The organism is Rhodococcus globerulus NBRC 14531, assembly GCF_001894805.1.
GTDB lineage: Bacteria > Actinomycetota > Actinomycetes > Mycobacteriales > Mycobacteriaceae > Rhodococcus_F > Rhodococcus_F globerula.
The window spans coordinates 57,672-115,342 of the sequence record NZ_BCWX01000008.1; the positions used below are offsets into that span (position 1 = coordinate 57,672).

49 protein-coding genes and 1 pseudogene (2 of these 50 cut by a window edge) are annotated in these 57,671 nt (G+C 62.2%); 19 read left to right on the plus strand and 31 right to left on the minus strand.

Annotated elements, in window-relative coordinates; all coding sequences use genetic code 11:
- Positions 1-132 carry the 5' end (the start) of a MarR family winged helix-turn-helix transcriptional regulator gene (locus tag RG2_RS27695; protein WP_230590308.1) on the minus strand. 303 nt of this gene lie to the left of the window's left edge, so only the first 132 of its 435 coding nucleotides appear in the window; the start codon lies at positions 130-132; the stop codon falls past the left edge of the window.
- Positions 133-294: 162 nt separating this feature from the next.
- Between RG2_RS27695 and RG2_RS27700 the strand changes: the two genes are divergently transcribed.
- Positions 295-1,911 (plus strand): DHA2 family efflux MFS transporter permease subunit, encoded by a 1,617-nt coding sequence (locus RG2_RS27700; RefSeq protein ID WP_033235914.1) that lies wholly within the window; start codon positions 295-297, stop codon positions 1,909-1,911.
- 25 nt (positions 1,912-1,936) lie between these two features.
- Here RG2_RS27700 and RG2_RS27705 read toward each other — a convergent pair whose 3' ends face one another.
- From RG2_RS27705 to RG2_RS27715, 3 genes are all read right to left on the minus strand, one after another.
- Positions 1,937-3,682, minus strand: a complete 1,746-nt coding sequence (locus RG2_RS27705) for a cholesterol oxidase substrate-binding domain-containing protein (protein WP_033235972.1) — start codon at positions 3,680-3,682, stop codon at positions 1,937-1,939.
- 122 nt (positions 3,683-3,804) lie between these two features.
- Positions 3,805-4,605, minus strand: a complete 801-nt coding sequence (locus tag RG2_RS27710) for a metal-dependent hydrolase (protein ID WP_033235971.1) — start codon at positions 4,603-4,605, stop codon at positions 3,805-3,807.
- Between the two features lie 269 nt (positions 4,606-4,874).
- Positions 4,875-5,339 carry a hypothetical protein gene (locus RG2_RS27715; protein ID WP_033235913.1) on the minus strand — a complete coding sequence of 155 codons (465 nt, stop codon included), beginning with the start codon at positions 5,337-5,339 and terminating at the stop codon, positions 4,875-4,877.
- Positions 5,340-5,506: 167 nt separating this feature from the next.
- On the opposite strand from RG2_RS27715, the gene RG2_RS27720 reads away from it, so the two are divergent.
- Positions 5,507-6,211 carry a response regulator transcription factor gene (locus tag RG2_RS27720; protein WP_033235912.1) on the plus strand — a complete coding sequence of 235 codons (705 nt, stop codon included), beginning with the start codon at positions 5,507-5,509 and terminating at the stop codon, positions 6,209-6,211.
- Positions 6,208-7,587 carry a sensor histidine kinase gene (locus RG2_RS27725; RefSeq protein WP_033235911.1) on the plus strand — a complete coding sequence of 460 codons (1,380 nt, stop codon included), beginning with the start codon at positions 6,208-6,210 and terminating at the stop codon, positions 7,585-7,587. The genes RG2_RS27720 and RG2_RS27725 overlap by 4 nt, the downstream gene beginning before the upstream one ends.
- Here the strand turns inward: RG2_RS27725 and RG2_RS27730 are convergent.
- The 7 genes from RG2_RS27730 to RG2_RS27760 form a co-directional block, all read right to left on the minus strand.
- On the minus strand, positions 7,484-8,473 hold the full coding sequence (locus RG2_RS27730) for an LLM class F420-dependent oxidoreductase (RefSeq protein ID WP_033235910.1): 990 nt from the start codon (positions 8,471-8,473) through the stop codon (positions 7,484-7,486). The two genes, RG2_RS27725 and RG2_RS27730, sit on opposite strands and share 104 nt — an antisense overlap.
- Positions 8,474-8,768: 295 nt before the next feature.
- Complete coding sequence (locus tag RG2_RS27735; protein WP_033235909.1) at positions 8,769-10,220, minus strand: catalase; 1,452 nt, start codon at positions 10,218-10,220, stop codon at positions 8,769-8,771.
- A gap of 52 nt (positions 10,221-10,272) precedes the next feature.
- Positions 10,273-10,761, minus strand: a complete 489-nt coding sequence (locus RG2_RS27740) for a Fur family transcriptional regulator (RefSeq protein WP_033235908.1) — start codon at positions 10,759-10,761, stop codon at positions 10,273-10,275.
- A gap of 252 nt (positions 10,762-11,013) precedes the next feature.
- On the minus strand, positions 11,014-11,661 hold the full coding sequence (locus tag RG2_RS27745; protein ID WP_033235907.1) for a hypothetical protein: 648 nt from the start codon (positions 11,659-11,661) through the stop codon (positions 11,014-11,016).
- Complete coding sequence (locus RG2_RS27750) at positions 11,645-13,360, minus strand: GMC oxidoreductase (RefSeq protein WP_033235906.1); 1,716 nt, start codon at positions 13,358-13,360, stop codon at positions 11,645-11,647. Before RG2_RS27750 ends, RG2_RS27745 begins: the two co-directional genes overlap by 17 nt.
- Positions 13,357-14,841 carry a flavin-containing monooxygenase gene (locus RG2_RS27755; protein ID WP_033235905.1) on the minus strand — a complete coding sequence of 495 codons (1,485 nt, stop codon included), beginning with the start codon at positions 14,839-14,841 and terminating at the stop codon, positions 13,357-13,359. Before RG2_RS27755 ends, RG2_RS27750 begins: the two co-directional genes overlap by 4 nt.
- A complete protein-coding gene (locus RG2_RS27760) occupies positions 14,838-15,362 on the minus strand; it encodes a TetR/AcrR family transcriptional regulator (protein ID WP_230590310.1) in 525 nt (174 codons plus the stop codon). The genes RG2_RS27755 and RG2_RS27760 overlap by 4 nt, the downstream gene beginning before the upstream one ends.
- 177 nt (positions 15,363-15,539) lie before the next feature.
- On the opposite strand from RG2_RS27760, the gene RG2_RS27765 reads away from it, so the two are divergent.
- Both RG2_RS27765 and RG2_RS27770 read left to right on the plus strand, forming a co-directional pair.
- Positions 15,540-16,790, plus strand: a complete 1,251-nt coding sequence (locus RG2_RS27765) for an oxygenase MpaB family protein (protein WP_033235903.1) — start codon at positions 15,540-15,542, stop codon at positions 16,788-16,790.
- Between the two features lie 10 nt (positions 16,791-16,800).
- Positions 16,801-17,856 (plus strand): lipocalin-like domain-containing protein, encoded by a 1,056-nt coding sequence (locus RG2_RS27770; protein ID WP_095887731.1) that lies wholly within the window; start codon positions 16,801-16,803, stop codon positions 17,854-17,856.
- A 33-nt stretch (positions 17,857-17,889) separates the two neighbouring features.
- On the opposite strand, the gene RG2_RS27775 is transcribed toward RG2_RS27770, so the two are convergent.
- A complete protein-coding gene (locus RG2_RS27775; RefSeq protein ID WP_033235901.1) occupies positions 17,890-18,441 on the minus strand; it encodes a TetR/AcrR family transcriptional regulator in 552 nt (183 codons plus the stop codon).
- 252 nt (positions 18,442-18,693) lie between these two features.
- Here RG2_RS27775 and RG2_RS27780 point away from each other — a divergent pair.
- Positions 18,694-20,450 (plus strand): annotated as a pseudogene (locus RG2_RS27780) (multicopper oxidase family protein).
- A 14-nt stretch (positions 20,451-20,464) separates the two neighbouring features.
- Here the strand turns inward: RG2_RS27780 and RG2_RS27785 are convergent.
- The 3 genes from RG2_RS27785 to RG2_RS27795 are packed head-to-tail and all read right to left on the minus strand — an operon-like array spanning position 20,465 to position 24,391.
- Positions 20,465-21,361 carry a hydroxymethylglutaryl-CoA lyase gene (locus RG2_RS27785; RefSeq protein WP_033235900.1) on the minus strand — a complete coding sequence of 299 codons (897 nt, stop codon included), beginning with the start codon at positions 21,359-21,361 and terminating at the stop codon, positions 20,465-20,467.
- 1 nt (position 21,362) lies between these two features.
- Positions 21,363-22,577: a CaiB/BaiF CoA transferase family protein gene (locus RG2_RS27790; RefSeq protein WP_033235899.1), complete on the minus strand. Its 1,215-nt coding sequence runs from the start codon at positions 22,575-22,577 to the stop codon at positions 21,363-21,365.
- A gap of 38 nt (positions 22,578-22,615) precedes the next feature.
- On the minus strand, positions 22,616-24,391 hold the full coding sequence (locus tag RG2_RS27795; protein WP_165826385.1) for a multicopper oxidase family protein: 1,776 nt from the start codon (positions 24,389-24,391) through the stop codon (positions 22,616-22,618).
- Positions 24,392-24,659: 268 nt separating this feature from the next.
- Between RG2_RS27795 and RG2_RS27800 the strand changes: the two genes are divergently transcribed.
- The gene (locus RG2_RS27800) at positions 24,660-25,976 is read left to right on the plus strand and encodes an HNH endonuclease signature motif containing protein (RefSeq protein WP_033235898.1); all 1,317 of its coding nucleotides are present in this window, start codon (positions 24,660-24,662) and stop codon (positions 25,974-25,976) included.
- Between the two features lie 83 nt (positions 25,977-26,059).
- Here the strand turns inward: RG2_RS27800 and RG2_RS27805 are convergent, their stop codons facing one another.
- The gene (locus RG2_RS27805; RefSeq protein WP_033235897.1) at positions 26,060-26,992 is read right to left on the minus strand and encodes an oxygenase MpaB family protein; all 933 of its coding nucleotides are present in this window, start codon (positions 26,990-26,992) and stop codon (positions 26,060-26,062) included.
- Positions 26,993-27,139: 147 nt separating this feature from the next.
- Between RG2_RS27805 and RG2_RS27810 the strand changes: the two genes are divergently transcribed.
- Positions 27,140-27,781, plus strand: coding sequence for a TetR/AcrR family transcriptional regulator (locus RG2_RS27810; protein WP_033235896.1), 642 nt, complete (start codon positions 27,140-27,142; stop codon positions 27,779-27,781).
- Positions 27,782-27,824: 43 nt separating this feature from the next.
- Entirely contained in the window at positions 27,825-28,166 is a 342-nt protein-coding gene (locus RG2_RS27815; RefSeq protein ID WP_033235895.1) for an Imm51 family immunity protein, read from the plus strand.
- Between the two features lie 61 nt (positions 28,167-28,227).
- Here RG2_RS27815 and RG2_RS27820 read toward each other — a convergent pair whose 3' ends face one another.
- The 5 genes from RG2_RS27820 to RG2_RS27835 are packed head-to-tail and all read right to left on the minus strand — an operon-like array spanning position 28,228 to position 31,799.
- Entirely contained in the window at positions 28,228-29,262 is a 1,035-nt protein-coding gene (locus RG2_RS27820; protein ID WP_033235894.1) for an aspartate-semialdehyde dehydrogenase, read from the minus strand.
- 6 nt (positions 29,263-29,268) lie between these two features.
- Complete coding sequence (locus RG2_RS27825) at positions 29,269-30,534, minus strand: aspartate kinase (protein WP_019746567.1); 1,266 nt, start codon at positions 30,532-30,534, stop codon at positions 29,269-29,271.
- Between the two features lie 49 nt (positions 30,535-30,583).
- A complete protein-coding gene (locus RG2_RS27830; RefSeq protein WP_230590306.1) occupies positions 30,584-31,180 on the minus strand; it encodes a hypothetical protein in 597 nt (198 codons plus the stop codon).
- A 23-nt stretch (positions 31,181-31,203) separates the two neighbouring features.
- A complete protein-coding gene (locus RG2_RS32475; RefSeq protein ID WP_230590304.1) occupies positions 31,204-31,392 on the minus strand; it encodes a hypothetical protein in 189 nt (62 codons plus the stop codon).
- 38 nt (positions 31,393-31,430) lie between these two features.
- Positions 31,431-31,799: a DUF8021 domain-containing protein gene (locus RG2_RS27835; protein ID WP_033235893.1), complete on the minus strand. Its 369-nt coding sequence runs from the start codon at positions 31,797-31,799 to the stop codon at positions 31,431-31,433.
- A 271-nt stretch (positions 31,800-32,070) separates the two neighbouring features.
- Here RG2_RS27835 and leuA point away from each other — a divergent pair, with 271 nt between their 5' ends.
- A complete protein-coding gene (leuA, locus tag RG2_RS27840; RefSeq protein WP_033235892.1) occupies positions 32,071-33,879 on the plus strand; it encodes a 2-isopropylmalate synthase in 1,809 nt (602 codons plus the stop codon).
- Between the two features lie 207 nt (positions 33,880-34,086).
- A complete protein-coding gene (locus tag RG2_RS27845; RefSeq protein WP_033235891.1) occupies positions 34,087-34,467 on the plus strand; it encodes an SHOCT domain-containing protein in 381 nt (126 codons plus the stop codon).
- 72 nt (positions 34,468-34,539) lie between these two features.
- Here RG2_RS27845 and RG2_RS27850 read toward each other — a convergent pair whose 3' ends face one another.
- Positions 34,540-35,433 (minus strand): LysR family transcriptional regulator, encoded by an 894-nt coding sequence (locus RG2_RS27850; RefSeq protein WP_033235890.1) that lies wholly within the window; start codon positions 35,431-35,433, stop codon positions 34,540-34,542.
- A gap of 72 nt (positions 35,434-35,505) precedes the next feature.
- Between RG2_RS27850 and RG2_RS27855 the strand changes: the two genes are divergently transcribed.
- The 6 genes from RG2_RS27855 (at position 35,506) to RG2_RS27880 (ending at position 43,067) form a co-directional block, all read left to right on the plus strand.
- Positions 35,506-36,447 carry an EamA family transporter gene (locus RG2_RS27855; RefSeq protein ID WP_033235889.1) on the plus strand — a complete coding sequence of 314 codons (942 nt, stop codon included), beginning with the start codon at positions 35,506-35,508 and terminating at the stop codon, positions 36,445-36,447.
- A gap of 25 nt (positions 36,448-36,472) precedes the next feature.
- Complete coding sequence (locus RG2_RS27860; protein WP_033235888.1) at positions 36,473-37,726, plus strand: Mur ligase family protein; 1,254 nt, start codon at positions 36,473-36,475, stop codon at positions 37,724-37,726.
- The gene (locus RG2_RS27865; protein WP_033235887.1) at positions 37,719-38,432 is read left to right on the plus strand and encodes a type 1 glutamine amidotransferase; all 714 of its coding nucleotides are present in this window, start codon (positions 37,719-37,721) and stop codon (positions 38,430-38,432) included. Before RG2_RS27860 ends, RG2_RS27865 begins: the two co-directional genes overlap by 8 nt.
- Positions 38,433-38,538: 106 nt before the next feature.
- The gene (locus RG2_RS27870) at positions 38,539-39,222 is read left to right on the plus strand and encodes an IclR family transcriptional regulator (RefSeq protein ID WP_033235886.1); all 684 of its coding nucleotides are present in this window, start codon (positions 38,539-38,541) and stop codon (positions 39,220-39,222) included.
- Between the two features lie 157 nt (positions 39,223-39,379).
- Positions 39,380-41,683: a cytochrome P450/oxidoreductase gene (locus tag RG2_RS27875; RefSeq protein ID WP_033235969.1), complete on the plus strand. Its 2,304-nt coding sequence runs from the start codon at positions 39,380-39,382 to the stop codon at positions 41,681-41,683.
- A 40-nt stretch (positions 41,684-41,723) separates the two neighbouring features.
- Positions 41,724-43,067 carry an MFS transporter gene (locus tag RG2_RS27880; RefSeq protein WP_033235885.1) on the plus strand — a complete coding sequence of 448 codons (1,344 nt, stop codon included), beginning with the start codon at positions 41,724-41,726 and terminating at the stop codon, positions 43,065-43,067.
- Between the two features lie 207 nt (positions 43,068-43,274).
- On the opposite strand, the gene RG2_RS27885 is transcribed toward RG2_RS27880, so the two are convergent.
- Entirely contained in the window at positions 43,275-44,444 is a 1,170-nt protein-coding gene (locus tag RG2_RS27885; protein WP_033235968.1) for a low temperature requirement protein A, read from the minus strand.
- A 170-nt stretch (positions 44,445-44,614) separates the two neighbouring features.
- Between RG2_RS27885 and RG2_RS27890 the strand changes: the two genes are divergently transcribed.
- Entirely contained in the window at positions 44,615-46,762 is a 2,148-nt protein-coding gene (locus RG2_RS27890; RefSeq protein ID WP_033235884.1) for an acyl-CoA dehydrogenase family protein, read from the plus strand.
- Positions 46,755-47,672: a 3-oxoacyl-ACP reductase gene (locus RG2_RS27895; protein WP_033235883.1), complete on the plus strand. Its 918-nt coding sequence runs from the start codon at positions 46,755-46,757 to the stop codon at positions 47,670-47,672. The genes RG2_RS27890 and RG2_RS27895 overlap by 8 nt, the downstream gene beginning before the upstream one ends.
- A 51-nt stretch (positions 47,673-47,723) precedes the next feature.
- Here RG2_RS27895 and RG2_RS27900 read toward each other — a convergent pair whose 3' ends face one another.
- The 8 genes in view from RG2_RS27900 to RG2_RS27935 are tightly spaced (at most 58 nt apart) and all read right to left on the minus strand, a layout consistent with a single transcriptional unit that may run on beyond the window.
- Complete coding sequence (locus tag RG2_RS27900) at positions 47,724-49,382, minus strand: AMP-binding protein (protein ID WP_033235882.1); 1,659 nt, start codon at positions 49,380-49,382, stop codon at positions 47,724-47,726.
- A gap of 8 nt (positions 49,383-49,390) precedes the next feature.
- Positions 49,391-50,314 carry an SDR family NAD(P)-dependent oxidoreductase gene (locus tag RG2_RS27905; protein ID WP_072782768.1) on the minus strand — a complete coding sequence of 308 codons (924 nt, stop codon included), beginning with the start codon at positions 50,312-50,314 and terminating at the stop codon, positions 49,391-49,393.
- Between the two features lie 58 nt (positions 50,315-50,372).
- A complete protein-coding gene (locus RG2_RS27910) occupies positions 50,373-51,443 on the minus strand; it encodes an MDR family NADP-dependent oxidoreductase (RefSeq protein WP_051730655.1) in 1,071 nt (356 codons plus the stop codon).
- Positions 51,440-52,561: an acyl-CoA dehydrogenase family protein gene (locus RG2_RS27915; RefSeq protein WP_033235881.1), complete on the minus strand. Its 1,122-nt coding sequence runs from the start codon at positions 52,559-52,561 to the stop codon at positions 51,440-51,442. The genes RG2_RS27910 and RG2_RS27915 overlap by 4 nt, the downstream gene beginning before the upstream one ends.
- A gap of 1 nt (position 52,562) precedes the next feature.
- On the minus strand, positions 52,563-53,771 hold the full coding sequence (locus RG2_RS27920) for an acyl-CoA dehydrogenase family protein (protein WP_033235880.1): 1,209 nt from the start codon (positions 53,769-53,771) through the stop codon (positions 52,563-52,565).
- A 24-nt stretch (positions 53,772-53,795) separates the two neighbouring features.
- Positions 53,796-56,003, minus strand: a complete 2,208-nt coding sequence (locus tag RG2_RS27925) for an acyl-CoA dehydrogenase family protein (RefSeq protein WP_033235879.1) — start codon at positions 56,001-56,003, stop codon at positions 53,796-53,798.
- Between the two features lie 35 nt (positions 56,004-56,038).
- Entirely contained in the window at positions 56,039-57,169 is a 1,131-nt protein-coding gene (locus RG2_RS27930; RefSeq protein ID WP_033235878.1) for a steroid 3-ketoacyl-CoA thiolase, read from the minus strand.
- On the minus strand, positions 57,166-57,671 hold the 3' portion of the coding sequence (locus RG2_RS27935; protein WP_033235877.1) for an SDR family NAD(P)-dependent oxidoreductase. The gene runs 367 nt beyond the window's last position; only the last 506 of its 873 coding nucleotides appear in the window; the start codon falls outside the window, past its right edge; its stop codon occupies positions 57,166-57,168. The genes RG2_RS27930 and RG2_RS27935 overlap by 4 nt, the downstream gene beginning before the upstream one ends.

Sequence of the window (57,671 nt, forward strand, 5' to 3'; positions counted from 1 at the left end):
CGGCGCACCTTTCTCCTCAGCCGCGGTGATTTCCATCAGAGCAGTTGCGTCGGTGGAATGCAGACCAAGCCACGACGCGAATCGATGGCTGAATTCGGTGAACGTCGCACCGTACGCGCGGAATTCATCCATCAGCCGCTCCCGCTCCGCGGAGATGTTGCGCGGTGCTTCCACCTCGGTGATCCCACCTTTCCTGTGCCAGATGGCGGCCGGTCGAGCCCAGCGCGCACATTGACAACTTACCGCCCCAAATATACCTTTATCATAAAGTTACTTCACAATGGAGGTTTATTCATGAACATCTCACCCACCACCCGCAAGTGGTTGGGCCTGATCGCCATTGCACTCGGCGTGGCACTGATCGTCGTCGACACCACCATCGTCAACGTCATAGTCCCCTCGATCATCGAAGATCTCGGAATCAATTCCGTTCAGGCTCAATGGATCCAAGAGTCCTATGCAATCGTGTTCGCGGCACTCCTGCTTCTGGTCGGCAGAGTTGCCGACCTGGTCGGCGCCCGTCGCGTCTTCATCGCCGGTGTCGTCGTGTTCGGCGCAACGAGCCTGCTGGCCGGACTGGCACCGAACGGCGGCCTGCTCATCCTGGCGCGATTCCTGCAGGGCGCCGGCGCGGCCATGATCCTGCCCACTTCACTGTCGCTTCTGAACGCGATGTTCACCGGCAAAGCCCGCGGCCAGGCCTTCGCAGTGTGGGGTTCCACCATCGGTGCAGCTTCCGCCCTCGGCCCATTGCTCGGCGGCTGGCTTGCCGAACACGCTTCGTGGCGTTGGGCATTCGGGATCAACATTCCGCTTGCTGCGCTCATTCTCATCGGCGCAGTGCTGTTCATCGCGCCCTCACCCCGCACCGCTGGGCGCATCGACGCCACCGGAGCGGCACTGTCCATCGCCGGCCTGGGCCTGCTGGCCTTCGGCCTCGTCGAGGGACGTACGTACGGGTGGCTGACCACGAAGCAGCCCTTCGAACTGTTCGGCCTGTCATGGTCCAGCGGACCGTCACCGGTTCTGATCGCGCTAGTTCTCGCCGTCATCTCGCTCGGCGCATTCGCCTACCGGCAAACCATGCTCACCCGTAGTGACGATCCGTCGCGGGCACTGATGGACGTGCGGTTGTTCTCCATCTCGTCGTTCCGCAACGGCAACATCGCGACGCTGATCATCGGACTCGGTGAGTTCGGAATCGTTGCGGTGCTTCCACTCTGGCTTCAGTTCACGCTTGGATACAGCGCACTCCAAGCCGGACTCGCCCTGGTCCCCATTGCCATCGGCAGCTTTGTCGCCAGTGGCGCCAGTTTCGGACTGGCATCGAAGGTCTCGCCGTTGGGCTTGGTCCGTATCGGTCTGGCTCTCGAAGCGCTCGGCCTCGCTGGTCTCGGATTCATCGCTGCGACAGACAGCCCCTGGTGGACCATTGCCGCAGTGCTGTTCTTCTACGGCATCGGCGTCGGATTCGCGACGGCGCAGGTAACCAACGTCGTGCTCGAGGAAATTCCCGAACAGAGCGCCGGTCAAGGCTCCGGCATTCAGAGTGCGTTCCGCCAACTCGGATCCGCACTGGGTATCGCCATCCTCACCACGGTCTTCTTCAGCACTCTCAATTCCACTCTGAACAACGACCTCACCGAATCCGGTGTCGACCAAGCTCAGGCCGATCAGTTGACGCGGGCGGTCACCGACAGCGCCGGCGCGGCCATCGACTCGCTGGCCGGCTCGCCGAGCACTGCCTTCGTTGCCGACGCAGCCCAATCCGCAATGACACATGGCATCACACTCGGCGGATACCTTGCGGCCGGATTTGTTGTAGTTGGCCTGATCGCCACGGCACTCATCCCGAACAAGCCGTTCTCGTCACCCGAGCAGGAAACGAAGGCAGCAGCGGACGTCGGCTGACGCAGAAAAACTTGCACGGTGAGACTCAGGCAGACGGCATGAACCGGTCGATGAAGGTGTTGCTGAAGACTCGGTGCGGATCGTATTTGTCGAAGGTCGCGAGGGCGGCGTCCCAATTTCCGTCACCGCCCGCCCGGAAGGTGGCAGGGATTGTGCGCGTGAGGAATTCGTCGTCCTGATAGGCGGCGTCGTTGGTGAATGCCCAACCCTTCGACCATTCGGGCCGGAAGGTGGCGTAATCACCGGAGTAGTTCGCGACCATCCACCGTTCCATATCCCGAAGGAACGCCGGCAAACCCGGAGTTCCGGGAATGGACACCACATTCATCCAGATGGCGGTGTCCCAGTCGTCGCGATCCGACCGCGGCCGCACCGCCGATAGATCCGGCACGCCGGCACTGTCCACCAGGACTTCGCCGTTGTCGTCGACGCCGCACAGGCGCACTTCGAAGGGCATGTTCACGGGATACTGCCCCATCGATGCGAGGTGCGTCATCCGCTCGTTCAACCACGTTGTCATCTCGTGGATGACACGGGCGATGTTGGAACGCTTCGTGATGACCGCACCGCCGCCCGCGACAACTCGCACCGTGGTGTGTCGCAGATAGAACAGCACGTCCTTGGACCAGCCCCACAGGTCGTCGGTGTCCGTGAGCACCAATCCGGCTGCAACGGCGCCGAACTGGGAAGCGCCGAACAGCGGCGTAGCCGCTTGCAATCCCTTGGCCACCATCCCGAGTGGGGTGGTGACTGCTTCGGGGAGTGCATCGGAGAAGAAGTAGTTGTACGGGCCGTGCACTTCCCTCGACTCGGGCGGTTTGACCGGCGTCGGTGTCCAGATTTTCAGCCACGGAGTGGACGTGAAGGGGAACCAGATAGCTTCGACGCGTCCGGACGCTTCGACAAAGCTCGCGTAGGTGCGACCCGGTGATCCTGGCGGCGCAAAGAGTTCCTGCCACGGGATATCGGTGAAACTCTGGCAGCGCAGCCGGTAGTTCTCGCCGGCTTGCAGGGTGACGGAGGTGACGAATGTGCGCCCGAGATGGGTCAGAAATGCCGTGCTCTCGACATCGGAGCGGGCGAATTCGCGGAGCGTGTAGCTCCCCGAACTGCTGTCCCACACCACGACGGTCATGGCCGTGATCAGGTTGCTCAGTGATCCGAACGACTGTCCGGGGGTAATGGTTTCTCCCGCTGCAGGATAGGTTGCGCCGTGGGCTCCGATTGCGAGCGCGCCGGCAATGGACAGATCCCCGATGGCCGGAGAGTTGGCCCAACCCAAGCCATGGTCCTGCAGCGCCGTGAGGATCGACTCGATGCTGGCACCGGCACCGGCGGTTACGACGGATTGCTCTCCGTCGCTGTGCACCTCGACGGAATTCAGGTGAACCATTGTGTCCACCAACAGCACTCGATCCACTGGTGCACCCGGGACCACTGTCAGCGGGCTCCACCCGTGCATCGTGCCGCGAGCGCGGACGGTGTACCCGTTGCGGTGCGCCCAGTTGGCAAGGGTCACCACGTCATCGGAGCTGCGAGCCGTTGCCGTCCACACGTGATCGAGAACGATCTCCTTGGACCAGTTGGCGTAGGCCTGCTGGGAAAGCGGGATACCGGCCGGGAAGTCGGGCGGCGGGGCGAGGGTGGATTGTGGGCCCCATGGCACCGCTCCGGCCGGCGACCAGGTCAGCCCTGCGAGCGCAGCGGCGCCGACACCGGCCGCCAGGAATCCCCGCCTGCTGACGGATCCGGCGTTGGATGGTCGATCCACTGCGCTTTGATCTGCTGAACCGCTGCGTTCCACGGACTACTCGTCTCTGCCGAATCGGACTTACGTTAGAGATGAACCTAGAACAAGTTCCATTACGATGCCAGTGGTTCCGTAATAAAAAGTTACGGAGTCGGTGAGAACACCGCATAGATGGCTTCGGACGCACCGTCGAACGCACCGACGATCAGCCAGACAGTGAGGAGCGTGAGCGCCGGGCCGATCAACACCTTTTCGAGGTTGCCACCCGCGCGGATCGACAGGAACGACGGAAGTCGCTGTTCCCACCACCGTTTGCCACCCAACGGAATGAGCGGCGCAAGAAACGGCACGCCTTCCTTGGTGATGGCATCACCCAGACAATGCGTCGCACATCCGAGCGCAACTGCGACGCCCAATCCAGTGGACCCAGCCTCGCTCGGATACTGCTGCCACGTCACCGCAGACAGGACCAGCGCCAACGCGGAGACGACCAGCCAGCCCTTGTCCTTCGCAAAGTCCCCCGCCAGACCGCGAATCGCCAACCCCAGACAGAAGAACAACGTGATGATGATTGCGGGCTTTCCGAACTGGACAACCAGCGCGGAAACGCCGGCGCCCAACCCGGCCGCAAACAAAGCCGTGTGGGTGAGTGTCCGGTGACCACCACGCCGCTTACCGTCCTTCTTGCCTTTGGTGATCCGATAGAAGGCAACCGATATCGCGTCCACACCCTGTGCCAGCGCCTTGCTCAGTGGTCCGAACGACCGGGAAACCGTCGACTGGCTCGTGTCGAGATCCGGAAGCAACGCAGCACCCGCGCACACCCCGGCAAACGTCAGGGTTTCGGCAGTGGAGGTAGGCCCACCCCAGTCGAGGGGCAAGAGTTCGGCAACCACCAGACCCACAGCAGCACCGGACATCGCGTGGGTGGGGCCCATGACCATGAAACACAACACCTTTCGAAACGCGCCCTGGGTCGAGTCCATCGGACTCGACACAAGACACCACACACATGACGCCGACGGCGACGGCCTCGGCATGCTCGCCGAGACCGCCACGAACGTAGCAAGTGCTACCGACAGACTTCACCGTCGTCGTTCTCGAGTTCAGTACGGTCGTACCGTTCCCGGTCAAAACGGTTCATGCGTAGCTCCTTTCACGTGTTACCCCGCTGAGTCCCTTCGCGTGTCACCCCGCTGAGACCTTTCGCGTGTCACCCCGCGGCGACAGCGCAAGACAGAGCAACCCCTTCAACCAGCGGAGCGACGCCCGCCACGTCGAGTACTTCTGCCGGAACACCCTCGATCGTCGGGGCCCACTCGACGGTCGGCAGCGCCGGCATTCCCTCACGTGCAATGAAGATCGCAGCTTCGCTCGGTACTTCAATCGTGAGCGCCGCTGTACCGGCCTCCTCCGCGCGCACAACCTTGCCCTCGTCGATGAGCTTCTGCAGCTCCTCGTCGGAAATCGGCGTCGCGGCACCGCACGCTACTTCCGCTGCCACACCGGCCTCGGACGGAGCAGTCGCGATGGATCGCACGGCCACCGGCGATCCATCGGCAATGGGGTTGGAAGCCCAGGCGATTCCCGGAGTCACGGCCAGCCCGAGTACCGCCATGGATGCCACCACCACACCGGTCCGCCTGGCCCGCTTGCCGTTCACTGTCAATCGCGTCATCGTTGTTCTCCTTGATCGAACGTCCTCGAATTCTCGGCGCGGTCGCATCCGAGAAACCCGAGGCTATGAAGCCAACCCTGCAGATCTGTTGTCGGTTTCTTAGGAGTTGATGAGAATGCGGTGGCGCTCGCTCGGCGCGAGACCGTCGACCGAAATCCGGTGGCACTATGGCTGGGGTGAGTACACGCGAGCGCATCCTGATCGTTGACGACGACGCAAAGGTACTGAATTCGCTCGAACGTGGACTGCGACTGTCCGGCTTCGACACGGCAACAGCGGTAGACGGCCGTTCTGCCTTGGCCTCGGTGAGCAAGCAGTGCCCGTCGGCCCTCGTTCTCGATGTCAATATGCCCGGCCTTGACGGTGTCGGGGTAGTGACAGCCTTGCGGGCGATCGGCAACGACGTTCCGATTTGTGTACTCAGCGCCCGAAGTTCGGTGGGCGATCGCATTGCCGGGTTGGAGGCGGGCGCCGACGACTACCTCACCAAGCCTTTCGAGTTGGCGGAGCTTGTTGCCAGACTGCGCGCCTTGCTACGACGCACGACGCGAAGCGCCCCGACTCTCGATCACCCGATCACAGTGGGACCTCTGACTGTGGATCTCCGCGGTCATCGCGCCCATATCGGCGGCCGGCGAATCGAACTCACCAAACGAGAATTCGACCTGTTGTCCGTCCTCGCCGAGCATGCCGGCGTGGTGCTGAACCGCGCACAACTCCTGCGACTCGTCTGGGGCTACGATTTTGCCGCCGACACCAATGTCGTCGATGTGTTTGTCACCTACCTACGCAAGAAACTCGAGATCGACGGTGCACCTCGGGTAATCCACACAGTCCGCGGGGTCGGCTTCGTCTTGAGGGCCGAACGGTGAAGCGGCCGCTGTCACTGCAGACCCGAGTAGCCATCGCGTCGGGTCTGGCCGCCGGCATCGTCATTGCCGCGATCGGAATTGCGTTTGCGGTCTTCCTGCGCGTGGGCGGCTCCGAACAACTGGAACGCACTCTCGATTCGGTCACTCTCGGCATTGCGTCGACTTCTCCGGCTGCAATTCTGTTCGAGTCACCCACCGCAACAACACAACCGCTCGTAGTCGACCACGGCTTCAATGCCACGGGTATCAGCGCGTTGGCTACTACCGACGTCCGCAGTCGAGATGTGCTCCTCCCGGGCGACAGCGGAGCTGCACTCGCCGTCACCATCCCCGAAGATCCACTCGCGCAGGCAATCCGCGAGCAGCAGTTCCAGGTGGCGGCTGCGGCAGTGGTCGCGATTCTCGCCGCGGCCGGGCTCGGTTGGTTCCTCACCGGCCGAGCTGTCCGCCCCCTGCAGCAATTAACCGAGACCACCAGTTCGATCGGCAACAACCTCGACGTCGAAGGACTCTCCCTCCGGGCACCGTCAGTCCGTGGGACGCGCGAAGCCGAGGAACTGTCCGAAGCAATCCACAGCATGCTCAGCCGGATCGAAAGCGATCGAAGCCGCACCGAGGAAGCGTTGGAGTCGGCACGCGATTTCGCTCGCGTCTCCGCTCACGAGCTGCGTACCCCGCTGACGTCGATGCGCACCGATCTGGAAGTTCTCGCGACGCTGGACCTCACGGAAAGTCAACGCCGCGAACTGGCCGGCGAGTTGTTGGAGGCGCAGCGCCAGATCGAGCGCACCCTCACCGATCTGGAAACACTCGCCCTGGGTGACGTGGCCGATCCGAAGGACTGCGCCGACGTCGATCTCGTGGAGGTAGCCGATCGCGCCGTCGCAGATGTCGCTCGACTGCACCCCCAGGTCTCCGTCCGTTTGAAAGCGCCGGACGAGCTTTCGGTCCAGGCATTTCCCGCAGGCATTCGTCTGGTGCTGACCAACGCCGTCACCAACTCCGTCCGGCACGGCCACGCCGACGCGGTCGAGATCACCGTCCGAGCCGGGGTAAGCACGGGATCCGCCACGATATTCGTCGACGACAACGGTGCCGTCATAGCCCCGGCCGAGAGGGAAGCGATGTTCGAACGCTTTGTTCGCGGAACCGGCGCAGGCGAATCCGGGAGCGGCCTCGGACTTGCCCTTGTCGCTCAACAGGCTCAATTGCACGGTGGCAGCGCACGACTCGACGCAAGCCCTCTCGGCGGAACCCGATTGACCTTCTCCATCAACCCAATTCGACGTGCAGGGCCTCCAACAGCGGTTTTGCAGCCTCGTCGAAAAAGCGGTCTTGCGTATCGCCACCGATCTGCACCAGCGCCACATCGGTGAAGCCCGCATCCTTGTAGGCTTTGACCGCTTCGACGATCGCGTCCAGATCTGGACCACACGGGATGTTTTCTGCCACATCTTCTTTGCGGACGAACTGCGACGCGGCAGCAAACCCGGCCGGGGTCGGCAGCTCGGAGTTGACGGGCCAGCCGAGGCCGAACCATCGGAATTGCTGATGCGCCCTGGCGATGGCGACGTCTCGATCGTCATCCCAGGAAATCGGAATCTGACCGATTGCCGTGCGCGCCGGAGGAAGTCCGAACGCGCGACCATGAACATGCTTCCATTGATGAACGAGCCGCGAATCAGGTTCCACACCGATCAGATCGTCCGCCATCGGCCCGAATCGCTCGACGGACTTGTCACCGGACATCGCAATCGCGAGTGGGACAGGAATTTCGGGCAAGTCCCAGATACGTGCCGACTGAACGTCGAAGTACTCACCCTTCCAGGTCACCAGATCTCCGGAATGCAGCGCCCGAATGATGGCAACCGCTTCCTCCAGCATGTCCATCCTGGCATCGATCGACGGCCATCCGTCACCGACCACATGCTCGTTGAGACACTCCCCGGTCCCTAATCCGAGCGTGAACCGCCCGTCCGCGAGTATCTGCACCGTCGCGGCCTTCTGAGCGATCACCACGGGGTGATAGCGAATACTCGGACACGTCACATACGTCATCAGATCAACCGATCCGGTGGCGTGCGCAATCGCTCCGAGAACGGACCAGGCGTACGGGGCGTGCCCCTGTTCGGTCAGCCACGGCGAGTAGTGATCACTCATCACCTCGAAGTCGAACCCGGCCTGCTCGGCCCGAACCGCATGTCGGACCAGGTCCTTTGGCCCAGCCTGCTCCGTCATCAACGTGTAGCCGATACGCATCATGGCCGATCATCTCCTCAACCCGAGTGCCGAAAGGGCTGCGCAGTGCCGAATTGGCCGCACTGACAGTCCTACGACTCGACTGCCCGCCGAAGCCTCAGTCGAAACAGTCTCGGCTGGCGCGGATCATGGAATGTACGTGAAAAGTGAAGGAGAATCGTCGTGGATTTTGTCGTCGAATTCATTCTTGCAACGCTGTTCTACTGGTGGGGGCTGCTCTGAAACGAGAAAATGCGGGCCGCTGCAAGGAGTTGGATTCCCTTGCAGCGGCCCGCATTCTTACGTACGAGGTTGCCTCTTACTGACCGGCGCGCACGCCTTCTTCGACGCGCTTGCCCAGATCGGCGTCCACGTTCTTCCAGTACTCGAAGACGCGCAGCAGAACTGCTTCGCTTACTCCGGCACTTGCGTGACCGACGATGTTGCTCACGAGGCGCTCACGCGCTGCGTCGTCGAGGACCTCACGGACCAAGGTTCCGGCCTGAGTGAAGTCGCCGTCCTCAGCGTGCTCGATGTATCCGGCGCGAACTGCTTCACCGTCGAACGACCACAGGCCTTCGTCACCGGCAACCGACGGATCGGCGTGCGGTCCGCCATATGAGTTCGGCGCGTACACCGGCGTCGACGGCGAGTTGAAGCTGTAACGCATGGCGCCCTCCTTGGAGTAGGAGTTCACCTCGTTCTTCGGTGCGTTGACCGGCAGATCGGCGTAGTTGGTGCCGATGCGGTAACGATGGGCGTCGGCGTAGGAGAACACACGGCCGAGGAGCATCTTGTCCGGGCTGAAACCGATGCCCGGCACGACGTTCGACGGCTCGAACGACGCCTGCTCGATCTGCGCGAAGAAGTTCTCCGGGTTGCGATTGAGAGTCCACTTGCCGACCTCGATGAGGGGGTAGTCCTTCTGGGACCACACCTTCGTGAGGTCGAACGGGTTGAAGCGGTAGCCCTCGGCCTCGTCGACCGGCATGATCTGAACGTTCATGGTCCAGCTCGGGAAGTTGCCGGCTTCGATTGCGTTGTACAGATCCGCGCGGTGGTAGTCGGGATCGCTGCCGGCGAGGCTGTCGGCCTCTGCCTGCGTCAGGAACTCGATGCCCTGATCGGTCTTGAAGTGGTACTTCACCCAGAACCGCTCACCGGCGGCGTTGACCCACTGGTACGTGTGCGAGCCGAAGCCGTCCATGTTGCGCCACGTCTTCGGAATGCCGCGGTCGCCCATCAGCCACGTCACCTGGTGCGCGGATTCGGGACGCAAAGTCCAGAAATCCCACTGCATGTCGTGATCGCGCAGACCCGAACCCGGCAGACGCTTCTGCGAACGGATGAAGTCGGGGAACTTGATGGCGTCCTTGATGAAGAACACGGGAGTGTTGTTGCCGACGAGGTCGTAGTTGCCCTCTTCGGTGTAGAACTTCATGGCAAAACCGCGCGGGTCGCGCCATGTGTCCGGAGAACCTTGCTCACCGGCGACGGTCGAGAAACGCACCAGCGACTCGGTCTTCTTCCCGGGCTGCAGGAACTTGGCCTTGGTGTACTTGCTGACGTCGTTCGTGATGACCAGTTCACCAAAAGCGCCGCCGCCCTTGGCATGAACGACGCGCTCCGGGACGCGCTCACGGTTGAACTGGGCCAGCTTCTCGATCAGGTAGTGGTCGTGAAGCAGGACCGGTCCCTGAGTACCTGCAGTCAACGACTCGTCGTCGCTGGCTACGGGAATACCGAAGTTGTTCGTGGTGGGCTTGGTCATGGCGAAGCCTCCTAAAAGTCAAATGGGCTGTGCGGCAATATGGGCCGTACTGCTAGCGGGCTGCATCGTGATTCTGTGAAACCGCGTCGGAAACAATGCCCGACTCGGCAGAACTCTTCAGGCAATCGTTGCAACGGCCCCAGAACACGACCTCGGCTTCATCGATCTCGAAGCCGTGATGGTCGGACGGTTCAAGGCAGGGAGCTTGGCCGACAACACAATCGACGTCGACGACCTTGCCGCAGCTACGACAGACGAGGTGGTGATGGTTGTCCCCGGTTCTCGTCTCGAATCGTGCGGGTGAACCCGCAGGCTCGATGCGTCGTAGCAACCCTGCGCTTACGCATGCCTTCAGCACGTCGTAAACGGCCTGGGTGGATACGGATCCCAACTGTTGCCGCACCTGCGCTGCAACAGAATCTGCGTCCGAATGCGGTTGGGCTGTAACCGCATTCAGAACTGCAAGACGAGGCGCAGTGACTCGCAACCCGGCCGCACGCAGTTGCGCCCGGAGGTCGAGATCCTGCCCGTCATCTTGCATGGTTCCAGTATGCGCCTTTTCTGGAATTAGTCAAGAAAAGGGTTCCCTAACCAAATAAGTGACGCGGCTCATAGCCTTGGCCAGGGAACAAAACAGCTCGGGCGTCCGTTGATCACTCCGTCGGCGCCCGAACAAGCCCCGGGCCCCACCCCATTGTCGCTGCGAGCGACCTACCGCCGAGAGGCGCCTGTGGGGCGTCGACGCCGAAGGCCGTACAGCGTTTTGCTGTACGGCCTTCACCTGTTTCTCGGTCTAGACGCGCTTGGCGGGGCCCGTCCTCATCCTTCCGTCCGTGATGACAATTCCGTGGTGCGAGCCTGCTACCAGCCAGTTCGGCAAGGTCGATCCCTCGGATTCGACGTCGACGCGCGCGTAACGGAATCTGCCCGTGAGCCGCGCCGACGCGAGAGCCAACCGACCACCCTCGGTGGGTTGCGCAAAGCCCAGAGCTCCTACGATGGGCAGGCGCGGTCCCTTTGCCCGCGCAGTGGTGTTCACCTGCCAACCGTCCCCCTTCGCAGCCACACGGCCCAGGACATCCCCGTCGAACTGCGCGAGAACCTTCGGTAGTTCCCAATGGGTGCGGCCACCGTGCACCGAAGATTCCGAATCCACTGCGATGAAGGGCACCGCCATCCGAGGCATCGGCCCGATCCGCCTACCCGGCGCCCGCAGGACCGGACTCGCCAAGATTTCTCGATACGGCCCCACCGGAGAGTCCAGATAATCGACCATCATCGCCAAGGTCATCGGGATAGTTCTGCCCTCCGGCCCGAGTTCACCTGCCGCCGACGTGCTCCGATGCCACCACAACGTGGCCCGCAGCCGCGCCGGCCACGGCGGCGGATCACTCGCCGGCCAGTCCGTGCGTTCGCTTGCAGATTCAGGGACGCTCCACATCGGACACCTTCTCGGTTGGAAAAATCAGGGGAAGTCTCAGGGCGCCCGAAGCATGCTCGGGCACTACCGGATTGGACGGCGGCGTCGGGACGAGCCGAACGTACGGATCACCTACAGCCGGCCGGGCGTCATCGCCGCCGGCGTTCGGCCACAGCGCGCACGCCCGCTCAGCTTGAGCGGTGATGGTCAGCGAGGGGTTCACACCGAGATTGGCACTCACCACCGAGCCGTCCATCACGTGTAACCCGTTGTGCCCGTAGGCGCGCAGATAAGGATCTACCACGCCGGTCGACGGCGAATCACCTATCGCGCACCCACCGAGGAAGTGTGCCGTCATCGGAATATTCACGATTTCGGCGATGGAACCACCTGGATCACCGTCGATCTTCTGCGCAACTTTACGAATAGCAGTGTGACCTTGTGGAATCCACGTCGGTGGCGGATCACCGGGGCCGGGGCGACTGGTCAGAGAACGCCCGAACCTTCTTGTGTTCTTCGACAGTTCGAGCGAATTGTCGTCCGTCTGCATGACCAGCGCGATGACAGTCCGCTCGGACCAGTTCCGCACAGATAAAGACCGGGCAAATGCGCTCGGGTGACGTGCGGCAACTGCCAGCGTCTTCAGGACTCGCGGCACCTTGCCGCCGCCGTCGCTGAGAACAGTCTGCAGGAGACCTATTGCATTGCTGCCCTTGCCGTATCGCACGGGTTCGATGTGCGTGTGATCGTCTGGATGAAACGACGACGTGATCGCAACGCCCTGCGTGAAATCGCGTCGACGGGACTTCGATGTTGCCGCAAGCACCGCTTCGGAATTGGTGCGAACCACAGTGCCCAGTGCATTCGACAGATGCGGCAGCGTTCCGGATTCCTTCATCCCGAGCAACAATCGCGCCGTCCCATAGGTACCAGCAGCCACTACCACCTGGTCGGCGGTGAAAATCTGTTCGCGCTTTCGAATACCGTCGGTCCGGCGCGCGAGAAGTTGATACCCACCGCCCTTGCGTGGCCGAAGTTCCCGCACAGTGGTCAGCGGATGAACTCGCGCCCCGGCGTGTTCGGCCAAGTGCAGATAATTCTTGACCAATGTGTTCTTTGCACCGACACGGCACCCCGTCATGCAGCCACCGCATTCGGTACACCCAGTTCTCTCCGGTCCTTTACCTCCGAAGAACGGATCGGGCACCGACACTCCGGCGTCCCCGAAGAAGACGCCAACAGGGGTAGACGTGAATGTCTCGCCCACACCCATTTCTTCCGCGACTTCCTTCATTACGGCGTCGGAGGGCGTGAACGAAGGGTTGGTTCGCACCCCGAGCATTCGTTTCGCCTGGTCGTAGTACGGCGCCAACTCGTCATGCCAGTCGGTGATGTGCGCCCATTGACGATCCTCGAAGAACCGCTTGGGCGGCTGATAGAGGGTGTTGGCGTAGTTGAGTGATCCGCCACCAACTCCGGAACCTGCCATGACCAGAACATCCGGGAGCAGGTGAATACGTTGAACCCCGTAGCACCCGATCCACGGTGCCCACAAGTACTTTCGCAGACGCCAGCTGGTTTCGGGGAGCTCGTCGTCGGCGAATCTGCGACCAGACTCGAGCACTCCGACGCGATAGCCCTTCTCCGTCAGACGAAGAGCGGCGACGCTACCGCCGAACCCCGACCCGATGACTACGACGTCGTAGTGCGTTGCCGTCATGCCTCGACGCTTTCGATCTTCCGGGCCGAGTAGTTCTCCCGATCGAAATTCCCCAGCAGAGAACGGAATGTGAAAGTGAACGTCGGCCACTGCACCGAGTTACGTCCCTCCGCATCGATGTACCAACTCGAGCAACCACCCTTGTTCCACACCGTGCGCTTCAATTCGTGCTGAATTCCCTTGTTGTACTGCACCTGTACCGACTCATTGACGTCGAGGGCGTCGAGCCCCTCCCGCTTCATGGTGTTCAACGCGTCGTTGACATACTCGGCCTGAGACTCGAGCATGTACACGATCGAGCTGTGGCCGAGGTTGGTGTTGGGACCGTACATCAGGAACAAATTCGGGAAGCCGCTGACCGTCGTTCCCTTGTACGCGCTGGGGCTACCGTTCCACTGTTCGGCCAGCGTTGCACCGCTCCTCCCCGTTATCAGGTGTGCGACAGGTGGTTCCGTCGGCGTGAATCCCGTCGCAAAAATGATGGTGTCGACTTTGTGCTCGATTCCGTGCCCGTCCACCACTCCGTCTTCAGTGACCGAGACGAGCCCACTGTCGACAAGGCTCACGTCCGCCCGATCGAGAGTTCGCAACCAGTCATTGGACAGGAGCATTCGCTTGCAGCCGATGGTGAAATCGGGGGTCAATTTCCGGCGCAGCTCGGGGTCTTTCACCTGCTTTCGCAGGTGCGCCTTTGCCACCATCTCGAAAGCCGGTAAAACCCAGGTGGCATGCGACATCGCCGCACCCAAAGCTTCCCGAAAGCCGTAGACGGTACCGCGAACAGCCTTCTGCGCAGCGGGGACCTTGGTGTACAGAGCCTTTTGAATTGGGGGGAGTGATCTATCCGCCCGCGGAATCACCCAGGCAGGAGTTCGCTGGAACACGGTGACATGAGTAGCCTCCTCCACAATTTCGGGAACGAATTGCACTGCCGAGGCGCCGGTACCGATCACCGCGATGCGCTCACCGCGCAGGTCGTGCTCGTGGTTCCACGTCGCGGAATGGAAAGTGGTACCGGAGAATTGGTCGAGACCGGGAAAGTCGGGAACCTTGGGCGTGGACAGCGCTCCGGTCGCAGCGACCAGAGCCTTCGCCGTCAACGCTCCTTGGGACGTCTGTATGTGCCACAGTGACATTCCCTCGTCCCAGATCGCGGCCTCGAGTTCGCAGTTCAGAACCACTCGATCTCCGACGCCGGTATCGGCGGCCACCTTCTTCAGGTAGGCATAGATCTCGGGCTGACGTGCAAAGGTATGACTCCAGTCTGCGCTCGGGGCAAAGGAATACGAGTACAACGCCGTCGGCACATCACACGCACAACCGGGGTAGGTGTTGTCTCGCCACGTGCCACCGACGTCGGCGGCTCGCTCGATCAACACCACATCCGTTGCCGGGTCGTCGCGAAGAACTCTGGCCGCCAGACCCATACCGGCGAATCCGGCACCGACGATCAGTGTTTCGACATGTTCGGGAAGTTTCACTTGTTCTCCACTCGGGATTGCCAGGCCGGTAGCAGCCGCGCGCGCAGCGCTTCGTCGGCTTCCGGGGTACGGAACAGGGCTGACACCGCAAGCCCTCGGACAAGTTCGACAGTCAATTCGACTGCCTCGGAGTCGAAGCGATCACCGAAGACTTCGGCGCTACCGAACTCGAGCGCCTCACTCACCTTGCGCTCGAGTGGCACGGTCGCCGCATGCAGTGCGGGGTCGGTGCGCGCCGCCACCCACAGTTCGAGGGCTGCATAGAACAGTGGACCGGAAAACGCGTCGGCCAGTATCTCCAGTCCGCGGCCACTGTCCACCTCTGCCGAAAGGATTTCCGCCAGCCGTTTGTCCACCAGGTATTCGACAGCGGCGACGACCAGCGATTCCTTGGTCGGGAAATGATGGAGCTGAGTACCGCGGGATACACCCGCTCGCCGAGCGATCTCCTGGGTGCTTGTCCGCGCGTAACCCAGTTCGACCAGCGATTCAATGGCTGCGTCGAGTAGTCGCCCACGCATCGTGGCCGTACGTTCTGCCTGCGTACGGCTTACTTTCACATCGGAAGTGGTCTCGGTCACATAGTGACTGTAGATCGAAAACAGGAAACAGTCCAGGCTGACTTCAAATAAACTTTCACAATCCGTACCATACGGTATAGTATGGTTAATCTCGCGACTCTGCTATCAGGCGGTGACATGACAGCAAGCGATCGAACCCCTACGGCATTCCCCTATTGGGAAGGCATACAAAAGCCCGGAATTGCTCGCGCACGCACAATCGTCAAAAGGCTGACCGGTGCCGACATCTTCCCCACTACCGAACAGGCACAACAGTTCTGCAATGATCTCTTCACCGGAGATCCCGTCGCCGAACGATTTGTCGACGAGGTCTATCGCGGCGAGACCGGGGCGAAAACCGGCCGCGCCATGCTCGAAACCGCACTTACCCATGGCATCGACGCCGTGCCGGACGCTCCGGAATCCATGCGCGCACTGTTCGAGGAATTCGAAACGGTACCGGACTGGGTTGATCCGGCACTGGTCGAGCAGGGCGCTGCAATCTGGCGGCGCTGGGGCACAATGTTGTTCAGTTTCGCAGGAGCGGAAACACTGGAAATCTACACCGAATCCGCAGTTGCCACGCCGCTCTCCCTCGCCGGCGGGTATGCGGGCGACAACGCATTGCGCCGGTTCCTCGAAACCTGCCGATTCTGGATCGACGTATCCCAACCGGGCGCACTGCTCCAACCTGGATCCGCCGGTCGCGCAACAGCTCTCAAGGTTCGCGTGATGCACGTGTCCGTGCGGTCGCGAGTAGCCAATCACCCGGAATGGGATACCTCGAAGTGGGGGCTTCCTATCAGTCAGAGCTACATGCTCCTGACTTTGATCGCCGGCAGCGTCACCCCTGGCCTCGCACTGTGGACACTCGGCTACCACACGACGCCGTCCGAGATCCGGGCTCTGATCCACTTCCAGAAGTACATGGGACACCTTTTGGGGGTGCGCACCACGTGGTACCCGGAAACTGCCACGGATTCCCTACGCGCACTGGCCATGACGATCGTGTCGCGGTCCTACGACTCCGGCAAGCACGGCAGTGAGTTGATCGAGAGTTACCCGAAGGCTTTTGCGCCACGCGACGGCCACCGCGGACTCACCCGGCTACGAGAGGCGTACAACTTTCGCATCAATTCGGTGTACGCCGCGATGTTCATGGCCCCTGGTACACGGCGCAAGTACCGGATGCCCGGTGTCATTCCCTGGCTATTCATACCCGTCCTGAGATTGCCACTCATCACCGCGATGGAATTGATCAGGCGCTGCGTCCCCGGAACCGGCGCGATCGTGGAAAAGGTGATGGTCAAGCACCGCGAGAACTGGTACCAGGCTCAAATGAAGGGCCGCGAGGCCGAATTCGATGCAAGTGGCGCACTACGACGATAGGAGTCGCTCGATGACGACAATGAATATCGTGGAAGCGTGGAACGGACCGGGACGCAAAGACGGTGAGATCACTCGAACGCACCCGAGCGACAACGGCGCGCATCCATCAGACAACAAGTTTGCTTTCGAACACTGGTACTTCGACGCTCACCTCGACAGTGGGCACATCGTGGTTGCGATGCTACAACTGCGCGAACTCGTCAATCGCAAACCCGGAATCGAAATCCATATCTATTCCCCGGACGGTACGCGCCGGGAAGTCGTCAAGCCGTATTCCTCCGCCGACGTCAGTGCATCAACGGACAAGTGCGATGTTCGGATAGGCCCGAACAGCGCTGTAGCCGAATTCGATTCGGGAGACCTGCCGGTACACAGAGTGCATCTCGAAGAAGAAGACATTGTGTTCGATCTCGAATTTCGCAACGAGGTACCGAGTTGGATGCCCGGACGCGGACAGACCACGTACGGGGACACCGAGTTCTTCGCCTGGGTTGTCGGCGCACCGCGCGCCTCGGTGACGGGCACCGTCACTATCGGCGGCGCCACACTCGATGCCCGTGGTCGCGGCTATCACGACCACAACTGGGGCGTCGGGGACATGAAGCGGATCATCGATCGCTGGTACTGGGGGCGGTTGTATGTCGACGACTTCTCACTGGTCTACGCCACCGTGCACACCCAGAAGAAATACGGCGAGCACTGGTCGCTGCCGCTGATGCTGGCCCGCGGTGACAGTGTCGTTCTGAGCAACGGTGAACTGGAAATGACCGAAGGGCCGACGGTCTTCCACGACGTCGCGAATCGCTCGTTTCCGTCGACGCTGCGTCTGCACATTCCGGGGTCGGTGGATCTCACGCTGACGGTGCGCGAGGTAGTTCATGCGCACGACTTCCTGGCTGACGTTCCGGTAGCCCGAACCCGACTGGTCAAGCCCGTACTGAATCGACTTCTCGGCCGCCCCGGATATTTTCGTTTCCGTTCCGACTTCGTTCTGAAGGTGACGATCGACGGAGAAATGATCGAGCGGACAGGATCAACTCTGCACGAGATGGTTGCGCTCAAATGAGCGATGAGGCATTCGAGTGTCGACGTTGCGCCATCAGCTTTCCTGCGTCAGCAACGTGAAGATTTTTCGGAGCTCGGCGCTGGTGGGCGTCGGGAGACTGCCTCGGCCGTGAACGAATCCGATTCCGGCATACACCAGAGCACCTGCCCGCAGGCGCGCACCTTCGGCGTCAAAATTCAACTCCAACAGTGCTTCCTGGATGATATCGAAGATTCGTTGATCGAGCTGACGTACGGCCTCGGCTACTTTCTCGTCACTTCGTGCCCATTCTCGCACCGCGATTTCGACGGACCAATTGCGCTCGTCGATCAGCAGTTGGGCCATCATCTCGAATCGCTGCTCCACCGGAATTGATTCGACGGACGCGAGCCCTCGCACAGCGTCGTTCTGTGTGCCGCACCAATAGTCGGCCATCGCTTCCATCAGCGCGCCGAGATCGTCGAAATGCCAGTAGAAGCTGCCTTTGGTGACTCCGAGTTCGTCGCACAACGTGGAAATCTTGACCCCGGAAACCCCCTCTCGCACGAGAAGATCAAAGGCCGCGTCGAGCCAACTCTCGACGCTCAGACGGTTGGCCCGCGCCATCAGCGCAGGCCGTTCTCGCGGGCGCGTTCAGTTCTCACTCTCACTCCTCGATCATAGATGCCTACGGCTGGTCCATCGCATCACTGCGTGACCCCACGTCCACCTTTGCAGCGCCAGTTCGTTGCCTGACCTACGCCGCGGGTGATTCGAATTCTCCTGCACCGAGCTGCATTTCACCGAGTTGTGGACATAGCCGACATCCATACCATACGGTGCGGTATGGAAGACTGAATCTCGGAGGAGGTGCAATCGGTGAGCCAAAGGTTCACGAGGCGTGCTTTGTTTCGTGCGATCGGCCTCGCTGGAACCAGCGCGGCTTTGGTGTCGGCTACGCATACTCCGACCCGGAGCGAACTGCGCAGTCCACTGATCTTTTACTCACCTCCCATGACGCCCTTCGTCGACGAACTCCCCCGGCCGCGTGTTATTTCCGGAACCACTCTCTCACTCGACGCCGCTGTACACCGCCACCAATTCCACCGGGACTTCGATGCTGTGCCGTCGCTGGGGTTCGGCGGTGACCACTACCTGGGCCCCACCATCGAATGCCATGTCGGAGAGGCACTCACACTGAACTTCACCAACCGGCTCGAACGCCATCCACTGGCAGACGACATGGACACCAGCATCCACGGAGTCACCGAAGATCACCGGCTGGCTCCCCCGTCGTCGCTGCACCTTCACGGCGGTGTCACACCACCCGGCAGCGATGGGCATCCGCTTCTAGCCATAGCTCCCGGACGCAGCATCACTCACCATTTTCCGAACGAACAGCACGCGGGCCATTTGTGGTACCACGATCACGCCATGGGCATCACCCGCTTGAATGTCTACGCCGGGTTGGCCGGTCAGTATTTCCTGCGTGACGATTCGACACCGGCCGAGAGGGAAACCCACTGGGACTACCCGCCGAAGAGTACGAGATGCCCCTGATTCTCCAGGAGAAGATCTTCACGGCCGACGGGTATCAATCCGTGCGTTCCACCCCGATCGTCCCGCAGGGCTCCTGGGAGGGCGGTGCCGTCGGAGACGTCGGTGTGGTCAACGGCAAGGTATGGCCGCGGATGAATGTGGCACGCGGTTTGTACCGTTTCCGCATCATCAATGCCGGGTCGTACAGCGTGTGGAACCTGCACTTCAGCAACGGGATGCACTTCGCGGTCATCGGCAACGAACATGGCCTACTCGACGCTCCGGTACGCACGACAAGCTTTCGGCTTTCACCCGGCGAACGCATCGACGTGCTCGTGGATTTCACCGGCTTCCGCGAAGGTGATGCCGTCGAATTGATCAACGACGAGCAACCACCCTTCCAGGCTGCAATGCTAGGCGAGGTAGCGATGCCGGTGTTCTGCCGTTTTGTCGCCGATTCCCGTCGCGGGTTCACCGGCACTGTGCCGAACTCGCTTCGCGGCGGCGCACGGCAACCGTCGGCGCTTCCGCCGCTCGAGGTTCCCACAGTGGTCCGAACGGTGACCGTCTCTCAGCCGTACGCACTCCGCCTGCCACCCGCCGTCATGTCTCTCAACAATCTGCGCTTCGACAGCACCGACATCGAAATGCCCCGGCAGGGCACCGTAGAACAATGGGACATCGTCAACATCACGCCCGATCCACATCCCATCCACCTTGTGATGTTCCGCATTCTCGGACGCGCACCCTTGAAGACCCTCGAATATCAAGCGGCACATCCTCAACCGCCTATCGGTTACAAGTGGACGCCTGCTGCCGACGGATTTCTCGGGGGCCCCATGATCGGGCCGGCGCCGTGGGAGTCCGGATGGAAGGACACCGTGCGGATCGACGGCGGCACCGTCACCCGAATCATCGTAAGGTTCCCCACCGCCGAGGAACTCGGATTCGATCCGGACGCATTATTCAGCCCGGACGACCCAGCTCACCCTGGCCATCACACTGCGGCACAACAGATCCAGGGCTATGTGTGGCACTGCCATATTCTCGACCACGAGGACCACGACATGATGCTGAAATATCGTACGGTCCGATGACCTCGACTCTCCCGCTACCTGATCCGGTCACCCGCTCGCAGGAGGTTGCTGGGAACGGCATGACCCACGATCTCTTCCGCGACACCTGCCGCGCGGATGGACGCGTCCAGATCGATCCCCGTCGCAATGCCCATGTCTCCCAGCATGTAGACCAGTTCTTCGGTGGCGATGTTTCCACTGGCGCCGGGAGCAAACGGGCAACCACCCAGCCCACCCGTGGAGGCGTCGAGGTTCCGAACTCCGTGCTGCACCGCTGTCAGCGCGCAGGCAAGACCACTGCCGCGTGTGTTGTGGAAATGAACACCTAAATTGAAGTCGCCGACATGGGTGTCAACCGCATCGATCAACTGCGCGACGCGTCCCGGAGTTGCCGTGCCGATAGTATCCGCGATCGAGAACTGATCGGCGCCGAATTCCCTGGCCTGCTCCGCAATCCGCAACACTCGATCAGGATGGGTAGGTCCGTCGAACGGGCAGTCCCACGCCGTCGAAACGATGACTTCGACTCGACCTCCGGCGTCGTGAACAATCTTGACCACCTCCCCGATCCGCTCGGTAGCCTGCTCGGTGGTGGATCGAGTATTGGCTTCACTGTGACCGTTCGAGGCCGAGACGACATATTCGACGGTTCCCATACCGGCCGCTACCGCCCGTTTTGCGCCGCCGATTCCGGCCACCAACGCGGAGAACTCGACACCTGGCCACCGGTGCAGTTCTGCTGCCAGCGCTTCTGCGTCGGCTAGAGCCGGAACGGCGCGCGGTGACACGAATGACGTGGCCTCGATGCGCGGAACACCGGTTGCAACAAGAGCTTCTACGAGTCGAAGTTTCTCCGACAATGGCACCGGGGCCTCGATCTGGAGCCCGTCGCGCGGACCCACTTCACGAATGCTGACTTCGGTAACCGTCATGTCAGATCACTCCCTTCTCGAGCAACGTTGCCTGCTCGTCGTCCGAAAGCCCGAGGAGTCCACCCCAGACGGAGGCGTTGTCCTGACCCGGAGACGACGCTCCCGCATTCCGCACAGAACCTGGTGTCGCACTGAAGGTCGGCACAACGCCCAAGCCCAGGACGTCCTCACCGATCCGGTCGTCGTAGTGACCGACCAGCATTCCGCGCTCGATCAACTGTGGATCCTTGACCACGTCTTCGACGGTATTGATCGGTCCGGCAACAACTCCCACCTCCGTCAGACGCTCCACCAGACTGTCGGGGTCCTGCAGCGCGACCCACGCGCCGATCAACTCGTCGAGCTCGTCCTGATGTTTACCGCGCGCAACATGATTGGAGAATCGGTCGTCCTGTGCCAGTTCCGGTCGACCCATTATCGTGCACAGCCGCACGAAGAGCGTGTCCTGATTGGCCGCGATGACCACCCAGTTCCCCTCGGAGGTCTGATAGATGTTGGAAGGCGCGATTCCTTCGAGCCTGGTTCCCGAGGGTTGACGGATGATGCCGCCGCGATCGTAGTCGGGAATCGTCGATTCCTGCACTGCCAGACACGATTCTGTGAGTGCAACGTCCACAACCTGGCCGCGGCCGGTTCGCTCACGGGACAGAAGCGCCGCCAGCACACCTTGTACCGCGAACATCCCGCCGAGCGAATCCCCGAGTGAGAGTGCGATACGCGGCGGTGCCTGGCCGGGATAACCGTTCAGGTGCCGGAAACCGCTGACAGCTTCGGCCACCGAGGCATACCCAGCGCTCTTGGCCTTCGGCCCGGTCTGCCCATACCCGGATACTCTGGCCAGCACCAGTTTCGGATTGCGCTCGCTGAGCACGTCGAACCCCAGACCCCACTTCTCGAGAGTGCCCGGGCGAAAGTTCTCGACCACGACATCCGCGTGTTCGACCAGATCCAGAAACAGTTCCCGACCTTTCTCGACCCGCAGATCCAGCGTGACGCAGCGCTTGTTGCGGGCGTGGACCGTCCAGAAGAATCGGTGACCGTCCTGCTCCGCCTGTCCCCAGGTGCGAAGCGGGTCTGGGCGATCCGGCGACTCGATCTTGATCACGTCGGCACCCATGTCGCCGAGCAGTTTCCCGGCGAAGGGTCCGGCAATCAACGTGCCGAGCTCGATTACCCGGTATCCGTCCAGGGGCCCGGTGGGCGCACCTTCCGACACAGCAGCCTCCTCGTGGGAACGTCTCTCCCTACGAAAGGTTACGTCACCAGCCGATACCTCAACATCATGTCGTGATCCTCGTGATCGAGCATGTGGCAGTGCCAGACGTACCCTTGCAGATCGCCTGATCCACCACCGTGTCCACTGTGTTCCATCGCAGGTTCCTTCATCGCAGGATCTACCACCGCAGCTCGGGGGAACGTGGCGTCGGGATCGAAGCCCAGTTCGTCGGCCGTCGGGAAGCGCACGATGATGCGCGTGATGGAGTTGGCATCCACGATGACGGTATCCTTGGCGCCCGTCTCCCACACTTCCGGCGCCCGCATCGGCGAGGTCACGAAATCGTCCGCCGACGGCGTCCAGCGCGTCCCGAGATCCGGCAACGGGTACGCAGCCGTGTACGCAGGTGTGTTGATGCTCTGCCTACCCAAGACCCGGAAAGTCACCAGGTGTAGGTGAATCGGATGCGGCTCTGTTGTGACGTTGATCAGATTCCACTGCTCGACGGTTCCCTGACGCGGCAATTCGATATCCGAGTCGGTATACCGCAAGTTGTTGAGCGACATGGTGATCGACGGATAGCTCGACGGCCGGGACAGTTGCATGATCGTCAGATTGCGGACTACGTCGGGCACGGCCGGGGGTGGTGGGGCAGCGGAACTCAATTGCTGCGGCACCGACCCGGTGAAACCCTTCGCGCTACTCAGGTCGAACCGCGCGAACAGGGGCATCACCTGCGTACCGCGTTGCGCCACAGCCAAAGGCACCGGTTCATCGTTGCGCAGTTCCACACTGGTACCCGGTTCGAGCAAGCCGAAGTCGACCAGGAGATCAACCCGCTCGCCCGGGCTCAGACGCACATGATCCGTCGGCGCTGACGCTGCGAGCAATCCGGATTCGGAGCCGATCACCCAGAATCGCATACGATTTCCGAAGTACAGATTCCACACCGAGTACGACGCGGCATTGAGGACACGCAGGCGGTACAACCCCCGCGCCACTTCGATTCTGGGCCACACAACGCCGTTCACCACGCCAACGTCTCCGGGCGTCGCTGGATCCCAGGCACCCTGTGGTGTTGTCCACGTCGACCTGACGCTTTGCCGTCCGTCGGAGGTGAATACCTTGTCCTGCAATATCAGTGGCAGTTCGAACTCCCCCGACGGTAAGCCGAGCGGATTGCCGGCCGTACCGGTGTCGTAGTTGTCGCGAAGCAGATACATACCGGCCAAGCCCGCGTAGACGTTCAGCCGAGTCATCCCCATGGCGTGGTCGTGATACCAGTGATTACCGCTACCGCTGGGATTCCCGTTACCGGGGGCATTGCCGAACTCGTGCACCAATCCTTCGCCCGGACGCTGAATCAACTCGGGATTCCCGTCGTACTGCGGCGCGGTGACACCGCCATGCAGGTGCAGCGACGTGGGAACCTGTGTCCGATCGTTGTCGCTGAGACCGTGCAGACGCGAATCCACATCAGCGGCAAGAGGATGCGTGGTGATGTCGTTGGCGTACCGCAGCGTTAACGACTGCTCGACATGAGCCTCGATCGTCGGCCCGAGGTAGTCCATCCCGCCGTACCCCAGCGAAGGCGAAGGCGCCAGGTCAGGATGGAACCGGTGCATCGACGACGCGGCACGAAGCTCCAGGTCGCTACCGGCCAATTTCGGCGGAAATACCAGCGCCTCACGAAAGGGTTCCAACCGTGGCGAAGGCAATTGGAGCGGCCGCAGCGGGTCGATGTCAGGCAAAGCTGCGTGCGCAGATTCCCGAGCTGAAGCGGACCCCACCGACAGCGCGCCAAGTCCTGCCATCAATCCCAAGCCCTGCAGCACCGCGCGTCGACGGATCTTGTGCGGCTTGCCCACCACAGGTTCATCCACTACAGGCCCCTATCGCTGACGGCATCCGGACCGGATTACCCCTGCGGCTTCGAGGTCAAACACCGACTGCCTTCCGCCGAGGACTCGAAATCCTGATCGACGAGACCGAGTCGAGAGTTCGAGAAAACCCTTGAACTCGAAACTGTGTTCGATTAGGATGGAGTTATGCGGATCGGGGGATCCGAATCGGGGGAATTCAATGAGAATCGATACGTCAGATGTGGTTTCCGGTTCTGCCGTGGGATTACGGTCCAGGCTGTGGCAAGCGCCGGTAGCTGACCTTCGTTCGGCCGCAATCGAGGCGAGCGCGGAGATTTTGCGACTCGAAGCGATCCGCGTGGCCGTGGTCGACGAACTCTCGCTGCGCCCGGACGACCAGGTGCTCTGCTACCGCGGCGTCGGCCGATGGCTGGCAGCAAATACGATGCTGCAGATCCCTGCCGGAAACAAGATCGCCGCCCTTGGCGTCGCACTGCGGGCGTTTCCCGCAGTCGCACAACGCTTCGACGCCGGAGATTGCTCGTTCGATCATGCGGCACTGATTATTTCGTTCTGCGAGTCCCCACCAAAAGGAATGCCGGCCGAGGCACTTCCCCAGTGCATCGACGTTCTCCTGGCTGCAGCATCAGGAGTCGACGCGACAACAACCAAGCTGCGGTACGTCATCGCCACGTTGGAGCGAATGTTCGAGTCCGACAACATTCCACCGGCCGAAGATATCGACCGGAACGAGCTCCGGATCGCGTCGACGTTGAACGGTCGGGTTGTCGTTCGAGGCGATTTCGACGCCGTCACCGGCGAAATGATTCTCTCGGCCCTGTCGAATCTGACCATGCCCACCCCCGCTGCGGATGGAACCCCCGATGCCCGGTCGGCAGCCAAGCGAACAGCCGACGGATTCACCGAACTGATCCGCCGCTATCTCGATTGCGCAAAAACCGGTATCGACGGCGGCCAGCGGCCGCATCTGAACGTGCACATCAATGCCCGAGATCTCGCCGAACATCGCGACTGCGCGGCGCAGGAAGCCGTTGCAGAGGAAGAAGCTTCACTCGATCCGGACCTCTCCGATCTCGACGTGGGCCACATGCCGTGGATGGGACCACTGTCGGTCTCGCAGACCAGACTGCTCGGCTGCGACTGCTTCCTGTCGACAGTCCTACTCGACGACCACGGAGCGCCACTCGATGCGAGACCCGGAAAACGATTGGTCACAGCCGAACAACGGGTCGCATTGATCGCCCGGGACAAAGGCTGCGCCTTCCCAGGGTGTGAGTGCGTGCCGGCATGGACCGACGCCCACCATATCCGTCACTGGTCGAACGGCGGGCCGACGGTGATGAACAACCTTGTCCTGCTGTGTCGTTCACATCATCGGCTCATGCACCGCAAAACCGGATTTGTTGGCAAATGGGAGATTCGGATGGGCGCCGACAACAAACCCTGGTTCATTCCGCCGCCGGCGATCGACCCGCAGCAACACCCCAGACCGGCAAACAACACCTATCGAACCTGAGAAAACGTCTCAGGCACAACAGAACACGGCCGAGCACCGCATCGAAGGAGACCTCGATGCGGTGCCAAAAGCCGTGGGTTCAGTCAGACTGCCTGCGGAACTTTGGTGATGCGCGGGAATCGCTCCCGAATTTCCGCCGGCGTGACCACCCTCGGGTCGAGAGGTTGCTCGTCACGCAGATGACGCTCCAGCACCTTGCCGGTCATCGGCGCAATGACTTTCAGAGCAGCGGTCATATTCTTCGGCGAACTACCCACACGCACCGCAGTTCGCACTGCCGGTGCAATTGCCTTGTCCAGCAACGCCGGTTGATCAAATCCACCCATGGTTCGCATCCAGCCAGGCAATGTTGCGATTGTTGCCGGCGCGACCAATCGACTGAAAGTCGCGAACTTCGTTTTCCCCTGCGCCCTGGGCGTTCTCAGCAGATAGTGCATCGCTCGGTTGGCACGTTCGGAGGTACACAATCTGGGCCTGACTTCTGCAAAGTACTCACGTACCTCTTCGCGGGAGCGTGGAACGTCGGATGCCTTGCATGTCTGCAACTGCGCGGCAACTACACATTCCTCCCAGTACCGCTGCTCTTCGACGGCAGAAAGTGTACCCGGACCGTACATTTCGTAGCACTTGAGCACCGAATGCCAACCGGTCACATGGATCCAGAGTTGCGAGGCCGGATTGTTTGCACTGTAACGAGTTCCGGTGATCGGTTCGATGCCCGTGGCCTGAGCATGAACCGTCATGAGATGGTCGGACAAGGCCATCACCGTCCGCCCATCGGCGGTCGCGACGGTCAGGAAGTATGCCAGTGTTCGGTCGAGTCGCCCCGCTGGATCACTGTAGATACCACTCATATCTGCCACCGCCGCGGCAAGGAAGGGGTCGAAGTGCTCGAGCACCACCGACCGCTGGAAGCCGATCAATGCTGTCGGCGCGGCCCAGATCTTCCAACTGGGTGATCTTGGGCCGAAGAAGCCGTAATCCTCACGCGGTCGATCCATAGCCAGTCCAGACATTCGAGGTCCCCTTCATCTCTGCCGCCCCACCAACCACCATTGAATACAACGCCACCGTAACAATTGCAGACGCCGAATACAACGGTTGCGTATTATTCACGAAGAAGTGGCAGGCAGATTAGGGTGGGAGCGGAGGTGAGGCACACGATGACCAGGTCACAGGCAGACACAACGGACACACCGCGACGCAAATACGCCCCTCGCATGGCGCCCGAGCAACGACGCGAACAGCTCCTCGACGCAGCATTCGAGATCACCGGCCGCGTTGGCCTGCACAACCTCAGCATGGAATCCGTCGCTGCCGAAGCCGGCGTCGGCAAGCCTGTCCTCTACACGATTTTCGACACCAGGACCGATCTCGTCGCCGCACTCCTACGCCGCGAGCACGAGCGAGCCATCACTCAGGTGCTCGAAACCATGCCGACAGATCTGAGCGAGCTCGGCCCAGCGGCGTCATACACCGGGACCGTTGGCGCCTTCGTCGACGCCGTACTCGAGAACCCGACGCGCTGGCGCCTGATTCTGACGTCTGTCGAGAACGCCCCCAGCGAGTATCACGGCTTGCTGAAGCTCTCTCGCGGAGCTGTCTTCGCCCGCGCCGAAGAACTGGCGCGCGCCGGGATTGCCCTCGAACCGAAGCTCGAAGGCCTTGATCCGGTTCTCCTCGCACACACCATGATGTCGTTTGCCGAAATGCTCGGACGACTGGCCGTCAGCGACCCCGAAGCCTATACCCGAGAACGACTTTCCGCTTTTGCGGTTGCTCTCGCCCAGTCGGTCGGGCGTTAGCAGACCACTGAAACCTGTCGGTCGGATCTGCTTCAATACACGCATGACATCACCATCGATCGAACCGCTGCAGCTCTTCGAAACATCTCCCGGAAACTGGTCACTGATGCTCACCGACCAGCACTTCGGCAAGGTGGCAGCGGTATTCGAGCAGGTAGAGGGCTTCGAAGGTTCCGGCTACGACTGGGCGTCGGTGGCCCATGCAGTGGTTGGTCGCGACGCACCACATCTGGAGGGCCGATTCGGCACCGATCCCGAAGCGGGCATGTTTGTTGCGTACGGCGGCGACCACGAAGCTCTTGGTGAACTCGGTGTGCTTCTCGCCAAGGCGTATTCGGATGCCGAGTACCTCGGCGGACTCGTCGCTATTTCCGAACTCGACTAGAACCCCTGTCGAAACGACATCGGCCCCACACCTAGGTGCGGGGCCGATACCGAACAAAGGACTAGCCGACCAGCAGCTCGGCAATCTGAATCGTGTTGAGCGCGGCACCCTTACGCAGGTTGTCGCCCGAGACGAAGAGCGCGAGTCCGCGGCCTTCGGGGACACCCTCGTCCTGACGGATGCGACCGACCAGCGACGCGTTGCCACCGGCGGCGGCGAGCGGCGTCGGAACCTCGACCAGCTCGACGCCCGGAGCGTCGGCCAGCAGTTCCTTGGCGCGAGCGACCGAGAGCGGGTTGGCGAATTCCGCGTTGATCGCGAGCGAGTGCCCGGTCACGACGGGTACGCGCACGCAGGTGCCCGAAACCAACAAATCGGGAAGCCCGAGGATCTTGCGGCTCTCGTTGCGGAGCTTCTGATCCTCGTCGGTCTCGCCGCTGCCGTCATCGACCAGCGAACCTGCCAGGGGCAGGACGTTGAACGCGATTGGGGCGACGTAGTTGTTCGGGGCCGGGAAGTCGACAGCGCTGCCGTCGTGAACCAGCTTCTCGGCGTCACCGACAACGGCGCGCACCTGGCCGAGGAGTTCCTCGACGCCGGCGATGCCGCTACCGGACACAGCCTGGTAGCTGGAGACGATCAATCGCTGCAGACCGGCTTCGTCGTGCAGAACCTTCAGCACCGGCATCGCTGCCATGGTGGTGCAGTTCGGGTTCGCAATGATGCCCTTGACCAGGTTCTTCGCGTCCTGCGGGTTGACCTCGCTGACCACGAGGGGAACCTCGGGATCCTTGCGCCATGCGGAAGAGTTGTCGACAACCGTCGCACCGGCCGCGGCAAAGCGCGGAGCCTGCGCACGAGACAGCGTCGCACCGGCGGAGAAGAGGGCGATGTCGATGCCCTTCAGATCCTCGTCGGACGTTGCTGCGGCATCCTCGACAACGATCTCTTCGCCGCGGAACGTCAGCTTCTTACCGGCGGAGCGTGCCGATGCAAAGAACCGCACCTTGTCCGCGGGGAAGTTACGTTCTTCGAGCAGAGTGCGCATGACGATGCCGACCTGACCGGTCGCACCGACAACAGCGATTGTTGTCATCAGAAATTACCGTCCTGTTCCTGCGTGTACTACAGCTTCTTCGTCGCCGCCGAGACCGAAAGCGGCGTGGATAACGCGCACGGCATCGTCGAGTTCGGTGTCCTTGACCAGCACGGAGATGCGGATCTCGGAGGTCGAGATGAGATCGATGTTGATGTCGGCCTTGGCCAGTGCCTCACAGAACGTGGCCGTGACGCCCGGGTGGCTCCGCATTCCGGCACCGACCAGGGAAACCTTGCCGATGTGGTCGTCGAACAAGATCTGTGTGAAGCCGATGTCTTCCTGACGCTTGGTCAGGATCTCGACGGCGCGGGGGCCGTCGGCGGTCGGCAGCGTGAAGGTGATGTCCGTCTTGTTGGTCTCCACCTTGGAGATGTTCTGCAGCACCATGTCGATGTTGATCTCGGCATCGGAGACAGCGCGGAACACCTTGGCAGCATGTCCCGGTGTGTCCGGCAATCCGACAACGGTGATCTTGGCTTCGCCGCGATCGTGCGCGACTCCGGTGATCAGGGCCTCTTCCACAGGAATGTCCTCCATCGATCCGGACACGATTGTTCCGGGCTTGGTGGTGTATGACGAACGGACGTGCACGGGCACGTTGTAACGACGGGCGTACTCGACGCACCGGAGCATGAGTACCTTGGCACCACACGCTGCGAGTTCGAGCATTTCCTCGAAGGAAACCGTCTCGAGGCGGTGAGCGTCGGGGACGATGCGCGGGTCGGCGGAGAAAACGCCGTCGACGTCGGTGTAGATCTCGCACACGTCGGCGTTGAGCGCAGCTGCCAACGCTACGGCGGTGGTGTCCGATCCACCGCGTCCGAGCGTCGTGATGTCTTTACTGTCCTGGCTGACGCCTTGGAATCCGGCGACCAGAACGATCGAGCCTTCGTCGAGCGCCGTGCGAACACGGCCGGGCGTGACGTCGATGATCTTGGCGTTTCCGTGGCTGCCGGTCGTGATGACTCCGGCTTGTGAGCCCGAGAACGAACGAGCCTCAGCGCCGAGAGAATGAATTGCCATCGCAACCAAGGAGTTGGAGATGCGCTCACCCGAGGTCAGCAGCATGTCCATTTCACGGGCCGGCGGGGAAGGGCACACCTGCTGAGCCAAGTCGAGAAGCTCATCGGTGGTATCGCCCATCGCTGACACCACGACGACGACATCATTGCCGGCCTTCTTGGTCTCGACGATCCGTTCAGCGACTCGTCGGATGCGCTCGGCGGTTGCCACCGAGGATCCGCCGTACTTCTGGACGACGAGAGCCACGCGTTTCTACCTCCAGGTCGAAATTGTTTACAGATACCAGAGGTCGAGCTTACCGACGTGGCCCTGGGACTTCCCGACGCGTACTGACCTCGGCCCTTACCTCGGGTTCGGATTCACGCCGGATCAGTTGCGAGATCCCGTTTCGCATTGACGTCGCTGAACGCGAACCACCGGCAACGTAACCGACAACGGCGACGGCAACTCCGCAGGCGAGGAGGATGCGGATGCTGCTGACCAGTGAACTCGCGACGGTGTCGAACACTGCAGCGGCCGCGTCAGGGGACACGATGTCTTGATTGTGTAAATAATCCCGGCGCACGACAGCCAGCGCCACGAGCAGGGCAATCATGCCAACCGCCGTTGCCAGCCCGACCAGTGAGAGTGCGCGCATTCGCTTCGGCGCAATCGCGATAGCGACCACGGCACAGAGCGCGGCCGCCCACGGCAACCACAAGGCGGCGCGGTCGAGGGCATTCGAGTACCGCTGGGCCGACACCAGTTCGTCGGATTGCAGGATCTCGAACTGCGGATCGAATGTCGGGAGGCGATCGACGACAGTAAACCCGCGGTCGTACACCCGAGCCCGTAGATCCGTCATGACCGGCTCGAGGGACAGCGTGACGGTTCCGTCTTCATCCGCCCTCATGATGCCGTCGGTCGCCCGGCCGGTCACCGCCGCGGCAAGTTGTGCGTGGGCCGCCCAGTCAGTTCTTCGGTCAATCGGTCTGCGACCGCTTCCTGCACTGCCGGTTCGGACGCCAACGGCGCAACCGTGTCGACATAACTGTCGGTGTTGTTCACCTGAGTGTGGACGAACAGCGCCACTACCGAGGCCGCGGTGCTCAACGCACCGGTCACGATCAGGACACAGCAGAGTATCCATCGCGACACTCGGGTCACGGGCGATTGCCGCGAGTGGGCTTGATCTTGGCCGTGATGCGGTGAATACGGAGGTCGTCGGGAGGTATCCGGAAGGTCTCGTGCACGTTGACCGTCATCAGATTCTTGCCGAACAACCCTGCGTCGAGGAGGTACTCGGCTACGACATTATCGCCGTCGACGCTCCACCCCACATCTCGGATCGCACGCACCAGACGAAACTGCGGACCACCGGACAGGCTGCGCCGCAAGTGATTTCCCGAAAACCCGGTTTTGATCCCCGCCTCGTGTCGCACGGCATCCGGAGCCAGCGGCACTGAATTACCGTCGTGTGAGAGAAGCGCATCGAGGTACGTGCGCGCCACAGCAATTCGAGGATCATCCATGCGATCAGTCGATCATTTCGGAGCACGAAACAACAGCACCGTTCAACGACAATTTCGGCATGTCGCCGATACCCCACCTCATTCGCCGACATTCCAGGAGTAGAGTGCAGTGCATGCAGCGCGCACTCCTTCTTGGTTGCCGCGACGGGGTCTGATCCAGACTGGCCTCCCGTCGCGGGGTTTTGTGTGCGCCGGTCGACCAAGCCTTCCGGACTTTCGGTCTTGACCAACAGGTCATCAGGCCGGGTCCACAATCGTTGGAGATCACCCCATGTCCCCCGCTGACGCATTCACCACCGGCACTCGCATCATCACGCCTCCCACCAAGCCGGCACCGGCCGACCAGCCTGCGTGGAACACGCAGAAGAACTCGTCGATGCCCACGTTCCGTTACCGGCCATTCTCCGAAGAAGTCGAAACGGTCACGCTGCCGGACCGCACTTGGCCGGACAAAGTCATCGACCGCGCCCCGCAGTGGTGCGCGGTGGACCTGCGTGACGGCAACCAGGCCCTGATCGACCCGATGAGCCCGGCGCGTAAGCGTCGTATGTTCGATCTGCTGGTCCGGATGGGTTACAAGGAGATCGAGGTCGGCTTCCCGTCGGCAAGCCAGACGGACTTCGACTTCGTCCGCGAAATCATCGAAGACGGCGCAATCCCGTCCGATGTGACCATCCAGGTGCTGACGCAGTCGCGTCCCGAGCTGATCAAGCGCACGTTCGAGGCGTGTGAAGGCGCTGAGAACGCGATCGTGCACTTCTACAACTCCACCTCGATCCTGCAGCGTCGTGTCGTCTTCCGCGCCGACAAGGCCACGATCAAGAAGATCGCCACCGACGCCGCCGAACTGGTGCTCGCTGAGTCGAAGAAGTACCCGGACACCAACTGGCGCTGGGAGTACTCCCCCGAGTCCTACACCGGCACCGAGCTGGAGTACGCCAAGGAAGTATGTGATGCCGTCACCGAAACCCTGGGTGCCACGCCGGCAAACCCGGTGATCCTGAACCTGCCCGCGACGGTCGAGATGGCCACGCCCAACGTGTACGCCGACTCCATCGAGTGGATGCACCGCAACCTGGCTCGCCGCGACTCGGTCATCCTGTCGCTGCACCCCCACAACGACCGTGGCACCGGCGTCGCTGCAGCCGAGCTGGGCTACCAGGCCGGCGCCGACCGCATCGAAGGCTGCCTGTTCGGCAACGGCGAGCGCACCGGCAACGTCTGCCTGGTCACCCTCGCCCTGAACATGTTCACGCGTGGCGTCGACCCTCAGATCGACTTCTCCAACATCGACGAGATCCGTCGTACGGTCGAGTACTGCAACCAACTGCCCGTCCACGAGCGTCATCCGTACGGCGGCGACCTGGTCTACACCGCGTTCTCCGGCAGTCACCAGGACGCCATCAACAAGGGCCTCGACGCCATGAAGATCGACGCCGACGGCCAGAACGCCGACGTCGACGACATCGTGTGGCAGGTTCCGTACCTGCCCATCGACCCCAAGGACGTCGGCCGCAGCTACGAGGCCGTCATCCGCGTGAACTCGCAGTCCGGCAAGGGTGGCGTCGCGTACATCATGAAGGCCGATCACGGTCTCGTGCTGCCGCGTCGTCTGCAGATCGAGTTCTCGCAGTCCGTCCAGAAGATCACCGACGGCGAGGGCGGCGAGGTTTCGCCGAAGGAAATGTGGGACGTCTTCCACGAGGAGTACCTGGCTCCCGTCCGCCCGCTCGAGCGCATGAAGCAGAAGGTCACCGCGTCCGAGGAGGACGGTGGCACTGATGCGATCACCGCGATCGTAAAGGTGAACGGCAAGGAGCAGGAGATCTCGGGTACCGGTAACGGCCCGCTCGCTGCCTTTGTCGACGCTCTGGGAAGCATCAACTTCGACGTTCGCGTTCTCGATTACTCCGAGCACGCCATGTCCGCTGGTGACGACGCTCAGGCTGCCGCATACGTCGAGTGCGCCGTGACCGGCCCCGACGGTCAGAGCACCGTCGTCTGGGGCGTCGGTATCGCTACCTCGATTACGACGGCGTCGCTGCGAGCAGTGGTTTCGGCAGTTAACCGCGCTAGCTAGGACAACTGTCGAGTGTGGCTCCTATCCATTCGGATAGGAGCCACACTTGTCTGAACTTCACATCGATTTTCGATGAACGACGTACGTCCTGAATCGGATATTAAAGAATTCATTACCGTTATTTCATCCTTTGAGGATGATGCGGATGTGGTCACCGCGTGAGATAGTTCATCTCAGACAATTCCGACCTGCGAAATGGGGCTCGACATGGATTCCTTCTGGGATTTCCTCTGGGTGATACTCGTCAGTTTTGCGTTCGTCGCATACCTGATTCTGCTGTTCTCAATCATTACGGACCTGTTCCGCGACCACAAGACTTCAGGCTGGAAGAAGGCTATCTGGGTATTCTTCCTCTTCGTCATTCCCTGGCTCACGGCGCTCATCTACCTGATCGTCAAGAGCGACGGTATGGCTCAGCGCTCCATGGAGGCAGCGCACCAGGTCAAGCAGGCACAGGACAGCTACATTCGTGAGGTAGCGGGTAAGTCTCCCGCCGAGGCAATCGCAGACGCGAAGGCACTTCTCGACGCCGGCACCATTACCGAAGACGAATTCGCCTCCCTGAAGGCCAAGGCTCTGGCAGCCTGATTCATCTTCAGTTCAATTGCAGGTTGCACCACCAAAGCGGGAGCGGCACTAATCGTGTCGCTCCCGTTTTGTTTATTCTCCGACGGCCCGTGCAACGTCGCGGAACGCCGCGAGCACCACTGCGATCGCGGGACTTCGATCGGCGTGCAATCGCGTGGCCAATTCATAGACCCGGGCAGCACGCACACCGGCGATCGGTTTCCTCGACACTGCAGGATGTGTGATCGCGTGCCGCGGCATCAACGCCACTCCGTGACCGGCGGCGACCAGTTCCTCGATAACCCGGAAATCGTTTATCCGATGTCCGACGCGAGGTTGCACACCGGTAACAGCCGCAACTGACATCAGTACGTCGTCGACCGGAAATCCTCCGCGCACACTGATCCAGTTCTCGTCCACCAACTGATCCAACCGAACCGAATCCTGCTTTGCCAGAGGATGATCCGGCCGCAGCACCAAGTCGATGGGCTCACGCATCAGAGGCTGCACGCTCACCCGCGGAAACGACGTCTCCGCAGCGCGTTCGTCGCGATGGGTGAGGATCACGTCGTGATCGGCCAGAAGCCGCGGCACCGCAGACGCCGGCTGATCCACGTCGCACGCATCGATGTCGACGCCGGACCCTTCGAGTGCCGTCAACACCCTGGGCAGCAGCAACGCCGCCCCGGACGGAAAGAACGCCACCCGCACCTTGCCTCGCGGCGAACCCCGGTACGACGCCATCTCCGCGTCCGCACGTTCGAGAGCGGCCACCACGTCGTCGGCGCGCAGCACCAACGCACGGCCGGCGTCGGTGAGCCTGAGTTTGCGCCCGTCCGGTTCCAGGAGCGGCACACCGGCCTCGCGGGCGAGGATCTTGAGCTGCTGGGAGACTGCGGACGGAGTCATGGAGAGGGCGTCGGCGGTGCTTCCGACCGTTCCTCTGTCCGCCAGCTCACGCAGCACTCTCAACCGGGTTGCATCCATGTAGAAAAACTACATTAATGGTCCATCTTTATTCGCTTGTCCTGATGCTTTACACAGCTCACGATTAACGACATGACTCCTCGCGACCGCCTTCTCGGATTGACCGTCGCGATCATGTGGGGATTGAACTTCCTGGCGATCCGGGTCGGACTCGACCACTTCCCGCCGTACTTCTTCGCCGCGCTGCGCTTTTTACTCATCGCGATTCCCGTGATGATCTTCGTGCCGCGCCCTCAGGTTCCGGCGCGATGGCTGTTGCTCTACGGCTTCGGTTTCGGTTTCGGCCAATTCGTCTTCCTGTACTGGGCGATGCACACGGGTATGCCGACCGGTCTCGCCTCGTTGGTCCTGCAGTCGTCCGCTCCCTTCACTGTTCTGCTGGGCGCAGTTCTGTTGCGGGAGAAGCTCAGCGCGTGGCAGGTGTCCGGCATCGGTGTTGCCGTGGCGGGCATGGCCCTGATCGGATGGGATCGCTCGCACCAGGCCGCGTTGTTACCAGTGATCCTGACCCTGCTGGCCGGCTTGTCCTGGGCTTTCGGCAACCTCGGTAGCCGCCTCGCGGCCGCGGGTACCACCGGGGACCCAGCGCCCATGCGCCTGATGTTGTGGATGTGCGTCATTCCTCCGCTGCCGATGCTTGCCCTGTCCGCTGCCGTCGAAGGTCCGAGCACGGGCTGGGAGGCCCTCGGAACCTCGTTCAGTGCCGACGGGTGGCCGGCGCTGATCGGACTCGCGTACATCGTGTTGATCGGCACCATCGCCGGGTCGGGCATCTGGACCATCCTGATGGGACGCTATCCCGCAGGCACGGTCGCACCACTCTCGCTGCTCGTCCCGGTAGTGGGAATCGGCGCATCCTGGCTGTTCCTGCACGAAAATCCCAGCGCATTGTCACTGGTGGGAGCCGTAGTCGTGATCGCCGGGGCAAGCGCCGCCCAGATCCGACGCACCCCCAAGGCCGCTGTTCCGTCGAACACACCCGTACGACAAGCACCTGCACGACTCGAAGTCTGACGGCGCGCTGTGCCAAACTCGGGCCGTGGGAACTGGACTATCGATCACGACACGCGGAAAGCTCGCCCTGCGCGCTGCCGCCACAGCCTCCTGGGCATCGCAGAAAGCCGGCCGCGGCAAGGGCTCCATGATCGGTGGGCTCATCGCCCTCAAGATCGACCCGACGCTGATGACCCAACTCGGACGCGGGAAGCGAACCGTTGTCGTCACCGGCACCAACGGCAAGTCGACAACAACGCGCATGACGGCAGCGGCACTCGCGACGCTTGGTGACGTAGCAACACAGGCCGACGGCGCCAACATGGACGCCGGAATCGTCGCGGCACTGGCAAACCGGATGAACGCGCCGGTCGCGGCACTCGAAGTCGACGAACTTCACGTTCCCCATGTCGCCGACGCCGTGAACCCCGAAGTGATCGTGCTCCTGAATCTGAGCCGCGATCAGCTGGACCGCGTCGGCGAGATCAACATGATCGAACGCAAACTGCGGGCATGCGTCAATGCGCACCCGAATGCGGTCATCGTCGCCAACTGTGACGACGTGCTGGTCACCTCCGTGGCATACGACGCCCCCAACGTCGTGTGGGTTGCGGCCGGCGGCGGCTGGGCAAGCGATTCCGTCAGCTGCCCGCGCACCGGCGAACCCATCGTGTGGGAGGGAAAGCACTGGCGCAGTACCGGTTCGGACTTCGCGCGGCCCGAGCCGGCGTGGTGGCTCGACGACGACAATCTCTACGGCCCTGATGGCTTGAAGATTCCGATGACGCTGACGCTTCCCGGAAAAGCCAACCGCGGCAACGCAGCTCAGGCCGTCGCTGCTGCAGTGGCCTTGGGCGCGGATCCGGTCGGCGCAGTTACCGCCGCGTCGACGGTCCAGGAAGTTGCCGGGCGATACAGCACCGTCCAGGTGGGCTCCCATTCCGTCCACATGCTCCTCGCGAAGAATCCCGCCGGCTGGCAGGAAGCACTGTCGATGATCGACCCTTCCGTCGACGGCTTGGTCATCGCCGTGAACGGGCAGGTCCCCGACGGCGAGGATCTCTCCTGGCTGTGGGACGTGAAGTTCGAACACTTCGAAGGCGTCAAGGTAGTCGCGGCGGGTGAGCGCGGAACCGACCTCGCGGTGCGCCTCACCTACGCCGGCGTCGAGCACACCCTGGAGCCGGATCCCTTGCGCGCCATCGCGTCCTGCCCGCCCGGTCGCGTCGAAGTTCTTGCCAACTACACGGCATTCCGCGATCTGAACACCGCAATCGCCAAGGAGACTCGCGATGTCTGATTCGACAGTGCGCATCGGGCTTGTCCTTCCCGACGTCATGGGCACCTACGGCGACGGCGGTAACGCCCTGATTCTGCGTCAGCGCCTGCGCATGCGCGGCTACGACGCCGAGATCGTCGACATCACGCTCAACGACCCGGTGCCGGATTCACTCGACGTCTACGCCCTCGGCGGTGCGGAGGATTCTGCGCAGCGCCTCGCTACCCGGCATCTCGCGAAATACCCCGGGCTGCAGCGTGCAGCCGAACGCGGCGCACCCGTCCTCGCTATCTGCGCTGCCATCCAGGTTCTGGGAAACTGGTACGAAACCTCGAGTGGCGAGCGCGTCGACGGCGTGTCGATGCTCGACGTCACGACCGCACCGCAGGAAAAGCGCTCGATCGGTGAAGTCATCACGAAGCCCTTGATCAAGGGGCTCACCGCACCGCTGTCTGGTTTCGAAAACCATCGTGGTGGAACCACTCTCGGCGCCGACGCGTCCGGCTTCGCACGCGTCACGCACGGTGTCGGCAACGGTGTCGGCGACGGCCTGGAGGGCGTCACCCAGGGTTCCGTCATCGGCACGTACATGCACGGACCGGTCCTGGCCCGCAATCCCGAGTTGGCAGACCTGTTACTGATGCGCGCTCTGGGCGTGGACTCACTCGAGCCCCTGCACCTGCCCGAGGTCGATCAGCTTCGCAAGGAACGACTCTCGGTTCGCTGATCTGTAGAGTTGGAGCGCTTCTGCATCCCGGCACTTCTGCTTACCGCACCAGGGCGCCTGGAAACGTAAAGTCGACACGGACCGCCCGACCACGAACAGGACGCCAATGAGTACCCTGCAAACTCTGGATCGTGGGCTGCGTGCGCTCGACATCATTGCCCAGTTCCCGACCGGGATTTCGGTTGCGGACCTTGCTCGTGAGCTCGACGTGCACCGAGCCATCTGCTATCGCATCGTTTCGACACTCGAAGCACATTCGCTGATCGCTCGCATCGAGGATGGACGGATTCGTCTTGGTGTCGGAGCCGCGGTTCTCGGTTCTTGCTTCGAGCCACAGCTCAACCGGGACGGGCAGTCACTACTCCACTCACTGGCAAACACCACGCGTGCAACCGCCTTCATATCCGTTGCGCAAGGCCAGGATTGCGTTGTACTGATGGTCGCCGAACCCGAAGACACTCTCATCCGAGTGGGATACAGAACCGGCACGCGACACCCCCTCGACAAGGGTGCTGCCGGTATCGCGATATTGGCCATGCGGCCCGACGCTGCGTCTGATTCCGAAGAGATCAAACGGGCACGCAAGGACGGATACAGCCTGACTGTGGGGCAACTCGAGCACGGCGCCATCGGCATTGCCTCCGGGATTGCACTGCCGGAGAACCTCGGATCGGCTACGAACCTCGAGCGCAGCGTCGGCGTCGTGGCGATCGACGGTCTCGACACCGAACTCGCTGCCCAAGCCGTGATGACCACAGCGCGAGAACTCGAACGCCTCATCTCTGCCTGATCGTTCCGTCGGGGAAATCTTCGCCCGACTGTGTTTTTCAGCCATCTTGACCTTTGAATGTGACCTCACTTACCCTGTGCGAAGTGCGCTCAAAGCACACTATGTGCGCTATTAGTAACTTCACAGTTCAGGACGGTTTATAGAGATGTCAGAAGTCATGAACGGATGCCCGATCGATCATGCGGCTCTTAACTCGGGATGTCCGGTATCCGGAAAGGCAGCCAGCTTCAATCCCTTCGGCGGCGACTACCAGGTGGACCCCGCTGCGTCGCTGCGCTGGTCCCGTGACGAGGAGCCCGTGTTCTTCAGTCCCGAAATCGGCTACTGGGTCGTCACTCGTTATTCGGACGTCAAGGCCGTCTTCCGCGACAACATCCTGTTCTCGCCGTCCATCGCACTGGAGAAGATCACCCCTGTCTCGGAGGAAGCCACCGCCACCCTCGCCAAATACGATTACGGGATGTCGCGCACCCTGGTGAACGAAGACGAGCCGGCGCACATGCCGCGTCGCCGCGCGTTGATGGATCCGTTCACGCCGGCGGAACTCGTGCACCACGAGCCGATGGTTCGGCGCCTCGTCCGCGAGTACGTCGACCGCTTCGTGAACTCAGGCAAGGTCGACCTCGTCGACGAAATGCTGTGGGAGGTCCCGCTCACCGTGGCGCTGCACTTCCTCGGCGTGCCGGAGGAGGACATGGACGACCTACGCAAGTACTCGATCGCGCACACCGTCAACACCTGGGGCCGACCTGCACCCGAGGAACAGGTCGCGGTCGCCGAAGCCGTAGGCAAGTTCTGGCAGTACGCAGGCACGGTGCTCGAAAAGATGCGCAAGGATCCCTCCGGCCACGGCTGGATGCCCTACGGTCTCCGCGTTCAGAAGGAACAACCGGAGGTCGTCACCGACTCCTATCTGCACTCGATGATGATGGCGGGAATCGTTGCCGCTCATGAGACCACCGCCAACGCATCAGCAAACGCATTCCGCTTGTTGCTCGAAAACCGGAGCGTGTGGCAGGAGATCTGCGAGGATCCCAGTCTGATCCCGAACGCCGTCGAGGAGTGCCTGCGACACTCTGGCTCAGTTGCCGCGTGGCGCCGACTGGCCACTGCCGACACCCGAATCGGCGACATCGACATCCCGAAGGGCTCCAAGCTCCTGATCGTCACATCGTCCGCGAACCGCGACGACCGCCATTTCGAGAGCGGGGACGAGTTCGACATCCGTCGCGAGAACTCCAGCGATCACCTCACTTTCGGCTACGGCAGCCATCAGTGCATGGGCAAGAATCTGGCTCGCATGGAGATGCAGATCTTCCTCGAGGAGATCACCACACGACTCCCACACCTGGAACTCGTCCCCGATCAGGAGTTCACCTACCTACCGAACACCTCATTCAGAGGTCCGGATCATGTTTGGGTGCAGTGGAATCCGGACGCAAACCCTGAACTCCGCGATGCTTCGATTCTCCTGCGACGACAGCCCGTGAAGGTCGGCGAGCCGTCCAAGACCAATATCTCGCGCACGGTGCGAGTGGAGGCGATCACTCCCGCCGCCGACGGCGTGGTCACGGTGACCCTTTCCGATCCTTCCGGCAAAGCACTTCCGAAGTGGACGCCGGGCGCGCACATCGACATCGATCTCGGCGATCTGACGCGGCAGTACTCGCTGTGCGGCAACCCTCACGATCTGTCCCGCTACGAGATCGCCGTGCGCGAAGAGTCCGAGAGCCGGGGCGGCTCGCGCTACGTGCATCACACTCTCGAAGCCGGAAACACCCTCAAGATGCGTGGGCCCCGCAACCATTTCAAGCTCGATCCGGCTGCCGAGCGCTACGTCTTCGTGGCAGGCGGCATCGGTATCACGCCGATCGTGGCAATGGCCGATCACGCCAAGGCCGCCGGCAAGGACTACGAGATCCATTACTGCGGACGCGATGTCGCCACGATGGCGATGCTCGACAGGCTGAATGCCGATCACAGCGACCACCTTGTCGTGCATTCCAGCGCCGCTGGCAACCGTCTCGACATCGCGACAGTGTTCTCCACTGCGACGGCACACACTCAGATCTACTCCTGTGGTCCTGAACGACTGCTCTCCGCGCTCGAGGAGGCTACTGCGCACTGGCCGGAAGACTCGCTGCACGTCGAGCATTTCACCTCGACGCTCGCGACACTCGACCCGTCCAACGAGCACGCGTTCGAGGTCGAACTCCGCGACTCAGGTCTGACAATCCAGGTCGCTGCCGATCAGACCGTCCTCGACGCGTTGCGTGCCTCCAATATCGACATCCCCAGCGATTGCGAGGAAGGCCTGTGCGGTTCGTGCGAGGCCCCCGTACTCGACGGCGAGGTGGATCACCGAGACATGGTGCTCACGAAAACCGAACGCGCTCAGAATAAATCGATGATGACCTGCTGCTCGCGCGCCTGCGGACAGAAGATCACACTCGCGCTCTGACCCACATTTCCCCGTTTCTTCCCGACCCGAAAGGATCCTCATGGGATCACAGACAACCCAGGTCTCCGACCTGAAAGAACCTCCCGTCAGCGACGCCGTTCCCCGCAGTAGTTTCAAGCGCGTACTGACCGGCAGCATGGCTGGTGCCGTTCTCGAGTGGTATGACTTCGCGATCTACGGCATCCTCGCCGCCACCGTACTGGGGCCGCTTTTCTTCCCGGGCGACAGCGGCGTTGCGAAGCTGCTGCTCGCACTCGCCACCCAGGGCCTGGGCTTCGTCGCCCGGCCGCTCGGCGGCATCGTATTCGGGCACCTTGGCGACAAGTACGGCCGCAAGCCGATGCTGGTGACCACCTTCATTCTGCTGGGTACGGCGACTGCCGCGATCGGATTGCTACCCACCTACGAACAGGTGGGCATCTGGGCCACTGTCGGGTTGGTGGTACTGCGCATGATCCAGGGCTTCGCGCTCGGCGGCGAGTTCGGTGCCGCAGTGCTGCTGGTCAGTGAGTACGGCGAACCCAAGCGTCGTGGTTTCTGGGCCTCGTGGCCGCAGGCCGGTGCTCCGATGGGTACGGTTCTGGCCACTGTCGTGGTCTCGATTCTCGTATTCGCAGTCCCGGACGAGGCGTTCGACCAGTGGGGTTGGCGCATCGCCTTCCTGTTCGCGATCCCGCTGCTCGCCATCGGCTTCTGGGTGCGTCGCGGCGTCGAGGAATCGCCTGTGTTCAAGGCCGCACAGGAGCAAGCCGCACAGGCTCCGCAGGAAGAACGCTCGAGCATTTTCGAAGCCTTGTCGCGACCGAGTGTGGTGCTCATCGGTCTCGGTATGCGCATCGGCGAAAACATCGCTTTCTACATCTATACGATCTTCGTTATCGCTTACGCCACCACATATTTCGACTTTGCGCGCGGCGATGTCATCATGGCCGTTACCTTCGCCTCGGTGTTCCAGTTCGTCGGCATGATCGGTGGCGGAGCGTGGTCGGACCGTGTCGGCCGCCGCATCGCAATGCTCGTGCCCGCTGTCGTCCTCATGATCTGGGCGCCGGTCTTCTTCTGGCTCGTGCAGCTCGAGAGTCTTCCGATGCTGTGGCTCGGTGTGTGCGTCGGCGCACTGTTCCACGGCATGCTCGCCGGACCGGAAGCAGCCTGGATCACCGAGTTGTTCCCGACCCGCTACCGTTATGCCGGCTCCTCGCTGGTGTTCCAAGGCTCGTCGATCCTCGCCGGTGCACCCGCCCCGTTCATCGCCATCTGGCTCATCGAGAACCACGGCGTCGGCATGGTCGTGGGTTACCTGGTGATCACGATGTCGATCACTGTGATCGCCCTCTTGGCAAGCCGCGAGACCAAGGGAGTCGACCTCGACAAGGTCGAGTAGTCCCGGCAGCTGAAACTCCGAGGACGTCGAGAACGGCAACGAGGTCATTGGGCGGACCTTCTCCGACTCCCGTGTGGTGTCTGTAGAGACTCGGTTTGCAACGCATCGTCGGAAATCTGGATCTGTGCCTGGGATCTGGATTTTCGACGATGCGAGACTGAACCGACGGCCTTACTCTGGTCGTCATTTCGAGAACACGCCTCGCGATCAGTGCGCGGCAGAGCCCTTCGTTCCCTCGGTGAGAACCAACTCCACTGCCAGCAGTGCCGCGCAGGCCAGACCGGCCACCAATTCCGGGACGGCGGTGAAAGTACCGCCCAGGATCACCGCAATAGCGACGCCGAATGGCACGAGGGTTCGCGTCGACGAATCGTGCAAGCGGATGTGAATGAACCACAGCGCTGCCAGGATGATGGCCACCGGCACCGTGACGGCCGCACCGGTCACCAACGCGCTGCCTTCGGCGTGACCGGTCCAGTAGTCGACGCGGGAAGCCAATCCGGCACCGATGGCAGCGGCGGAGGCAAAGATGAAGTAGTGCCCGAAACCCCAGACGAAGGGCGAGACGTTGTCGCCGCCGAGAGCGTCGCCGGCGTTTCGCTGGAAGTACAGCCACCACAGGCTGAAGACGATCAGGATTCCGCCGACCACGACGTACGCCACTTTGGCCGCCGGATGTTCACCGGACACCGCGTCCTGAATCGCGACGGTGGTGGACAGAATCGTTTCGCCGAGAACGATGATGAAGAACAGTGAGTACCGTTCCGCGATGTGGTGCGGGTGCCAGGGCGTCATTCCCGGCTTCTCCGACCACACCGGCACAGCAAATTCGCACAGCACCAGGAACAGGAACGTCGGAACGTAGATCGCGGCCGGTACAAAGTAGAAGCCGATCCACCCGAGTTGAACGAGCACGATGCCGAGGGCGTATCTACGGGCGGTGAGTGCGTGTTCGGGATCGTTCCTCGACACTCGAACCCATTGAATCACCAGGGCTATTCGCATGATGACGTAGCCGAGAATGATCAGCAGCGGATCGTTGTCGAAGAAGCGCGGAATCCCGGCTGCCAGTACCAGCGCGCCCAGAATCTGGAAGATCGTCAGAAGTCGTGCAATGCCGTCGTCGTTGTCGTAGGCGGAGGCAAACCACGTGAAGTTGAGCCACGTCCACCAGATTGCGAAGAACGCCATCGCGAAGTGCCCGACACCTGTGGCCGCGTGCCCTTCACTGATCGCGTGGTGAAGGCCCGTGGCTGCCTGGGCAACTGCCACGACAAAGCACAGGTCCGTCAGCAGTTCGAGTGGTGTGGCTACTCGATGTGCCTCATGCGGATCACGGGGAACCAACGGCCGGATGAATGAATTGATACGACTCACGGTTCGCAGAGTAGCGCTCCGATAGCGGATGCGCTGGACCCACTCAGCGAGATTGTCCACTACAGCCGGGTTTGTCGTGATACGTGTAGAGGGAACAACTCCTGTCTGCGGTAGTCCTGCGGCAGTGACAATCAGCCTGCGGGCTCAGTCGCGTAACGAGGTAGTTCTCCATGTCCATTGCACTTTCCGAAGACCAGCGCGCTCTTGCGCAGTCGGTTCGCAGTTACATCTCGCGAGCGGACCCACTCGCCGAGGCTCGCGAGAGTCTCGACAATCCGACGCACGAATTGCCGTCGGGGTGGTCGACTTTCGCCGAGCTTGGCTGGTTGGGCGTCCACCTGCCGGAGGAATACGGTGGCGCCGGGTTCGGCTTGCCTGAATTGTCCGTGGTGGTAGAAGAATTGGGATCCGCGGTGACTCCCGGGCCGCTGCTTCCGACGGTGTGGGCATCGGCGGTGATTGCCGCGGCAGGAGCTATCGAACAACAGGCCGAACTGCTTCCGGGTCTGATCGACGGAACCGCTGTCGCAGCAGTCGGAATCGCCGCGACGGCCACCCTATCGGGCGTCAGTGTCGAGATTGCCGAACCCGTCGAGGTTCTGTGCGCCGCGATGGCCGACATCCTTCTGGTCTCGATCGGCGAGGACGTTGTTGTACTACGGCGCGAACAGGTACAGATCACCGGCGCCCCGACGCTCGATCCGACGCGCCCGCTCTCTGCGGTGACCACAAACGGTAGCGTCGACGCCGTTGCGGTTCTGCCCGGCGCGAGTGCCAACGCAGTGTCGATCGGACGCACCCTGGCGGCTGTCGAAGCCGCGGGCGTGATCACCGCGGCCACGAACCTGGCTGTCGAATATGCCAAGGCCCGCTTTGCTTTCGGCCGCGCAATCGGCTCCTTCCAGTCGGTAAAGCACATCCTTGCCAACATGCTCGTGGACCGCGAAATGTCGACCGCTGCAGCGTGGGATGCGGCCCAGGCAGCCTCCGACAACAAGGATCAGAGCGCCCTCGCCGCAGCTGTTGCCGTGGTGACCGCCCTCCCCGCCGCCATGCGGGTAGCCCAGAAGTGCATCCAGGTGCACGGCGGAATCGGCTACACGTGGGAGCACGACGCCCACCTGTATCTGCGTCGCGCGGGCGCATTGAACGCCTCCTTCTCCCCCGTTGTCGCCCGAGCCGATATCGCCGACGCCACCGCCGCCGGCATCCGACGCGAATCGAGCATCGAACTGCCCGCCGAGGCCGACGAGTACCGCACGCAGGCTCGGGCTTTCGTCAAAGAAGCCGTCGCCGCACCCGCTGATCAGCTTCGACGCCTACTCGTCGACTCGGGTTATGCCGTTCCCCATTGGCCGAAGCCGTGGGGCCGGGGTGCAGGTGCCATCGAGCAGTTGGTTCTGGAAGAGGAACTGTCGGCACTCGAGTTGCCGCAGTACGGAATCGGCGAATGGGTCCTCCTCACCGTTGTCGGACACGGCACGGCGGAACAACACGAACGCTTTGTCGACGCCAGCCTCATGGGCACCGTGAAATGGTGCCAGCTGTTCAGCGAACCCGGCGCCGGTTCCGACGCAGCAGGCATCACTACCAGGGCTCGGCGCGTCGACGGCGGCTGGATTGTCAACGGCCAGAAGACCTGGACCAGCGGCGGCGTGACCTCCACGCACGGCATGGCAACTGTTCGCACCGACCCGGAGGCACGAAAGCACAAGGGCATCACCATGATGCTGATCGACATGTCTGCGCCCGGCGTGCAGGTACGTCCGATCAAGCAGATCACCGGCGATTCGCATTTCTCCGAGGTTTTCCTCGACGACGTGTTTGTTCCCGATGCCGATGTGCTCGGTGAAGTCAACGGCGGCTGGGGAGTTGCGCGGTCCGCACTCGGAAACGAGCGTGTCACCATCGGCCGGGAACGACTCGGTCTGGGCGTCACCTACAGCATCCACGATCTGTTCACCGTGGTGCGCGAACAGAACTCGGGCATGGATGACACGGTGGCCGACCTGGTTGCCGAGGATCTGGCGCTGCGGGCATTGACCACCCGAATCGCGGAACTCGCGGTGCTCGGCGCAGGACCGGGCCCCGAGGGCGCGGTCCTGAAACTCGTCGGCAGCGAACACGGTCAGCGACTCGCCGACGCCGGACTGCTGCTCTCCGGCTTCCTGCCCGCAGGCAGCGAACTGAAAATGCCTGTCCATCACAGTTTTCTGGAAGTGCGCTTCCAGACCATCGCCGGTGGTACGTCGGAAATCCTCCGCAACCAGATCGGCGAACTCATTCTCGGACTACCCAGGGAGCCAGCTCTTGCCTAATTCAGTTGATACCTCGCTCACCGGCCGCACCGCTGTCGTCACCGGCGCCGGAGCCGGCTTGGGCCGCACCGAAGCACTCGCATTGGCCTCTCGCGGTGCCAGTGTCGTGGTCAACGACATCGGTTCTGCTGCAGACGATGTCGTGCGCGAAATCGAAGCTCTCGGATCCCGTGCTATTGCGGTGACCGGCGACGTCAGCGACTGGTCGCTGGGAGATCGCCTGGTGGAAGCCGCGGTCGATACCTTCGGCAGCTTGGACATCGTGGTCAACAATGCCGGAATCACCCGCGACGCGATGCTCTTCAACATGACCGAGAAGCAGTGGGACGACGTCATCGCGATTCACCTCAAAGGCCATGCGGCGCTCTCCCGCTCGGCTGCGGTGCATTGGCGCGCCGCGGGCAAGGCTGCTGGTGGCCCGGTGTACGGACGCGTCATCAACACGGCGTCCGAAGCGTTTCTGCTCGGCGGTGCTGGTCAAGCCAATTACGCTGCCGCCAAAGCGGGCATCGTGGCACTGACGCTGTCCACCTCACGTGGACTGGCGAAGTACGGCGTCACCGCCAACGCGATCTGCCCACGTGCCCGCACCGAGATGACGGCAGGCGTCTTTGCCGACGGTGAACCGGATACGGGACTCGACATCATGGCACCCGAACGTGTTGCTACCTTCGTCTCTTTCCTGGCAACTCCGGCAGCACAGACGATCAACGGCCAGGTGTTTGTCGTCTACGGCGACATGGTGGCGTTGATGGCCCCGCCCACGGTGCAACAGAAGTTTGTTGCCGCGGACGGGGTCTTCACAGTAGAAGAGTTCGCAGATCAGCTGGTGCCCTATGTCGCTGAACTACCTGCGGGACAAACCTATTCCGCGAGCAGCATCATCGAACTGGATACAACTGGCACCTAACCACTGTGCGCCTTTGTCAACCGCCCGCGGTTAACAAAGGCGCACAGCACGCTAGCTCGGCAACATCGCCAATCGGCCATGTGCGCGAAATTCCGCTTCTATGGCGTCTCGGCCACCGTCGTCGAGTAAGACGTACTCACGCGTTCGTCCCACCCTGGTGTACACGGAATCGTCTGTGGCCCAAGCTGCGCGCCGTAGCGGCGTCTTGTTGACCTTGTTGCTTCCGGTCAGGGGCAACCGATCGATGACCCGAACGAATCGTGGCCACCACTTTGCGCCCATGTCCGGCTGCTCGTCGAGGAAATCACCGAAGCTCTTGGGGTCGAAGCTCACGCCGTCTTCCATCTCGACCACAACCATGACCTGGTCACCGGTCCGCGGGTCCGGAACGGCGAAGATCGGAGCGGCAGCCACTCCCGGAACCCGTTGCAAGACACGCTCAACCGGCGCGGCAGAGAAGTTCTCGCTGTCCACGCGCAACCAGTCGGAGGACCGTCCGGCAAAATAGAAGTAGCCGTCGCTGTCACGGTAGGCCAGGTCGCCGGACCAGAAATCGGCGCCCTTGACTCGATCCGCCATCGCCCCGGGGTTCTTGTAGTACCCCTCGAACGTGTGAGCCAGGCCGATTGCCACCATCTCACCGATCGCCTCGGCGTTGACCAGACGACCGTCGCTGTCGAATTCCGCAGGCGGGCATTCGATACCTGTCGCTTCGTCGAGAACCCGGATGTCGAGACCGTTCTGCGGAATACCCAGAGAGTCCCGGGGCGTCTGCGGTGTGCGCCCGATCCGGAACACCCCTTCGCTGAGCCCGTAGCCCTCCATCACGGTGCATCCGTACCGCTCGGAGAATCGTCGGACGTCGGTTTCCGACGCCTCGGTGCCGAAGGCCAACTCCAGGGTGCTCTGCGCATCCCGGGGATCCTCGGGGCTGCTCAACGTGTACGACAGTGCCCGGCCGACATAGTTGACGTACGTGACGCCGTAGCGGTGGATATCCGGACCGAACTTGCTGGCCGAGAACTTCCTTGTCATCGCAACCGTCGCGCCGACGCACATCGCCGGCGCCAGGTTCAACATCACCGCGTTGCCATGGAAGAGCGGCATGCACAGGTAGGTCACGGAATCGCGGCGCAGCGATACCCGATCGACCATGGCAGCTGTCAAGCGTGCCAACCGTCCCTGTCCGACGATCACGGCCTTCGGTGCACCCGTCGAACCGGAACTGAAGAGCAGCAGCGCTTTTTCTTCCGGTGTCGGCACAGTCTCGGGTAGTGCTGCTCCGCGGAACGGCGCCAGGAACTCGGCGTACTCGGGGCTGTCGATGTTCAGGATGCGCTCGGGTGGCAGACCGTGGCCCGTGCCGTCGACGAGATGCGCCAAGGCGTTCTCGGTGATGACGACGTCCACGTCTCCGTGGCTGATGTCATGTGCCAGCTCCGCGCCACTGCGACTGGCGTTGATACCGACAACGGCCGCGCCGGCCAAAGGTCCGGCGCCCAGCCAGAATACGAAGTCCGGAACATTCTCGAGCAGGATGCCCACGTGGATCTGACGGTCGCCTGGTTGCGGCACCAACGACGTCAATGCCGCTGCACGATCGGCACTTTCCTGCACCACCTCACGCCACGACCACGAGTTGTCTTCGTATCGAAGTCCAACTTTGTCGTCCTCGGCGCGGCTTCGAATGATTTCTGCGTACGTATCCACGTCGCTCCTTACTTCAGTAGTTCAGCCGGCACCGGGGCGGGCGGGTTGAAGGTGAGATAGTCCCCAGGGAAGCCGTCCTCGTCGAGGTCGTCGGGCTGCCAGCCGGCGAGCAGACCACTGCCGTCGAGCGCATGTACGGAACGACCGAACTCTTTGAGCAGGGGCAGACTGTATGCGACACGGCCGGTCACCTCGGACGGTTCAGCAGTGCAGAGCAGGAGTGCCGCTTCGGCCATCGTGTCCTCGGGTTCGGACGGCCATCCCGGAACCGCTGCGGCAGCGTGCTCGGTTGCGACGCCACGGTTGGGCGCAAGCGAATTCACCGCAATGTTGTCGCTGTACAGCTCCATCGCGGATCCAGTGCTGATCCGGTCCATCATCGCCTTCGTTCCGCCGTACAGAACTGATCCGGCCAGCGGATGCGGCGCAAAAGGCGGCCCGACGCGTGGCCCGGCCTGCCGAGACGAGATGTTGACGATCCACCCCGCGCCGTTCGCGCGCATGCTCGGGATGACCGCCTTCATCAGGTCCCAGGTGTTCCACACGTTCGTTTCGACGGAGTCGTAGAACCACTCTCGCGGCATGTCCGCAAACAGTGTCTCGTAGCGCCGCGACGCAGCCACGTTGTTGACGAGGATGCTCACCGGTCGACCGAAGCTGTCCTCGATCCGGGCGATCAGCGCGGCGCGATCAAGTTCAGGAGTCCCCAGATCGACGGCAAAGCTTTTCGCGGTTCCTCCTGCCGCATTGATCAATCCGACGGTTTCCTCGAGCGAGCCTTGCAGGCTTCCGTCGCCGGCACGCAATGTGCGCGAGACCGCCGCAACCGGTATCCCCTCTGCTGCAATGCGTCTCGCAATCGCCCGGCCGATTCCCCGGCTGGCTCCCGTGACGACCGCGAGGCCTGTGAATCTGGTGCTGTCATTCGTCATGCGTTACACCTTCCATTTCCCCGACCACCGTGTCGGGCTGGGTTCCTTGACGCGTCCGCTACCGCAGAACTTGCGGCAGAGGACCAAGTTGTACAAGCTGACGGCCGCGGTTCCGGCCGGTCAGTACGTTTTCCAACGCCTGCGGGGCATTCTCCAACCCGTCTACGACGTCCTCGCGATAACGCAACCGCCTTGCGTCGAGTTGTTCGATTGCCCACTCGCGGTAGCGCGGATAGTGCTCGTAATGGTCGTACACCACAAAGCCTTGAATTTTCAGTCGCTTGCGAAGAACCGGGCGCAGTGGTGGCCCGAAGTCGGCTTCGGCGCCGTTGTACTCACTTGCCATGCCGCACACCACAACCTGACCGAAGTCGTTGAGCTGCTCGAACACCGCGGCCAGCGTCTCACCGCCGACATTGTCGAAATACAGGTCGACGCCATCCGGGCAGGTCCTCGCCAGTCCCGCAGCGATCGTCTCGTCGGTCCGATCGATGCAGTCTGCAAAACCGAGTTCGTTCACGACGTAGGCGACCTTGTCACCACTTGCGATGCCGACGACGCGGGCGCCGGCCAGCGCAGCCAATTGTCCGGCCACCATCCCGACGGCGCCGCCCGCAGCCGAGATCACCACCGTCATACCGGCTTCGAGCGTCGACGCGAAGTGCAGTCCGCAGTACGCCACAAATCCCGGCCTACCGAGTACTCCCAGTTCCGCTTCCAGTCGAAATCCCGGACGTGGCTCCAACAAGTCCAGGTGCTCGCCTCGGACCGTGTGAAAGACCTGCCACGTATTTCCGCCACGAACCAGGTCCCCTGGCACAAAATCCGGGTGGCGTGACGTGACAACCTCACCAACCAACGCACCGTCGAGGCCTGCCTGCGGAGGGCTCACCCCTGCCAGCACGATGTCGCCGATCCCGGCCACCGCTCCGAGCGGTCCTGGGCGTCCGTCAGCGGACGGTAGGCGCCGCCTGGCGCTGGGATCGATCGCCAGATAGCAAGCCCGGAACAACACCTCACCGTCTTGCGGCTGCTGAATTGAAGCCTTCTCGACCGAAAAGTCTTCCGCCTGTGGAAGACCCTGTGGTGCGCGCAGGACGCGCACCGCCAGGTTCTCCCCCGTGGTCATACAGGTGCGCCGATCGAAGCACCCTTCTCCAGAATATTGCCCAGTTCCATGCCGATCGCGCCTGCGCTGCCGAGCGAGAAGGCGATCTGACGCCCCCACAGGAAGTAGCGATGGATCGGGTAGTCGACATCAGCGCCGATACCGCCGTGCAGATGCTGCGTTGCGTGAACAACTCGGAGTCCACCGCGCGATGCCCACCACTTGGCCACCAGTGCAGCAGCTTCCGCTTCACTCTCCACTCCGGTGTCCATCAGCCAGGCCGCGCGTTGCGCGGTCAGTCGGATGCTCTCGGTATCGAGATACGCGTCGGCGGCCCGGACGGACACAGCCTGGTTGGTGGAGATGGGTCGACCGAACTGGATACGCTCCGAGGTGTACTTTGCTGCCATGGCCAGCGCCTCTTCGCACACACCAACAGCCAAGGCTGCCAGAGCAACCCGTGCTCGGCGCAGCGTCCATTCGTAAGTGGCAGTGCCGTCGCCAGGCAGAACGTCAGCGGCGCTGACGGTGGCCCCGTCGAACTGCACAGTGCTGTTACTTTCACGGTTTGTCACGTTCAACGTGGTGCGCGAAAGACGATCGGTGCGCACGATCATCACGCTGGTTCCGCCGCCGGGCATCGCCACCGGAACAACCACAGCGTCGGCAACGTCAGCAGCGGACACCGAATCGACGGTTCCGCGCAGCGTCCATCCGTCACCCGTTGCCTCTGCCCGCACCCGCAGGTTGGCACCGTGTCCGATGTCGAACGCGCCGGTGACAATCACGGAACCGTCGAGCAGTCCTGGAAGCCACGACACTTTCTGCTCTTCGCTGCCGAACTCTGCAATCGGCAGCGCCGCCGTTGCGACGACCGACCACAGCGGTACCTGGGCAACGCGTCGACCCTGCTGCTCGAGAACTGCAGCGAGCCCAAGCATTCCGAGGCCCGCGCCGCCCACCTCTTCGGGCAGGGCGATTCCCAGAACGTCGGAATCGGCCAGCACCTTCCACAGGTCGGCGTCGAAGCCGCCTGCACTCTCCACCGTACGTAGTCGGTCGACTCCGGACTTCGCAGCAAAGATCGATTCACTCAGATCCCGCACCGCGGACAGATTGTCGTCGAATTCGAATTCCATGTCAGCTCTTTTCGTTCGGTGTTGCAGCGGGGCGACGACGCGCAGCAAGCGTCATACCCAGGCACTTGGCCGCGACAATTTCACGCATGACTTCGTTGGTGCCACCGCCGAAGGTGTTGTTCTGAGCGCGTCGGCCGAGGTTCTCGACGCGGCCTTCGAGCACTGCACCCGGAGTTCCCGGACGCAGCAATCCCTTGGCTCCCAGCACTTCCTGCAGCATTCCGTACGTAGTCACGACGGCTTCGGTGCCGAAGATCTTGGCGGCAGCAGAATCACCACCGCCCAAGGTGTTTGCGGCAACGTCGGCAACGAGTCGCAAGTTCATCAGATCGGCTGCACTGAGCAGCGCGTAGACCTCTGCCAGCTTTTCCCGGACCCATGGGATGTCGTAGACGTGGCCGTCACCGGCCGGTTCCGTCTTCGCCCACTCGACTACCTCGGCAAAAAGCTCGTTGGCGATACCACCGCGGGCGGCCAAGGCAACCCGCTCGTGGTTGAGCTGGTTGGTGATGAGCTTCCAACCCTGATTGAGTTCACCGACAACGTTGGTGAGCGGTACCCGCACATCTTCGTAATAGGTTGCCGAGGTGCTGATTCCGCCAACCGTGTGAATTTCGGTTACGGAGAATCCGGGAGCGCTTGTCGGTACCAGTACCACCGAAATGCCCTGATGTGTCGGGGCATCCGGATCGGTGCGCACGGCCAGCCACACCCAGTCGGCAAAGACGCCGGCGCTGGTGAAGATCTTGTTGCCGTTGATGACAAGCTCGTCACCCTCGATGCGAGCTCGCGTTTCGAGAGCAGCGAGGTCGGTACCGGCGTTGGGCTCGGTGTAGCCGATGGCAAAGATCAACTCGCCGGCCAGGATCGGGCGCAGGAAGAAGTCCTTCTGCGCCTGGGTTCCATGCTTGATCAACGCGGGGCCAACCGTGTTCAGCGTGACAAGCGACAGCGGTGCATTGGCGCGAATCACCTCGTCGTAGAACACGTACAGAGCTTCGGGGTTCTCCCCGCGGCCACCGAATTCCTCCGGCCACCCCAAGCCCAACCAGCCGTCCTTGCCCATCTGGCGCAGGATGCGATCGAAGACGGGTCCGCCTTCGGTCTGATCGACCAACGCGCGGCGATCCTCGTCGTTGATGATTTCGGCGAAGTACGCGCGCAGTTCCTTGCGCAGAGTCTTCGACTCCTCTGACAAATCCAGGTACATGGGTAAGACTCCTCGAGAATATGGCTAGGAGCGCGGCAGGCCGAGAACGCGCTGCGCGATGACATTGAGTTGAATTTCGACGGTTCCGCCGCCGAAGAGAATCGATGGCAAACCGATGTGATCGATGCCGTAGTTGGCACGGGGATCGACCACTGCCGCACGTGGTCCCAGCAAGCGGAGCAGGTCTCGTGATCCCTCACGCTGGGCCAGTGCGTTGTATACCTTGGAGACGCTGATCTCGGCGCCGGGTTCTTGACCGGCCAGTCGAGCCGAAACGCCACGCAGGTTCATGGCGGATAGTGCCAGTTCGCGAGAAATACTGCGCCCCAGACCTTCCACTGCATCCTCGCGCGAGCAGTCGTGACTACCGTCGGCGATAACCTGACGGAACTGCTCACTCGAACCGTGATGCAGACGCGAACCCATGCTCAGACGTTCGTTGGACAGTGTGGTCGCTGCAAGCTTCCAGCCCTGTCCCGGTTCGGCCACCAGGCACTCGTCCGGGACGAACACGTCGTCCAGGAACACCTCGTTGAACTCCGACTTGCCGGTGGACTGCTTGAGCGGCCGGACGTCGATGCCCGCCGACGTCATGTCGACCAAGAAGTACGACAGCCCACGATGTTTCGGAGCATCCGCGTCGGTGCGGGCGAGGCAGACGCCCCAGTCCGCTTCGTGCGCACCCGAGTTCCATACCTTCTGCCCCGAGATGACCCAGCCGCCGTCCACCTTGCGCGCCTTGGTGCTCAATCCGGCCAGGTCGGAGCCTGCTCCCGGCTCGCTGAAGAGTTGGCACCAGATGATGTCTGCGCGCAGAGTCGGGTCGACGAACCTGTCCTGCTGCTCGGCATTGCCGTGTTCGAGGATCGTCGGCAGCACCCATTCACCGATCACGGTGGACGGTTGCGCCCATCCACGTATGGCGAACTCGTGAGCGATCACTGCCTGTTCCTGGGGACCTGCCCCCAAACCGTAGGGCTCGCGGTAATGCGGGGCAACAAGTTTGGCCTCGGCAAAACGAGCACGCCTGGCGCTTCCCTTGGCCGGAGCCCAACTCGCGTCGGTGGTTCCGTCGTCTGGCAGCAGTTCCACGTCGGCAAACACCCGACGTACTTCAGCCCGCAATTCCGGCAACATGTCGGGATCGACAAACGAGAAGTCACGAACCGCGTCAGCCGAGCGCTCACCCAGTGTGTGCGCCCACCGCTCCTCCGCGCCGACAACAGCCGCGATGCTGAGCGCGCGACGCCAGTACAGATGCGCGTCGTGCTCCCAGGTGAAGCCGACGCCGCCGAGCAACGTGACACATTCGAGTGCGTTCTCGATCCCGATCGGCAACGCCGCAAGAGCAGCCTGAGCGGAAACGAGCTTCTGCTGGTCCACGTCGTGTTCTTCCGACCGTGCTGCGTCCCACGCTGCTGCACAGGCAATTTCGGAACGCACGAGCATCATGGCCGCTTTGTGCTGCACGGCCTGGAAGCTGCCTACCGGGCTGCCGAACTGAACCCGAGTCTTGACGTACTCGACTGCTGTGCGCAGCGCCCAACCCGCAAGCCCGCTGGCCTCGGCGGCGTACACGGTATTGACGATCAACTCGACGCGGTGCGGCGATAATCCGTCGACAATCTCCGCGGCCGACACCTGATGCTCGGTCAGAGTCAATGTGCCGATGGAGCGTGTCAGGTCGATTCCGTCCTCGACCTCCACTACCGCGGTGGCTGCCGGCGTAAGCCGGAACCACAGCGCACCTTCGCTGCTACGAGCCTGTACCAGAACGACATCCGCGCCGGGCAGGCCAAGGGCGGGGTCGGCAGTACCACTGACAGTCCACCCGGCGGCCGAGCGCTCCGCGACCAGAGAACCGCTGCAGACCGCACCGGTGGCACCATTTCCCAACTCGCCCAGCATGGTTGCCGCCGCGCTACCGGAACCGGTCGCAAGGACTCCACCGGTGATGACAGTCGGAACATACGATCCGGGGTAGAGCGTCATTCCCAACTGCTCGACGACCACTGCAAGTTCTGCAAGACCGGCACCGTCACCGCCGTATTCCTCCGGCAGATGCACCGCATGCAGACCCTGGCTGACCAACGCCTTCCAGGAATCCGGTTGCTCGCCGGCTGCGTAGCGCGTGAAATTGGCTCGGGTATCGGCAACTGCGCTGTTGCGGGCCGCAAACGCGGCTACCGCTTCGGCGAGATCACGGTGGTCTTCGAGCAGGGACAGTGCCATGGTGGGTTCCTCAATCTTCGGTTTCTACTTCGGCGTCAGATACGTTCGAGAATCAGACAGGTGGTTGCGGCCGACGCGCAGATCGCGATGAGGGCGATGGACTTGTCGCGTCGTTCCAATTCGTCGATCGCATTGGCCAGCAGACGAATACCGGTTGCCCCGGCCGGGTGACCGAGCGCAATGGCGCCACCGTTGACGTTCAGGAGGTCGTGGTCGACGCCGTGTGCTTGCGCAAAGGACATGGGCACCGATGCAAACGCTTCGTTGACCTCGAAAAGATCAATGTCGGCGATCGTCAGGCCCGTGCGTTCCAACACGATGGACGCGGCGTCCACGGGACCGTCGAGCATGAACTCGGTGTCGCCGCCGATGACGCATTGCGCCAGTATCCGGGCCCGCGGCCGCACGCCCAGTGCCGAAGCGCGAGTTGCCGACATCAGCAGAGCAGCACTCGCACCGTCCGAGACCTGCGAAGACGTTCCAGCGGTGTGCAATCCACCCTCTTGAACGGTGCGCAGCTTGGCGAGCCCTTCCAGGCTCGACTCGCGCAGTCCCTGATCACGGTGAACCGGAGTGTCCGACCCTGGAACCACCACGTCGATGATGTGCGAGTCGAATCGGCCGGCGTCCCACGCTGCAGCGGCCCGCTGTTGCGAGCGCAGCCCGAAGGCGTCGAGATCCTCGCGGCTGAAACCACGTTTGACGGCAATACGGTCTGCTGCGGTGTACTGATCGACGGTATCGAGTGACCACGACTCGGGCCGCGGCGTTCCGAGACCGGTGCCCACCTTGTAGGTGAGCGGAGCCCGCGACATCAGTTCCACCCCGCAGGCCACACCCACGTCGACGGCTCCGATGGCAATCTGGCCCGCCAGCAACTGCACCGACTGCTGCGCGGTTCCGCACTGAGCGTCGATCGTGGTGCAGCCGGCCTTCAGCGGAAGCCCGGCATGCATCCAGGATGTCCGCACGATATTGCCGAACTGTTCGCCGAGCGGCGTGACGCAGCCACCGATGACCTGATCGACGGCCTTCGGATCCACTCCCACCCGATCCAGCACACCGGACTGCGCATAACCCAACAGTTCCGCCGCGTGAACACCGGACAGCCATCCCTCACGCTTGCCGAACGGTGTTCGTGCTGCGTCCACGATGACGGGCTTCATGCCAACTCCTCGGTTCGTAATGCTGTCAAGTCCGGTAGTGCTGTTGTGTCCGGTAATGCAGTTCCGTCCAGACCGCGCACGGTCAAGGCCCACTCGTCGATCAGGTCCAAGCTGACGCACGAACGCGCGGTGAACTCGGTGTCGCAATCACACAGCGCCGTGACCGCTTCCACCATTTGTTCCATAGATTCGACCTGATCCGGCCGAATAGTCTCACCGACCAGGACTCTTGCGCCCTCACTGAGCACCGCTGCCCGCGGTTCGATCGTGTTGACGCGCACGCCCTCGCCGTAGAGTTCGACACCCATTCCGTTGCTGATGCGGTTCAGCGCGGACTTGGAGGCGCCGTACACGGTCATCGCGGTTCCCGGTTCGATCAAGGTGAACGGCGGACCTTGCCACTGTTTCGTGGTTCCGCTGGACACATTGACGATCCAGCCGTATCCGTTTGCCACCATGCCGGGTATCACGGCTTGCATCAGGTCGAGTGGCGCGTGGACGT

Coding starts and splice junctions, on each gene's coding strand:
- RG2_RS27700 (WP_033235914.1), top strand. CDS start 295: ATGAACATCTCACCCACCACCCGCAAGTGGTTGGGCCTGATCGCCATT.
- RG2_RS27710 (WP_033235971.1), bottom strand. CDS start 4,605: ATGGTCATGGGCCCCACCCACGCGATGTCCGGTGCTGCTGTGGGTCTG.
- RG2_RS27715 (WP_033235913.1), bottom strand. CDS start 5,339: ATGACGCGATTGACAGTGAACGGCAAGCGGGCCAGGCGGACCGGTGTG.
- RG2_RS27720 (WP_033235912.1), top strand. CDS start 5,507: ATGGCTGGGGTGAGTACACGCGAGCGCATCCTGATCGTTGACGACGAC.
- RG2_RS27730 (WP_033235910.1), bottom strand. CDS start 8,473: ATGATGCGTATCGGCTACACGTTGATGACGGAGCAGGCTGGGCCAAAG.
- RG2_RS27735 (WP_033235909.1), bottom strand. CDS start 10,220: ATGACCAAGCCCACCACGAACAACTTCGGTATTCCCGTAGCCAGCGAC.
- RG2_RS27740 (WP_033235908.1), bottom strand. CDS start 10,761: ATGCAAGATGACGGGCAGGATCTCGACCTCCGGGCGCAACTGCGTGCG.
- RG2_RS27745 (WP_033235907.1), bottom strand. CDS start 11,661: ATGTGGAGCGTCCCTGAATCTGCAAGCGAACGCACGGACTGGCCGGCG.
- RG2_RS27750 (WP_033235906.1), bottom strand. CDS start 13,360: ATGACGGCAACGCACTACGACGTCGTAGTCATCGGGTCGGGGTTCGGC.
- RG2_RS27760 (WP_230590310.1), bottom strand. CDS start 15,362: ATGCGTGGGCGACTACTCGACGCAGCCATTGAATCGCTGGTCGAACTG.
- RG2_RS27765 (WP_033235903.1), top strand. CDS start 15,540: ATGACAGCAAGCGATCGAACCCCTACGGCATTCCCCTATTGGGAAGGC.
- RG2_RS27770 (WP_095887731.1), top strand. CDS start 16,801: ATGACGACAATGAATATCGTGGAAGCGTGGAACGGACCGGGACGCAAA.
- RG2_RS27775 (WP_033235901.1), bottom strand. CDS start 18,441: ATGGCGCGGGCCAACCGTCTGAGCGTCGAGAGTTGGCTCGACGCGGCC.
- RG2_RS27785 (WP_033235900.1), bottom strand. CDS start 21,361: ATGACGGTTACCGAAGTCAGCATTCGTGAAGTGGGTCCGCGCGACGGG.
- RG2_RS27795 (WP_165826385.1), bottom strand. CDS start 24,391: ATGGCAGGACTTGGCGCGCTGTCGGTGGGGTCCGCTTCAGCTCGGGAA.
- RG2_RS27800 (WP_033235898.1), top strand. CDS start 24,660: ATGAGAATCGATACGTCAGATGTGGTTTCCGGTTCTGCCGTGGGATTA.
- RG2_RS27805 (WP_033235897.1), bottom strand. CDS start 26,992: ATGTCTGGACTGGCTATGGATCGACCGCGTGAGGATTACGGCTTCTTC.
- RG2_RS27810 (WP_033235896.1), top strand. CDS start 27,140: ATGACCAGGTCACAGGCAGACACAACGGACACACCGCGACGCAAATAC.
- RG2_RS27815 (WP_033235895.1), top strand. CDS start 27,825: ATGACATCACCATCGATCGAACCGCTGCAGCTCTTCGAAACATCTCCC.
- RG2_RS27820 (WP_033235894.1), bottom strand. CDS start 29,262: ATGACAACAATCGCTGTTGTCGGTGCGACCGGTCAGGTCGGCATCGTC.
- RG2_RS27830 (WP_230590306.1), bottom strand. CDS start 31,180: ATGAGGGCGGATGAAGACGGAACCGTCACGCTGTCCCTCGAGCCGGTC.
- RG2_RS27835 (WP_033235893.1), bottom strand. CDS start 31,799: ATGGATGATCCTCGAATTGCTGTGGCGCGCACGTACCTCGATGCGCTT.
- leuA (WP_033235892.1), top strand. CDS start 32,071: ATGTCCCCCGCTGACGCATTCACCACCGGCACTCGCATCATCACGCCT.
- RG2_RS27845 (WP_033235891.1), top strand. CDS start 34,087: ATGGATTCCTTCTGGGATTTCCTCTGGGTGATACTCGTCAGTTTTGCG.
- RG2_RS27850 (WP_033235890.1), bottom strand. CDS start 35,433: ATGGATGCAACCCGGTTGAGAGTGCTGCGTGAGCTGGCGGACAGAGGA.
- RG2_RS27855 (WP_033235889.1), top strand. CDS start 35,506: ATGACTCCTCGCGACCGCCTTCTCGGATTGACCGTCGCGATCATGTGG.
- RG2_RS27865 (WP_033235887.1), top strand. CDS start 37,719: ATGTCTGATTCGACAGTGCGCATCGGGCTTGTCCTTCCCGACGTCATG.
- RG2_RS27870 (WP_033235886.1), top strand. CDS start 38,539: ATGAGTACCCTGCAAACTCTGGATCGTGGGCTGCGTGCGCTCGACATC.
- RG2_RS27875 (WP_033235969.1), top strand. CDS start 39,380: ATGAACGGATGCCCGATCGATCATGCGGCTCTTAACTCGGGATGTCCG.
- RG2_RS27880 (WP_033235885.1), top strand. CDS start 41,724: ATGGGATCACAGACAACCCAGGTCTCCGACCTGAAAGAACCTCCCGTC.
- RG2_RS27890 (WP_033235884.1), top strand. CDS start 44,615: ATGTCCATTGCACTTTCCGAAGACCAGCGCGCTCTTGCGCAGTCGGTT.
- RG2_RS27905 (WP_072782768.1), bottom strand. CDS start 50,314: ATGACGAATGACAGCACCAGATTCACAGGCCTCGCGGTCGTCACGGGA.
- RG2_RS27910 (WP_051730655.1), bottom strand. CDS start 51,443: ATGACCACGGGGGAGAACCTGGCGGTGCGCGTCCTGCGCGCACCACAG.
- RG2_RS27915 (WP_033235881.1), bottom strand. CDS start 52,561: ATGGAATTCGAATTCGACGACAATCTGTCCGCGGTGCGGGATCTGAGT.
- RG2_RS27920 (WP_033235880.1), bottom strand. CDS start 53,771: ATGTACCTGGATTTGTCAGAGGAGTCGAAGACTCTGCGCAAGGAACTG.
- RG2_RS27925 (WP_033235879.1), bottom strand. CDS start 56,003: ATGGCACTGTCCCTGCTCGAAGACCACCGTGATCTCGCCGAAGCGGTA.
- RG2_RS27930 (WP_033235878.1), bottom strand. CDS start 57,169: ATGAAGCCCGTCATCGTGGACGCAGCACGAACACCGTTCGGCAAGCGT.